Here is a 55998-nt window from a genome sequence, read left to right on the forward strand (position 1 = left end):
GGGTAAAGCAGCCCGCCGTCAGCACCGCCAGATCGTCCATCAGCGCCCCGTGGCGATGCACATCCCCGATGAAGCCCCCGCCTCCGCCTACCATGCCCAGCTTTAATTTCATACTGTTGCACCTCGTTTCATTTCATCAACTTATTTGTGTATAAAGCGACAGCCCGATGCCCCATGTTTTTGAAGCACCGGACTGTCCATCAGAAGGAAGAAGAATAGAAGAACGCGATCTAGTGATGAAAAGAGATTTAAAAGGTTTTGCCGTATACCATCTGACTATACTCGTCCACATTGTCGGCGGTGACGAGTTCAAACGGCGAGATGATGCGCTTTTCCTTGATTTCATCTCCATTAAAGATTTTTTCAAGCATAAGGATGGCGTTTTCCGCTTGCACAATGCCGTTATACAGCATCGAGCCGGTCATTTCGCCGTCCTTGATGGCCTGCATACCGTCCTCGGTGGCGTCGACGCCGCATATGACGACGCCTTCCAAACGGTTTGCGGCTTTCATGGCCTGAATCGCGCCCAGCGCCATCTGATCGTTCGCGGATACCACGCCGTCGATTTGCGGATATGCCTGCAGCCAGTCCTGCATGATTTTCATGCCTTCCTCACGCTCAAAATTGCCGCTTAGTTCAGCCAGTACCTCCACGTCGTCCCGGTCAAAGTTCTCGAAAAAACCTTGATGACGCAGCGTGGAGTGATTCAGGCCGGGCGTGCCGGCGAGATAAACGATTTTTGCGTTTTCAGGCAGCGCTTCGTTGAAAAATTCCGCTTCCGCTTGACCGCATTGGTAGTTGTCCGAGCCGATATAAATAAAATCGCCGCCCGCCGCATCGCAAATCAGGCAGATAACAGGAATGCCCGCCTCGTTTGCGGCTTCGATACCGGGGACAATGGCTTCATAGTCCACTGCTTCGATCACAATCGCGTCTACTTCGGAGGCGATAAAGGTATCGACCTGCTGGATCTGCTTAAAGGTATCCAAGTTGGCGTCGGCCGTTGTGACGGACCAGCCCTTTTCGCCCGCTTGCTGGACAAATTGATCCATCGTATACTTGCAAAAAACATCGGTATCCGCCATATTGGTAAAGCCGATGGTGTAGCCGCCGGTCTTTTCTTCGCCGCCTGCCGCGCCGTCGCTCTCGGCGGCGCTGTCGCCGCCGCAGCCGCTGACCATTGCCATCATGATGGCGCCTGCTAACAGTACTGCAATTCGCTTCCGCATGGTCTTTTTCATTTTTTCTCCTCCTCATGGATGAATCCGGTGCTTCTTTTTACTTCTTTTTACGCATGACCAGAGATTTGCTTTTGATATCCATAATAACCGCCAAAGCGATAATCAGGCCACGAACAATCTGCTGCCAGTAGGAAGAAACGGATTTGAGGTTCATAATGTTATCCAGCACGCCGACGATCAGACAGCCGACGAGCGTGCCTTGCACGCTGCCAAGCCCGCCCGTAAAGCTGGTCCCGCCCACGATGGCCGCCGTGATAGCGTCCATCTCGTAATTTAAAGCGCCTGCGGGCTGGCCGGAATTGATGTACGACATCAATACGATGCCGGCTGTCGCGGTCAGGATGCCCATGATAAAATAGGTAAGGGTGACCGTTTTGCGCACACTGATGCCGGAGGCGATCGCCGCTTGTTCATTGCCGCCGCAGGCATAAATGTGGCGGCCGAAACGCAGCCGGTTCAGCAGCAGCCAACAGCATGCAAACGCAAGAATCATGATAACGACCGGCATGGGGAGCGTGCCGAAGAGCGAGCCTTGGCCAATGAACCGAAAAGCGTCGCCCATACCGGATACCGGCACGGCGTTGGTCAGAAGCAGCACCGCGCCGCGCGCGACCTGCATGGTAGCAAGCGTGATAATGAACGCTGGGATTTGGAAATACGAAATGACAAAGCCGTTGATAATGCCGCAAATACCGCCGATTAAAACGCCGGCGGCAATGCCGAAGAACAGGTTTCCGGTCTGGCTGACGACCATGCAGGCGATACAACCGCAAAGCGCCATCACAGAACCGACCGACAGATCGATTTTGCCGAGAATCAGCACCATGGTCTGGCCAAAGGCCACAAGCGCCACGATGGACATGCTTTTAATGACGTTCGTGAGATTGCGCGGCGTTAAAAACGCGGGGCTGGCAACAGCGGAAATTACAACAAGCGCCAGTAAAATAAAAAACATACCGTATTTTAAGTATAGGGCTGCAAAAGAAAAACTGCTTTTTTCAGGTTTGTTTTTGCCCATAGTTGCTCACTCCCTGTATCCTTCATTCATGACCGCGTATTTCATGATTTTTTCCTGCGTCGCTTCGCTGCGGCTGAGCTCGCCCGTGATCTTGCCCTCGTGCATGACCAGCACGCGGTCGCTCATGCCCAGAATTTCGGGCAGTTCGGAGGAAATCATCAAAATAGCAAGGCCCTTGCCGGCGAGCTCACACATCATCCGATGGATCTCCGCCTTGGCGCCGACATCGATGCCGCGCGTCGGCTCGTCCAGAATAAGCAGTTGCAAATCGCGCATCAGCCACTTGGCGAGCACCACCTTTTGCTGATTGCCGCCCGATAGGCTGGAAACGACGTTTTCGGCGGAAGAGATTTTGATCAGCAGACGCTCGACCATTTGGCGCACCCTGCTCTTTTCCTTTTCCAAATTCAAAAAGCCGCCGGACTCTATCTGCTCTAAGGCGGCCAAGGAGACATTTTCCCGGATCGGGCGGCAAAGCACCAAGCCTATCTCCTTGCGGTCTTCGGGCACGTAAGCGATACCCGCCGCGATCGCGTTTCGTGTATTGCGTATGACCAACGGTTTGCCGTTCATAAATATTTCGCCCGTATCAAATTTGTCCAGTCCAAAGATGGCGCGTGAGACCTCTGTGCGGCCCGCGCCGACCAGACCGGATAAACCAAGGATCTCGCCTTTTCGCAGAGAAAAGCTGATATTTTCAAATACACCCTTGCTGGTCAGTCCTCGCACCTCGAAAACGGTTTCGCCGATCGGCACCTCGAATTTTGGGAATACATCTTTAATCTCGCGGCCCACCATCTGATTGATCAGCGATTCCATGGTGAAGCTTTCCCGCGGCGCGCTTTCGATCATCACACCGTCTCGCAGCACGGTGATATCGTCCGCGAGCGCAAAAATCTCGTCCATTTTATGCGTGATATAGATCACCGCGACATTTTTTGCTTTTAAATCTTCGATTTGGCGGAAAAGGATGGCTACCTCGTCGTCGGTCAATGCGGAAGTGGGTTCGTCCATGATAACGACCGAAGCGTTTCTAGAGATCGCTTTCGCGATCTCGATCAGTTGTTTGCCGGCTAGGCTGAGCTCGCCCATCGTCGTATGCGGGTCGTAAGCGATATCCATTTTAGTTAAGATGTTTTGCGTATCCTGATACATCTTTTTAAAATGAACAAATTTTCCGCCCGGTCCGACGCATGGCTCGCGGCCAAGAAAAATATTTTCGGCAATGGTCATGTATGGCTCCGGGTTTAGCTCTTGATGGATCATGGAGATGCCGAGTTCCAGACTCTTTTGCGGCGTCAGATCGGATATTTCCGCGCCTTTGTACCAAATTCGGCCTGCATCCGGCGCGTGCAGACCTGAAATGATCTTCATGAGCGTCGACTTGCCGGCGCCATTTTCGCCCACCAAAGCATGAACGGTACCGGTGTGCAGTTCAATATTGACTCCTTCGAGGACAGGCACGCCGGAAAAGCTTTTTTTAATATTTTCTAATTTGAGTATGCAGCTGTGGTCTCCCATTTTACCACCTCCGGTTTCATACAACTTTTTGCGTCGCTTTGCTGGAAGGAGCGCGGGTTGTCGCAAAAACAAATACAAATTTTCAAAAACAAGTGGGCGCTTATTTAACCTAGCTTTGAGTTGTTCAAATTATATATCCAAACTACACATATGTCAACGAATATTTACGTATAATTTGTTTATTTTATCTTAATTACAATGATGCATATAGAGTTTTGTCTAAATTATATATATTTTTGTACCATACAACTTTGAAGAACAAAGAAAAAGGGAGACGAAAACAGTTCTTGTTGAAAATGCGAAAAACTATTGCTGAATCCTTAAGATTGGTGTATGATACCCATATAAAATGTGCGAGGTGATGGATGTGTCCGCTGGTTTTAAGTACATACAACTTGCTGGGCAGCTGCGCGAAGAAATCTATTCCGGGGCATTAAAACCCGGCATGCGTCTTTATTCTGAGCCAAAGCTCGCACAAATGTATTCGCTTAGCCGCCAAACCGTGCGTCAAGCCATTACGATGCTGCAGGAGGAGGGATTGGTGACGCGGTCCCGTGGCAGTGGAACCTATGTAACCGATCATTTTAGACCATCGCAGGCCCCCTCCAACAAGAATATCGGGATCATTATGACCTATGTGGATGATTATATTTTCCCCTCGATCTTAAATGGCATCAACAGCTACTTGTCCACACAAAACTATACAATTAATCTGCATATCACCGCCAATAAGCGGATCGATGAAGAACGCATTTTGCGGTCGGTACTGGAATCGCCGCCGGATGGCTTGATCATAGAGCCGACCAAAAGCGGGCTGGTCAACACCAACCAGCGCCTATACGACAAGCTAATCCGGCAAATCCCCAGCGTGATGGTAAATTGCTATTACCCCACGGTGAGCTGCCCTGCCGTTATGCCGGATAATATAGAGGGAATGAAGCTTGCGGTCGAGAATCTGATCGCTCATGGTCATACACGCATTGCCGGGGTATTCAAGCAGGACGATCTGCAGGGGCATCTTCGCTTTGCCGGATATGCCAACGCGCTGCAGGCGCACGAGCTTTCCGTGAACGATGATTGGCTCATGTGGTACGCCACGGAAGAGTTTGATTCTGTTTTTTCAGGGCCCGGGGAGCAAACGATTTTGCGCATTTTGCGGGAATGCACGGCGGTAGTGTGCTATAACGATCAATTAGCCCTGCTGTTTATCCGCTTTCTGCGCGCGCACGGTTTGTCGGTACCGAAAGACGTTTCCATTGTCAGTTTTGATGATTCTATGCTGTCCACTGTGGATGTACCTCTTACCTCTGTCGTGCATCCCAAGCAGCTGGTGGGGCAAAAAGCGGCGCAAAATCTTTTACAGCTCATTCGGGATCCGACTTTTAAGCCCGGCTATCAATTTCCGCCGATCCTTGTGGAACGCGAATCGGTGCGGGACCTGACTTGACCGGTCGGGCGTACAAAGCGCCAAACATAAAAAGACCCCGTATCAACTTGTGTTGATACGGGGTCTCAGCGTGTCAAAGAATCCCTCGCGCCGCAGCGCATATAAAATAGGATTTTGCCGCAAGCGGCAAAATCCATAAAATCCGGGAGCATGTATCTCGGATTTTATACAAACCGACTTCAAGTGTGCCTGTAAGGCGCGCGCAGAAGCCGGAATTCTCGATCGAAATGGGGCTTTGTTTCGATCGACAGGCTGTCAAAACTTGTATTTTGACAGCCTGAGATCCCGCATCAACTTGTGTTGATACGGGATCTTTTTGTTTTGCTTACGGTCAGTCGATGATCTTTACGCTTTCGATAATGGGCTGGTTTTCCGGCAGAACGGTGCCGTTGTTGTCCTCAACGGGCGCGTCCTTGCAGATCTGGTCGACGATTTCCATGCCTTCGGTCACATGGCCGAAGCCGGCGTAGTCGCCGTCCAGAAAGTCGCTGTCCGACTGCACGATGAAAAACTGCGAGCTGGCGCTGTCCGGGTCGCCCGCACGCGCCATCGAGATCGTGCCGCGCACGTGCGAAATATCGTTTTGCACGCCGTTGTTTGCAAATTCGCCCTTGATGTTTTTATCCGAGCCGCCCGTGCCGTCGCCCTTGGGGTCGCCGCCTTGGATCATGAAGCCGTCCATGATGCGGTGGAAGGTCAAGCCGTCGTAAAAACCGGACTCGGCCAGATCGATAAAATTCTGCACCGTGATGGGCGCGGTGTCGCCATCCAGTTCGACCTTGATGGTGCCGTAGTCCTTTACCGCGATTTCCGCGTGGTGCGTACCAATGGGATCGGCAGACGGGTCTTCGGTTTCCGTTTTGTCTTCGGGCGCGGAACCGAATTCACAGCCGCCGAGCGCCAGAAGCGCCACAAGGCCAAGGGCGAGCAAATGTTTCTTTTTCATGGGGTAATTCTCCTCTGTTTTTTACACGTAAAAATTTCTGTAACTGAATATAGCATAAATATCCGGACAATACAACCCGCGCTTTTGCCCGAACCCGCGCTTTTGCCCGAACCCGCGATTATCTATGCGACGCAAATGCGGAGCGGGCAAATCAAGCGCCATGCGCAACCGCAGCGGCGAAACTCTGCCGGAAACCATTGCGTAAGAGATAGGAAGCGGGACGAGGCAAAGCTTTGCTGCCCCTTACGAGTAACGCCCCGGTCGAAGAGACCGGAGCGTTGCTAGTAGATGCCGAATCGATCAAGCGAAAACGCCAAGGTGCTCCAGCAGGATTTTAATGCCCATCAGGATCAGCACGATACCGCCGAAAAGCTCGGCCCGCGCCTGATATTTCGCGCCGAATACATGACCGGCCTTAACGCCGATTGCGGAAAGGACAAATGTGGTAAGTCCGATGAACAGAACCGCCGGTACGATATCGACCTTTAAAAACGCGAACGTGACGCCGACGGCGAGCGCGTCGATGCTGGTGGCGACGGCGAGAGGCAGCATAACGCCCGGTGAAAACGAATCGTTCGCGCACGTTTCTTCGGGCGAGCGGGCTTCGCGTACCATATTGCCGCCGATCATCGCGAGCAGCACAAAGGCGATCCAGTGATCGACGCCCGCGATCAGCCCCTGAAAGCGCACGCCCACAAGAAAGCCGATCAGCGGCATCAGCGCCTGAAAGCCGCCGAAATACGCGCCCGCGCAAAACGCATGCCGCAGCGATAGCTTTTGCACCGAAAGTCCCTTACAGATCGACACGGCAAACGCATCCATCGACAGGCCGACGGCGATCACAAACAGTTCCCACAGTCCCATGTTAGCCCCCATGACAACGCCTCGCGGGCGTTATTTCAATGCGGTCTACTATATCACCTCGCGCGTGCAAAGTCAAGATGCGGGGCGGTCGTTTTCGTCGGAGCCGTCGTTCTTCGATTTTTTGCGGCGGCGCAGATGCACCGTCACGGCCAGCGCGATCGCGGCGATCAGAAGCAGCGGCCATATCGTGACCGCAAACAGCACCGTGCCGCGCAGGAAAGAGCCAAAGCCGCCAAGGCCGCTCGCGGCGGCGCGCTTCAACTGCGCGCCAAAGCCCGCGCCCTCGCTCACGGCGGTAAGCGACTGCACCTCACGCAGACGCAGCGTGATCGTGGAATAATCCACAAGGCTGTCATAGGCGCGCTTTTGGCCGGTCAGGCTGTCGATCTCGTATTCGGTTTCGGCCAAGGCGTTTTCAAGCGCAATGATGTCCTCCATCTTACCGGCTTGATCGAGCAGGGCAAGCAGGCGCTCGTGCTTGGTGTTCTGGGTGGCGAGGCGCGTTTCCAGATCGGCGTATTGCTCGGCGATGTCGTCGGCATATTGCTGCGAATCGACCACGTGGCACTGTTCACCGACAGAGGCGAGGAAGCTTTCAAATTTTTCCTGCGGCACGCGCACCACATAGTCGGCATAGCGCGAACCGGTCTCGCCGCCGGTGCCGCTGGATTCGTAGTAACCGCCGGCTTCGTTCGTCAATTTGTCGATCGCCGCGGCGGACGCGGAAAAGTCCTCTGTTTCGAGCGAAAGCTCGGCGCGCAGGATCAGCTTGGCATTTTCGCGGCGCGCGGCAAAGGAGCCGGCGGAGCTGCTGTCCATCTGCGCGCCCGCTTCGGGGGATTGTTCACTCCAGCCGTCGTCCATGGCCGTGCTGTCCATGGTCACGCCTTCGCCCGGACTCGAAGAGGCGGCACCGCCGCAACCGGCCGCCGTCAGCAGCAAAGCGGCGGTCAGGCCGATCAATGCCAATCTCTTTTTCATCTCAAACACCCTTTCTATCCTAATGGATGTTTGTTAGACGAGGATCATTCTGGCGGTGTTCCCGACTTTTTCCGTTTTGTAAACAATTCTTTGCAGCCGACATACAGCAGAAAAACGCCGAATAAGCGCCGCAGCCATCGCACATCGATCATGGCGGCGCCGAACGCCGCGAGAATGGAGGCCGGCACGCCCGCGATCACGCCCCATTTGACCGCCTGCCACTCGACCAGCTTGTTTTTGATGTGCGAAACAAGGGCGGCGGGCGCGCACGCGACAAAGTACAAAAGGTTTATCCCGCCCGCGCGGTACTGGGATACCCCGGCAAATAGGGTCAGGTAAAGCAGCAGCAGCGATCCGCCGCCGATGCCGAAGCCCGACAGCACGCCGGTTGCCAGACCGATTAGGATAGCAAGAAAAATCGTCACAGCAGCAGCACCGCCCGTACGCCGCCGTACAGAATAAGCAGGCCGAACACCCGGCGCAGCCACACCATATCGACTTTTTGAAAAATCCTGCCTGCGATGACGCCGCCGATCGCGCCGCCGATCAGATAGGGCCAGGCGGTGGCAAAATCAAGGCCGCCGCGTATCCAATAAATCACGGCTGAAACGATCGAAAGCGGCAGGATGACCGCGACCGAGGTCGCAAACGCGCGCCGCTGCTCCAGCTTCGTCCACCCGGCCAGCAGCGGGACAAGGAACAGGCCGCCGCCCGCGCCGAAAAAGCCGTTGGCCGCGCCGGCAAGCGCGCCGGTAACAGCGTATTTTGCGGTATTTTTCATAAAAAACCCCTCCGGCGGTAGCATGCGCCGGAAGGGTTTTGATTATGCGGTATTTACCAAATGTGCAAGAACTGCTGCATGCCGAGGCTGACGCACGCAATGCCGATCCAGCAGACCAGCCCCATAAAGATGGGCTTGCCGCCGGTACGGATCAGTTTTTTCAAATCGGTGTTCAGGCCGATCGCCGCCATGGCCATGACGATAAAGAATTTGGACAGCGTTTTAAAAGGAGCAAATACCGCCGCGCTGACGCCTGCCGTCACGCTAACGGTCGTAATGACCGAGGCAAGCACGAAAAACAGGATAAAGAACGGGAAAATCTTCTTCAGGTCGAAGCTGCCGCTCGTCGTCCCGTCTATCTTTTTCGCCTTTGCCGTGCGCCAAAAAGCGAGAAACAGCGTGATCGGAATGATGGCGAGCGTACGCGTCAGCTTGACGATGGTCGCGCCATCCAGCGCGTTCGCGCCGGGATGCAAGCCGTCCCACGCGGCGGCCGCCGCCGTGACGGAGGACGTATCATTCACCGCGGTGCCCGCGAACAGCGCAAAGCCGTGGTTCGTCAGGCCAAGCGCACCGCCCAGCGTCGGGAAGATCAGCGCCGCGATCACGTTAAACAGGAAAATAACCGAAATAGCCTGCGCGATCTCTTCGTCATCCGCGCCGATAACGGGCGCGGTGGCCGCGATAGCCGAGCCGCCGCAGATCGACGAGCCCACGCCGACCAGCGTAGAGATATTACCGGGCATTTTTAACGCCTTGCATAGAATAAAGGATAGGATAAGCGAGGTCGAGATGGTCGATACAATAATGGGGAGCGACTGCGCGCCGACCTTGGCGATTTCCGATAGATTGAGGCCAAAGCCGAGCAGTACAACCGCGTATTGCAGGATTTTTTTCGAGGTGTATGTAACGCCCGGCCGCACCTGCTCGCTCTGCTGCCAAACAAGCGACAGCCCCATGCCGATCAGGATGGCGAACACCGGCCCGCCGATCACGGGCGCCAGCTTACCCAAAAACCATGCAGGCAACGCGATGATGAAGCAAAGCAGCAGCCCCATGCCGTTTTTTTGGAGAAAGCCGACGCGCTCCGGCTGCAACATAAGCTCTTCTTCCTGCGCCGCTTCCCCCTGCTGAACTGTTTCCATTGGTGGGTACCCCCTTCAATACTTTTTGTTTCCATCCTCAGTATAGTACGATCAATCGATAATGTAAAATTATCAATCTTTATAAATGGATAAATTTATGTTATGATTAAACGAGGAGGATGGAGCTATGCTGGATTTTCGTGTCGATACATTTTTGGCGGTATGCCGCTGCCAGAGCTTTACCAAAGCGGCGGAGGAGCTGCACATCACGCAACCCGCGGTCTCGCAGCATATCCATTGGCTGGAGAGCGCGTACGGCGCGCGCTTTTTTGCGTGGCAGGGCAAACGGATGGAGCTGACCGAGGCCGGCCGCCTATTCCTGCGCGCCGCGACCACCATGCGGGACGACGCGCTGCACCTGAAGATGGAGCTTGGATCGCTCGCGGACCGGGGGCGGCGGCTAACGTTCGGCGCGACGCTGACGGTGGGCGAATATGTGATGCCCCGCGCGCTGGCCCGCCTGCTTGAGCGGGAACCCGGCGCGGAAGTGCGTATGCAAGTCGCCAACACAGCGGAGCTGCTGCAAAAGCTGGACAATGGCGAGATCGACTTTGCCATTGTCGAAGGCTTTTTTGAAAAAAACGAGTACGATCATCTGCCCTACCGCACCGAGCGCTTTGTACCGGTCGCGTCGCCGGGGTTTGTCTTTCAAAAGCCGGTGCGCGAGCTGGGCGATCTGCTCGGCGAGCGCCTGCTCACGCGCGAGCTGGGCTCGGGCACGCGTGAAACGCTGGAGCGCCGCCTGCGTGAAAGCAACTTGACCGTGGCGGATTTTCGCCGTGTGGCGGAGATCGGCAGTTTAAACGCGATCAAAACATTGGTTCGCGCGGGCTGCGGCGTTTCCTTCCTGTATGAGCCGACCGTACACGGCGAACTACAAACGGGCGAGATATGCGAAATACCGCTTGCGGATTTTTCGGTCACACACGATTTTACCTTTCTGTGGCGCAAAAACAGCGCGTTTGCGGACGAGCACCGCGCGGCGTACGCGCTGCTTCAGGAATAAAAAAGCAGCGGCCGGTAAAAACCGGCCGCCGCACAGACTGTCAAAAAAGTATTTTTGACAGTCTGTCGATCGAAACAAAGCCCCATTTCGATCGAGAATTCCGGCTTCTGCGCGCGCCTTACAGGCACACTTGAAGTCGGTTTGTATAAAAACCGAGATACATGCTCCCGGTTTTTATGAATTTTGCCGCAAGCGGCAAAATCCTATTTTATGCGCGCTGCGGCGCGAGAGGGTTCTTTGACAAGCTGAGCAGCGGCCGGTAAAAAAAACGGCCGCCGCAGAGTTTGTAAAAATGCTTTTTTCTTTATTCTATCGAAAAAAGGCCTCATCTCAATCGAGTGCGCCGGGGCGGCGCGCGGCTTTTTTATCAGGCGGTCGGCTCGCCGGTCTCCGCGCGGTAGACGGCAATAGCGATGGCTAGATCCAGCACACAGGAGCCCACGCTCTCGTACATGGTGATCTCAGCATGGTCAGAGCGGCCGGGGAGCTTGCCTGCCAGCAGATCCCCCACGCTGCCGCGCACCTTGTCGCGGGTGATCAGGCCCTTTTCAAAGGGGATCAGGATATCGCCCGCGGCGGCCCACAGGCCGTCCACATGCTCGGTGACGACGAAGCTCGCCTTTTGGACCGCTTCCTCCGCAATCTCCTGCATGAAGGGCGTAAAGGAGCCGATGGCGTTGAGATGCGTTCCGGGTTGAAGCGCGTCCGCGTCAAAGACCGGCTTGCGGGAAGGGGTCACGGTGCTGACGATGTCGGAGCCGGCCACGCACTCGTTGCCGCTGCCGCATGGGATGATTTGGTAGGGGCGGTTCTGCACCGCGGCGATTCGCGAAGCGAAGGCGTCCATCCGGTCCGCGGCCATGTCGAATACGCGGAGTTCCTCCAGCTCCCGAACTTCCTGAATGGCCAGCACTTGGGTAAACGCCTGCGTCCCTGTGCCGACGATCCCCAAATGGCGGGCATCCTTTCTGGCCAGCAGATCGGTGGCCACGCCAGCGCCAGCGCCCGTCTTCAGAGCGGTGAGGTGGTTTGCGCCGATGAGCGCCAGCTGCTCGCCGTTGATTGCGGAGAAGAGGCTGATGGTGGACTGGTCGGTGGGCATCCCGTGCTTGGGATTGTCCGGAAAGACAGCGGAGAACTTGAAGCCGAAGAAGGGCTGCTCCGTGCAGACGGCCGTCAGCCATTGGCCGGAGCTCTCCCCCCGGCCAAGGGGCATGGCGATGCGGCCGCCGGGGTACATCTCGCCCTTGCCGCAGGCAAGGTGGGCATCCCGCACGGTGGCTAGCGCCGTCTTCATATCAATGGCAGCCGCCGCTTTTTCTTCCGGGATGACAATCATATGCTTCATGGTATTTCGGTCCTTTCTGACGCTTGCTCGCGCCAGCCGGAGAGCGCGCCGGCCGACGGAGAAAAACGTTTGACGGGTGGTTAAGGTTCATTGGCCCGGTCGGCAGCAATGCAATCCTTGTTGAGGTCCATCCAGACGTCGCAGTTGTTGCTCCCCAGCTTCTGGGGGTTAAAATAGGGATCCTCAACGCCGGCCTTGCGCTGGTCCATATAGTCGACGTAAACCTTCTTGACGGTGGGTAGAAGAACGCGGCGCCAAGCATGCCGCCGAAGGCTGCACGGGGGCCAAAGGAACTGCTGAAAATCAGGGCGATGGTGGAGGGAATGTTACTGGCGTTGCCGATCAGGACGATAATGGTGACGATTAGATAGCCGATGGTACAAAAGAGCGCGAAGATCACGGCCATTACTTTGCTAAGCCCCTTGGGCATGCCGTGCCCCATGGGTCTCCGTTTTGGGACTACCGGTAAAGAATCATCTCCTCTCTGTCCTGAAAGATCTCGATCTCCTTTGCTCCGGCGAGCTTTGCGAAGTCCGTTTCCGATACGTTGAGCACAGGGATAACCTGATTGTAAAAGTGTCGGCAGATCATGGGGCCGGTCAGGATCACGGGATCGGTATAGACGTTGATGATCGCGCCGGGAGCGGTGCCGATGCGAAGCATCTCCATCAGCACCAGTCCCGCGCCGCTGCTGCCCCGCCCGAAGGGAAACGCAAACGCCTTGCCGGTGATGTTCTCCCGGTAATTGGGATGGCGGTAATCGGAGATCGTACCGCTTTGGATATCGACACCGCCGACAAAGCTGAAGGATTCCCCGGAGGAGACCAGCGGCAGCCGGGCGGACGCGGCAATGACGTTTCTGCATTTCAAAGTGATTTGTTCCATAGCTGCCCTCCCCGAACGACGCTTCCCGAAACCGCTGTTTCGACGCAATCCCTCAGGTTGCCGAACACCGGGTGGATTCCAACTTTATTGAAGCAATAGGTTCCGAACTTGCCGGAGTTCGTCATGATGGATTTTGTGCCCCAGACCGCAGTGGGATATTCCATTGTGCATCCGTCCACAAACACCTGCACGCCAAGCGCTTTGATGCGGTCCAGCAGGCCGCTGGCCTCGGTCGTACCATAGTTCGAGCGGCTGGTGAATACCCACATCGCCGTCTTGGGATAGATGTGCCGTCCGGCCAGCAGCCGTTCCAGATCCTGAAATTCCGCGCAGGAGAAGTGGGGGCAGCCCAGAGACACCAGATCGATAGGGCCCTGCTGGTCGGCGTTGCACAGCGCGGCCTCGGCCTCCTGAAGCTCCTTGAGCCCGATGGTGACCACCTGCCGGGGCGCTTTGCCGTTGAAAGCCTGTTCCAGAGTCTGCGCCTCGGGCGTAATGCCGATCAGATGAACTAGCGTGATGCCGCCGGAGGACGCCGCCGTGGCGCAGAACTGCTTAAGGTTGTCCAGCGTCAGATTGCGCCTCGGTATGCCCTGCAGGGCCCATACGCGGCTTCCCACAATCTTTCCGTAGGCGAAGGCCACATAACTAAACATGCTGGGATCGTCGAACATCTCCTCGGTAATCTCGTCGCTCAGGACCACCAGTCCCTCCGCGTACCGGTTCTCTGTTTTGTGGAGCCCAAAATTCGGAGCCCGTCCGGCAATGCCGCACAAAAGCTCCAGCGGGCCGGCATAGCGGTTGGTGCGGGCGCCGACGATGGAGTTCATAAAACAGATGACGTTGGATTCTGCGCACGCCACCTGCGCGCCGAACGCCGGGGAAAAACCCGTTTGATAGGGGGCACAGGTCCAGGTGGGGATGGCGCCCATGCGGAGGTGGGACGCCTCGATGCGGCGGGTAGCCGCCATGCAGGCCGCGTCCTGTTTTTGGAGATCCCAGCGCTGCATGTCCAGCGCGCAGGCATTGGTGGTCGTGGGAACGGCGAATTTTGCGCCGAGACCAGCCAGATGTTCTGCGAAGGCAACCTGCGCCTCGCCGAAATATACCGTGCTGTCGTCGTGACAAGCGGTGATTTCCACAAAATCCTCTGCGCCGTAATAGTCTCCCAGATCGCAGAGGACCCGCATTGCCATCCGGACGGCTTCCCCATGCTTGCCGTCCAGCAATTCCCGCTCATATTCGGTTAGCTTCATGTCGTGCCCCTTCCTGTGTCAAATGGCTGCTTTTGCTTCTATATGACGCATTATAAAGGAGGAAAATGCAAAAAAACACTCATGTTCTGCACAAGATATTGGGAATGAAATTGTGCAAATCAAGACAGGCATTTTAAAAGGGAGACCACTTGCGAAAGTGGTATGCGGATGTATGGAGCCACTTTGGCTGCGGCGTTCAAAAAATAACATGCAATGTTTGGTCAGCCGTATTATAATAGTTACGGTAGAACAAACGGGGGAGGGGAAAAGAAAATGGGCCTCAAGTATCAGGCGCTTGAGAACGCTCTGGAGGATATGATTTTCTCCGGGGAAGGCGTTTCGCCCAACGGGCGTTTTTTGAGCGAACGGCGGCTTTCGGAGCTGTTTCAGGTCAGCCGCGCCACCGTCCGCAAGGCTATCGACGTTCTGTGCAAGCAGGGGGAGCTCGTTCAGATTCACGGGAGCGGCACCTTTGTCAAGGACATCCGCAAGACACAGCCGCTGGATTCCATCACCCGGTGTTCGCAAAATTACGCGGAGATGGGATTTTGCCCTCACAACCGGGAGCTGGAGCGCTCCACGATCCCGGCCAGTAAACATATCGCGAAGTGTTTGCAGGTTGCCGCGGGCTCCCCGGTGCTCTGCGTCAGAAAGCTGTTTATGGCGGACCGGATGATTTTTAACGAGTCGATCTCCTACATCTCGGCGGTCAACTTCCCGGGGATCGCGCAAATGGATTTTTCCGCGACGCCTATGTTGGAGATTTTTCGGGCGAACTACTGCGCTCATGCGAAAAGAACGGATCACGCCATGGAGGCGGTCCTTCCGCCACGCGAGGTCTCCGCGCATCTGCAGATTCCGCCGCAGACGCCGGTTCTGCTCTTCGAGTCCGTGTCCAGTGGAATCATGGACGGGCGCTTCATCCCGTTTGAATATTTTAAGACCTATTACCGGACGGATTTTATCCGCTTTGGCTACTCGCAGGAGCATGAGGCCATCGACTTTTCCGCGGAAGCGCCCTAGGCGCGAAGGTTCTTTGACAAGCTAAGGGCCCGTTGCAGAATAAAGCGATTCTGCAACGGGCCCTGTCTTAGTGACGCAATGTGAAATTATTTGGTCGCCCAGTTGCCGGTGGCGAGGGCGGAGAGGTACGCGTTGATGAACCCGTCGATATCGCCGTCCATGACAGCGGAGATATTGCCGTTTTCAAAGCCGGTGCGCGTGTCCTTGGCAAGGGTATAGGGCATGAACACATAGGAACGGATCTGGCTGCCCCATTCGATCTTTTTCTGATCGCCCTTGATGTCGGAGATTTTATCGAGGTGCTCGCGCTCCTTGATCTCGACCAGCTTGGAACGAAGCATACGCAGACAGTTGTCCTTGTTCTGGAACTGGCTGCGCTCGGTCTGGCAGGATACGACGATGCCGGTGGCGTGATGGATCAGCCGCACGGCGGAAGAGGTTTTGTTGATGTGCTGGCCGCCCGCGCCGGAGGAGCGGAACACCTGCATTTCATAATCCTCGGGCTTAAGCTCGAAATCAGCCGAATCATCCTCGATATCGGGCACGACCTCGATCGCGGAGAACGAGGTATGGCGGCGGCCCGAGGAATCGAACGGCGAAATGCGCACCAGACGGTGCACGCCGTTTTCTCCCTTGAGGTAGCCGTAGGCGTTTTCGCCCTCGATCAGAATATCGGCGGACTTCAGGCCGGCCTCGTCGCCGTCCTGATAGTCCATGATCTTGTAGGTGAAGCCGTGGCGCTCGGCCCAGCGGGTGTACATGCGGTAAAGCATTTCGCACCAGTCCTGCGCTTCGGTGCCGCCCGCGCCCGCATGGAAGGAAACGAGGGCGTTGTTGTGATCGTATTCGCCGGTCAGCAGGGTGGAGAGCTTTTGCTCGGCCATGCCCTTTTCCAGCTCGTCATAGCCGCTTTGCAGTTCTTCGAGCATGGATTCGTCGTTTTCTTCGATCGCCATCTCGCAGATGGTGAGCAGATCGTCGCGAAGCGTTCGCAAATGGTCGTACGCTTCGATCTTGCCCTTCAAAGCGCCCAGACGGGAAACGACCTTCTGGCTCTTTTCCGGGTCGTCCCAAAAGCCGGGCTGAGAGCTTTTCAGTTCAAGCTCTTCGACCTCGCGCGCGGCCTGTTCCAGACCGAGGTTGCCGCGCAGCTCTTCCAGCTGGGGGGCAAGGTTTACCAGCTTTACTTTGTATTCCTCAAATTGCAGCATGCGGATGCTCCTTACATTTAGAACTTTCGATTCCTTTTATTATATCCGAAACACAGCGTATTGTCAAAGGAAAGGAAAAAATTGAATTCATCGGCACGATATAGTATAATCATTGCATATTGACGCGGCGATTATACGACAGGGGGTGAGACGATGGGGAAAACAGCGGCACGCCGCTTAGGGGCGTATGCGCTGCTGCACTTTTTTGTCGACTTTGCGTGTATCCTGCTGCTTTGCGGCCCTGTGCGGCAGGAACTGCAAACGCACGCGGAGTGGGCGCTTTGCATGCTGCTCTATAACGGCTGTGCGTTCGCGCTGCAAATGCCCTTCGGCGTGTTGGCGGACCATGTGCGAAACGACCGGCTCACCGCCGCTCTGGGCATGCTGCTGGCCGCGATCGCATGGCTTATGCCGGTTATACCGGGGGTGGAACGGTGCGCGATAGCGGGCATCGGCAACGCGCTGTTTCATGTCGGCGGCGGGCGGTATGCGCTTGCGTACGGTTCGGGCCGCGCCGCCGCGCCGGGTATTTTTGTTTCAACCGGCGCTGTCGGCGTGTGGCTGGGCGTGTGGGCTGCGCGCGGCGGGCTTTGGCCGTATGATTGGACGCGGCTCGCCGTCGGCTTGACAATGCTTGCGGCTGCGTTTCTGGTATACTGGAAAGCCGATGCGGCGGAACCGTCCGTTGCCGCGCCGTCCGCGCCCGCGCGCTGGCCGCGCACCGGCGCGGCGGGGCTTTGCCTGCTATTGACCGTGCTGCTGCGTTCCTTTTTGGGCGGGCTGACCGCTTTCCCTTGGAAGACCGGCGCGCTGAGCTTTGCTTGCGTGCTGTGTGTGGCGGCCGGCAAGGCGGCTGGCGGTCTGCTGGGCGACCGGTGCGGCTTTGCGCGCACCTCGGCTCTGGCGCTGTGCGCGGCGGCGGCGCTGTTTTTGCCCGCGTTTTCTGTTCCGGCGGCCGGGCTGTTCGCGGTCCTGCTCTTTCAAACGTCCATGCCGCTCACGCTTTCGGCGCTCACTCGGTTGGTTGGTCTGCAAAACCGGGGATTTGCGTTCGGCATGGCGACGTTCGCCATCTTCCTCGGCACGCTGCCCGATCTGCTGGGCGTGGCGGATGCGTTTTGCACGCCGGCCGCGCTGGCCGCGGGCACGCTGCTTTCGCTCGCCCTGCTGCTGCCGGGTCTGGGTTTGGGGTTTGCGCGCCGCCGCGAGGAAACCGCATGACGGGAATCCTGCTGCGTTCGCTCGCCGTTACGCTGCTCATTGAAACGCTCGCGGCGCTGCTGCTTGGCCTGCGCCGCCGGCACGCGTTGACCGTGGTTTGGCTGATGAATCTGGTCACCAATCCGCCGGTGGTTTTTGCGGTCACGCTGTGCCGCAAGCTGTGGCCGGTCTACGCGCCGCCGGTCACGGCGCTATGCGAAGTGCTGGCCGTGGCTGCGGAATATGCATTGCTGCGGCGCTGTGTGCCACTTTCGCGCCGCCGCGCGGCGGTGGCAGCGGTGGCTTTGAATTTGGCGTCTTATTTGGCCGGATGCTTGCTGTCAGTCTAATCTTCAGGGGGGAATATGAAAAAATGCAACAAACCCGCCGCTTTTGAGCTGGCGTTCTACCTACGCACCGATCATATGCTTTCCTTTGTTGCGGTACTATGGTTATATAGGCACAGGCAAAGGCGGCTATTTGCAAAGTAATCGATGATAAAATAGGGGGATTTGGAAATGAGACATCTGGGGAAAAGACTGCTGTTCGCGGCGTTGCTGCTGGTTATGGCCATCGTGCCCGCGCTGGCGGACGCGGCGGTAGACGAATTTTGGGAATATGCTTATCAAGTGGATTACGACTGCTATGTCGCTTCACCGGACGGCATCGGCTTAAATTTCCGCCATGGCGCGGGTTCGGAGTACGGCAAGGTGTTCGACAGCCCGATCCCGATGGACACCAAACTGCATATTTCGCAGGAGACCGTTTCGAGCAAGGGCTCCAAATGGGGCTATACGACGTATAACGGCGAGTACGGCTGGGTATATCTGGCTGAAACGACCACCACAAAGCCCGCGTCCGCCGCGGATGACTTTTGGTCGCGCGCGTACGAGGTGGACTATACCGCCTATGTCAACTCGCCGGACGGTATCGGCGTGAACTTTCGCTCCGGGCCGGACTCGTCCTACGGCAAGGTGCTGGACGACCCGATCCCAATGAAGACCGCCCTGCATATCGAGCAGGAAACGACCTCGGTCAAAAACTCGAAATGGGGCTATACGGCGTATAACGGCCAGCATGGCTGGGTGTACTTAGCCGAATTGACGACCGAGAAGCCCGCCGGCGCGCCCGCGCAGACCCCGGCGGCGGAACCGGCTTCCACCGAACCTGCTGAACCCGCCGATCCCGCGCCCACGGCGGAGCCAGACGACGTCGCACCGGTCCATCCCATACCCGTCGCGGACGAGCAGCCTGCCCAGCAGCCCGACACGCCGCTCACTCTGGCGATCATCGCCATCGTGATCCTTGTGATCGCCGTCACGGCGCTGTTGCTTCTATTGCTGAGAAAAAATAAAACAAAGTCTTGACAAACCGGTATCTTTTGCATATAGTAGGACAGGTAATCAAAATGATTTCCACGATATAAAAGGGAGTAGCTCACGCGGCGGCGCCGCGTGGGGCGGTGTCGTCAATCTCGGCCGGAACTTTTTCGGCCCGTACCGTTCCGTAAGTAGCGAGACTTTTATTGCAGCCTGAAACTGCAATGAAAGTCTCGTTTTTTTTGTTCTGGAAATACTTTTAAAGGGGTCGTATCATTATGCTGTCTTTTGTTTTACTGATCGTAGGCTTCACGCTGCTCGTCTGGGGGGCGGACAAGTTCGTCGCGGGCGCGTCCGCGCTCGCGCGCCGGCTGGGGGTGCCCGCGCTGATCGTCGGCCTGACTGTCGTCGCCTTTGGCACGTCCGCGCCCGAACTGGCCGTCAGCGTGACCGCCGCCTTAAAGGGCGCGAACGAGATTGCGGTCGGCAACGTGCTGGGTTCCAACATCTTTAACCTTTTGGTAGTGGCCGGTCTGTCTGCGGTGCTGTGCCCGCTGGTGGTCGACCGTGACATCCTGCGGCGCGATTGGCCGCTCTCCATCGCGGCGGCGGGGCTGCTTACCGTGATGCTGCTGTTCGGCGGCGGCATCACGCGCTGGGAAGGTCTGCTGCTGCTCGTGCTGTTCGTGTGGCTGATGATCGTGCAGGTGCGCCCGGCGCTCCGCAACCGCGCGGTATCCGCGCCAAGCGGGGCGGAAGAGCTGGCCGAAGCCATGCCGCCCGTGATGATCGGCGTCAACATCGTGCTGGGCCTGATCTGCATCGTTATGGGCGGCCAGCTTTCGGTAAACGGCGCGACCGGCATCGCCCGCATGTTCGGCCTTTCCGAAACGCTGATCGGCCTGACCATCGTTGCCATCGGCACCAGCCTGCCCGAGCTCGTCACCTCGCTCGTCGCCGCGAAGAAGGGCGAGAACGATATCGCGATGGGCAACGTCATCGGCTCCAACCTGTTCAATATTTTGCTCATTCTAGGCGCGTCCGCGTTGATCAGCCCGATCACCGTACTGCCCACCGCCGTGATCGACAGCGCGATCTTGACGATTTTGTCCATCGCGTTCCTGCTGCCCGCAATGAAGGGCAAAATGTCGCGCCCGGTAGGCGCCGTGATGGCGCTTTGCTATGTCGGCTTCACCGCGTACCTGATCATGCGCTCCGCCATGTAACGCCGTTTACAAAAAATTTGTTTGTTCCGCTCGCGTTCTGTGATATAATAAGATGATTATATATGGAGTTATGCTCTTTTGAAAGGCTGATATTTGAACAATGGCTAATATTTTCACAAAGCTATTTGGCACCCATTCGAGCCACGAGCTGAAAAAGATCTATCCGATCGCGGACAAGGTGGACGCGCTGGAGGATCAATACCGTACCCTGACGGACGAACAGCTTCGCGGCAAGACCGCGGAATTTAGGACCCGCTTCCAGAACGGCGAAACGCTGGACGATCTGCTGCCCGAGGCGTTTGCCACCGTGCGCGAGGCCGCGGACCGCGTGCTCGGTCTGCGCCATTACCGCGTGCAGGTCATCGGCGGCATTGTGCTGCATCAGGGCCGAATCGCCGAGATGAAAACCGGCGAAGGCAAGACCCTCGTCGCGACCCTGCCCGCCTACTTGAACGCGCTGACCGGCAAGGGCGTGCACATCGTCACCGTGAACGATTACCTTGCCAAGCGCGACTCGGAATGGATGGGCAAGGTGTACCGCTATCTGGGGCTGACCGTCGGTCTTGTCATTCACGACATCCAGCCGAACGAGCGCAAAGCGATGTATGCCGCCGATATCACCTACGGCACCAACAACGAGTTTGGTTTTGATTACCTGCGCGATAATATGGCGATCTACATGCAGTCCATGGTGCAGCGCGGCCACGCCTTCGCCATTGTGGACGAGGTCGACTCTATTTTGATCGACGAAGCGAGAACGCCTCTGATCATTTCCGGTCAGGGCGAGCAATCCTCCGCCCTGTACCAAATGGCCGACCGCTTTGCCGCGGGCCTGAAGTGCCTGCGCGTCAAGGAAGTGGACGCCAAGGAAGAGCAGGAGGATATCGAAGCCGATTATATCGTGGATGAAAAAGCCCGCACCGCCACGCTGACCCCCAAGGGCCAGAGCCGCGCCGAGGCTTACTTCAAGGTCGAAAACCTGTCCGATCCTGAAAATACCACGTTGCAGCACCATATTAACCAAGCGGTCAAGGCGCGCGGCGTCATGCAGCGCGATGTCGATTATGTCGTACGCGACGGTCAGGTCATCATCGTCGATGAATTCACCGGCCGTTTAATGTTCGGCCGCCGCTATAACGAAGGCCTGCATCAGGCGATCGAAGCCAAGGAAGGCGTAAAGGTAGAGCACGAAAGCAAAACGCTCGCCACCATCACCTTCCAGAATTACTTCCGCCTTTATGGCAAGCTGTCCGGTATGACCGGTACCGCGCTGACCGAGGAAGAGGAATTCCGCCACATCTATAAGCTGGACGTTATTGAAATTCCGACCAATAAGCAAATCGCCCGTCTGGACAATCCGGACGCGGTGTATAAGAACGAGCGCGGCAAGATCAATGCGACCATCGCGCGTATCGAGGAATGCCATGCGAAGGGCCAGCCGATCCTAGTTGGTACCGTGTCCATCGAAAAATCCGAAGAGTTTTCGGCTATTTTGAAGAAAAAGGGCATCAAGCACACGGTGCTGAACGCGAAGTACCACGAAAAGGAAGCGGATATCGTCGCGCAGGCCGGTAAATCCGGCGCGGTCACCATAGCGACCAACATGGCGGGCCGTGGTACCGATATCATGCTTGGCGGCAACGCCGAGACCATGGCGCTGGACGAGCTGCGCAAGGGCGATTACACGCCGGAGTTGCTGGCGGAAGCCAACGGCCATGCGGAAACGGACGATCCGGCCATTCTGGATATCCGTAATCGTTTCAAAGAATTATACGAAAAGTATAAACAGGAAACCGACGCGGACGCGGAAAAGGTGCGGGCGGCGGGCGGCCTGTATATTCTGGGCACCGAGCGGCACGAATCCCGCCGTATCGATAACCAGCTGCGCGGCCGCGCGGGCCGTCAGGGCGACCCGGGCGAATCCTCCTTCTATATCTCGCTGGAAGACGATCTGATGCGTCTGTTCGGTTCGGAAAAGATACAGAACATGATGGATACGCTCGGCATCGAGGAAGACGAGCCGATCGACCAAAAAATCTTGTCCGGCGCGATCGAGAACGCGCAGAAGAAGATTGAAAGCCGCAACTTTGCTACCCGTAAGCACGTGCTGGAGTATGATGATGTGCTCAATACCCAGCGCCAGACCATTTATAGCCAGCGACTCAAGGTGCTGTCCGGCGAGGATATGAAGTCCAACATTCTTTCGATGGTGGATGATACAATCGCCCGCGCGGTGCACGCCGCGATTGGCGAAAACCACCTGCTTTCCGTAGAGATGGTGGAGCAGGCGCGCCGTCCGTTTATCGGCCTGTTCCTGCGCCCGGACGACTGCGTCTTTACGCCCGAGGAATGCGACGATCTGACCGCCGACCAGCTTAAAAACGAGCTATGCGAAAAAGCGCACGCTGTTTATGAAGCCAAGGAGAGCCAGCTGACGCCCGCGATCATGCGCGAACTTGAGCGCGTGGTGCTGCTCAAGAACGTCGATACCAAGTGGATGGACCATATCGACGCCATGACCGAGCTGCGAAACGGCATCGGCCTGCGCGCGTACGGCCAGCACGATCCCGTGGTTGAGTACAAGCGCGAAGGCTTTGACATGTTCGACGCGATGATTGATTCGATCCGCGAGGACACCGTCCGTATGATCTTCCTTGCGCAGGTGCGCACGCAGGAGGAGCCCAAGCGCGAACAGGTCGCCAAGGAGACCTCGGCCGCGGGCGCGGCGGACGGCACGGCCAAGAAGGAGCCTGTCCGCGTCGGCAAGAAGGTCGGCATGAACGATCCCTGCCCGTGCGGCAGCGGCAAAAAGTACAAAAAGTGCTGCTATTTAAAGCAGGATAAGCCGCAGTAAAAAAGTGAAGCAAGCGGGCGATCCTTACCGGATCGCCCGCTTGTTTTTTTCGGTGGTGCGCTGGCGCGCACAATTTTATGTGCGGCGTGGTGCGGTCTGTATAAGCCCACCCCGCCGCAAGCGAAGCGCCAACATACGTGGGCGTGCCAAATCAGGCCGGTCCGGCCGAGCGGAGGCACCTATCCACTGAATCCCTAGGAAACCGGTACGGCACTAAGGTGCCCCACACCCAAAACAACAGGACGGCAAGCGCCGCCCCCAGTCAGGAGTAAGGGAAAGCGTGGAAGTTAAGTGGGAGAGGAAACCGCAGGTGTCCGCTCCCTCTTGCTCCCGCGCCGGGCGGCGCGACCGTCTCCCGCGGCTACCGCCGCGTATTTTATTGCGAACGTGAGCGAGGTTCCAAGAGGATGCCGCCGCACAGCTTTTATTGGAATGATACGGATATGCATCCATAATCTTAATTAACCTTATGCAAATTCAATTCCCTTGTTTTGTCTTTCCAGTATCCGTACAATAGTAATACAAAAGGGGGTGGGTGTCATATCGGAATATCCATTGGTCAATCGCAAGCAATTTACATCAACGTTACGAAATGACTTGATTTGCGCGTTTGAGCAGCTGCATTATGAAACCCGAATCCCAAAATCCAAGTTACATGATGAGGCAGTTGAGGATTTGCTGAAAAAATATAAAGGCAAAAAGGGCATTGATATGAACATGAAAAAGATCTACAAACACTTAGCCAAACAATACCATACCACGCCGCGAGAGATCGAGGAGGAAATACAGAAATCGATTTTGATGGCGTTTACTTCGCCGTCCGACGAAGAAACGGCCGCTTACCAGCAAAGCGTGCCGCGAAAAGGGGATATACCGACCCCGGAAGAGCTCATTCGCTTTATGACAGAACAAATAAAGGCGGAACAGGAATAAAGCGCGGCTCCGCTACAAAGCGAAAAGGAGAAGAAAACCATGCGGTTTTCTTCTCCTTTTGATGTTATATCGGTACGAATAAGGAAAACGTGCTGCCGGAGCCGGGTTTGCTTGCCAGCTTGATATAGCCGCCCTGCGCGGCGGCGATCTCGCGGGCAAGGTACAGGCCTAGGCCCACGCCCTGCTCATCCCGCACGGAGGGCGAGCGGTAAAACCGCTCGAATACCTGCGCCTGCTCCACTTCGGGGATGCCGGGCCCGTCGTCGGTTACGTCGATCCGGCAAAACAATTCGTACGGCGTGGCGGAAAGTGATACCCGGCCGCCTGCGGGCGTATATTTTACCGCGTTATCCAGCAGGTTAAACAGCGCTTCCTGCGTCCATTTGGGGTCGAAACGCGCGGTTTGCTCAAGCGGAAGGTACGAAAGCGCGATCCCCTTGTTCTCCGCCGCCGCCTGAATCTGAACCGCCGCCGCTTGCATCATAGGCGCGAGTGCTGCGCGGCGCGGCTGCACCGCGATCACGCCGGTTTCCAAGCGCCCGGATTTGACCAGCGCGTCGATCAGAAAACGCAGCTTTTCCGCCTGCGCACCGAGCGCGGCCACCAGATCGGGGCAGCCTTCCGGCAGCGGCTGTTCGCCGAGCAGGCCCGCGTAAAGTAAAATGTTGGCAATCGGTGTTTTGGTCTGGTGGGAAATGTCCGCGATCATGGTTTGTATGCGGGCTTTTTCCTCCGAAAGGTTGGCTTCCGAGGAGGAGCACGCGCTCAAATAGCGGTATAGCTTGCTTTCCACCGCCGAAAAGCGGCTTTCGTCGAAGTTTGCTTCGGTGAACCGCCCGGCGATCGCGTCGTTCAGCATGCGATCGAGCCGGTTCATGGTGCGGCGAAGCAGAAGCCGGTCGCCCACGATGATTACCGCCGCCGCAAGCACGGTAAGCAGCGCAAAATAGTTCATGCCTCCACCGCCCAAGTGTAGCCGACTCCGTATACGGTCTTGATCGGCGCGTCGTCGCCCAGCTTGGAGCGCAGGCGGCGCACGGTAACGGAAAGCGCGTTTTCATCCACATAGGCCGCGCCGTCCGTCCATATGCGGTCGATCAGCGTGTCGCGCGGCAAGGTGCGCCCACGGTTTTCGACCAGCAGCTTTAATAGCTTTTGCTCGGTCTGCGATAGGGCGATCGGTTTGCCGCCGTGCGCAAAGGTCAGGCGGTCAAAGTCAAACTCGTATTCGCCCACGCGGCACACCGGCGCGCCGCTTTTGGCGCGGCGCAGCTGGGCCGCTACCCGCACGCGCAGCACGGCCAGCGAAAAGGGCTTTGTGATATAATCGTCCGCGCCGAGCGTGAACCCGGTCACGATATCGGTCTCCAAGTCGTTCGCGGTCAGCAGCAGCACGGGGGTAACGCTTACCTGCCGCAGCTCGGTCAGCAGGTCTAGGCCCGAGCCGTCCGGCAGGCCCACGTCAAAAATACAAAGGTCAAACGCTTGCTCCGCAAGCAGGCGGCGCGCATCGGCGCAGCTCGCCGCAAGGGTGGGCGCGGTCTCGGCGTCGGTCAGGGCAATGACAAGCCCGCGGCCAAGCGAAGGGTCGTCCTCTACGATCAAGATTCGGTTCATGGCAATCACCTCTCTGCGCTATTGTATCACATGACTTAGCGCTTGACAAACTGCAACTACAAGTGTAGTATAATCATATAGACTACACTTGTAGTGAGGTGGACGGCATGAAACAGAAAATATCAGAAGCCGAATGGCAGGTCATGGACGCGCTGTGGACGCTGGGCGGGGCAACGGCGGCGGAGTTGACCGCCGCGCTCGCCGACACAGGCTGGAACCGTAACACGGTGCACACCTTTTTAACCCGGCTGGCCGCCAAGGGCTTCGTTTGCGAGCAAGGCGGCAGCCCCAAGAAGTATGCCGCCGCCGTTCCGCGCGAGGATTCGGTGCGCGAACAGACGGAAAGCTTTGTATCCCGCGTGTTCCACGGCTCCGCCAGCCGGTTGGTGCGTACCTTTTTGCAGCAAAACGATCTTTCAGAGGATGAAATAGACGAGCTTCGGCGTCTGCTGGACGACGCCGAGGCGCGCGGCAAATAAGGGGGCGGAGAGAATGGCTATGCGGTTTTCCGATATTCTGATCTGGTCGCTGACCGCGACCGTCACGGCGGGCCTGCTGTTTGCGGTAAAATGGCTGTTTCGCGAGCACTTAACAGCGAAGTGGCATTATCTGGTGTGGATGATTCTGCTTGCGCGGCTGGTGATCCCGCCCACCGGCGGCTTTTTGCCGAAAAATGATTTCAGCCTTGGGGCCGCGGTCGATGTACCAACCATTGCCGGAGCCGTGACCCGGCAAGCCGCCGCGCTTTCTTCCGGTGAAACGCCGCTTACGCCGGTCGTCCAGCAGAGCGAGGGGCGGTTTATACGCCTTCATTTGCCCCAGCCGGGACTGCCCGACTGGGCGGATACCCTGAACCGGGGGCTGTTCTGGCTTTGGGCGGCGGGCGCGGCAGGATTGCTGGCGTATTATTTTACGGCCAGCCTGCTTCTTGGTGTCCGCACACGGCGTTTCCCCAAGGCAAATGAAGCTTTGCGGGCGCGCGCGGAACAAATGTACCGTCTGGCCGCACAGATGGAGCCGGAAGAGGAGGCGTACCGGGTACGGGTGCGCCTTTCGCCCGCCGGAGCGACGCCGTATGTTTGCGGCGTGTTTTGGCCCACGCTGGTCGTGCCAGCGCCGATGGCGGAGACTGTGGCCGACGAGGTGCTGCTGCATGAAATGGTGCATATGGTGCGGCATGATATTGTTAAAAACTATATTTATATGGTGTTTCGGTGCCTGCACTGGTTCAATCCGCTGCTTTGGCGTACCTTTAACCGCATTTCGGACGACTGCGAGACCGCTTGCGACGAGTGCGTGCTGGACCGGCTGGAACCGGAGGAGCACATCGGCTACGGGCGCCGCCTGCTTGAGATGGTGCAGCCCGGCTTTCGGTACCGGATGGGCACCTCGTGCATTGCCAGCGGAGAGCGGAACATCCGCCGCCGCATCGTGCGCGTCACACGGCACAAGGAGGTGTCCCGCCGTGCGCGCGGCATGAGTTTTCTGTTGTTCTGCTTGCTCGCGTGGATGTGCCTGACCCCGCCGCTTGCGCGGGCCGCAAGCTGGCGCGATCCCGGCGTGCCGGGCGCGGATACGGCCAAATGGCTGCAAAAGGCCGAGCGCTACCGTGTGAGCGATATCAATGAAGCGTTTTATCTATACGGCAAGGGATACGCGCTGGATAACGGGTATTACCGCTATATCGTCGCGGATGCACGGACAAGGGAGCAACTCTCTGCGCAGTTTGCACAAAATGAAGCGCCACTGATATGGCACTTTGATGATTGGGCAATCAAAGAGATTGGCCGTGCCAATTTAGGCGACTTTTGGGACGAATCACAATACACAGATATGATGCTGAATCCCTCCTTCGGCCTCTATAATGTGCTGGAGGATGAAAACGGCGGCACAGCCGTACTTGCGTGGCCGATCGTGAAAAATTGGATGGAGGAAGAGCAAGAGGAAGACCAGCAGCGCGTGGATACCTACCACTATGAAACGCTTCGCGCCGACAGGGAAAAGGGGCGCTGGGTTGTGCGACGGATAACAATGGGAGAAAAAACAATTCGCTATGATACATCAGGTCTAAATGTGCAGCCATTGGTCACCTATCGCGCGGAGGATTCCTATTTTGACTACGAACTACGCCTTTGCTATGGGCAGGCTTATACCTTTTATCAGTATAACACGGCCGATGGCACTTGGGCTGACCAGCAGGACCCGATGATGGTCGCCTTTGGCTGGGGCGGTGACAATGGTCTGCCGTCAAACACGGCAGGTTGGTCGGCTGAGCTATATTTTCGTACCAAGGACCCGGCATGCGAACCGATCGGAATGGGGTATTATCTTTCCACAGTGCCGCCGGAGGAAGATCCTAACCTGCCCCGGGATGGAAACGGATATACCGGCGGCGGTGGAGGCGGAAGCGATGAATTTGACATAAGCGGTTTTGTAGACTCCAAAGATGACTATCAGGTAGAAGCGGCGGACGGCTGGTGCCGAGCAACGGGCAATACGGTCTCTTGGGCTTTCTCACTGTGGGGACAGCCTGAACCGCCGGAACACCTGTATCTGCGCACCCGTTTTGCCGGCGAGGATGAAGACTGCGTGGTAATGCTTGCCAAAATCGGAGAAACGGAGGTGGTCCGCAATGGAGGATAAACGGATTGCGGATATAACCGAAGAAACTGGGGGAGCACCGGATATCCGCCCTCTGTTCTGGGCGCTGATCCGCATCGGTTTTTCAGTGAACATCGGCTTCACGGGCGTACTCATAATCGATATTCTGCCCGCGTTCTATGGATATTGGCAGGTATCGTGCGTGCTGGACAGCTTCCCGGACTATGACCGTCCGCGCGCGTTAAAGCCCGTGCTGTTTCTCGCGGCGCTGCTCAGCCTGATCGGCTGGTTTCCGGGGATTGCATCCGCGATTCCGGCCGCGGTAGATACCATGCTTTCGCTTGCCGCCATGGCTTGTAACACGCTGATCTATTATCATGTGCTCGGCCTGTTGATCTTCCTGTCCGAGCGGGCGGGGCGGTACGATCTTGCGGAAAACGGCCGCCGGTTCCGCTATGTGTATCTCATTCCCTACGCGGTGCTCACGCTGGTGGGCATTTATCAGGGCGGCGTACAGAATTTCTGGTATATGCTGCTGCTGATCGCGGAAATGGGCCTGCCCATCTATGCCGCGAACTGCGATAAGGCGCTGTTTGCCAATCAGTCGCAGGTTTCATAAAGCTGAGAGACGCCGCCCATGCGGGCGGCGTCTCTCAGCTTAGATATGCAATCGGCTTATGGGTTATCGTTTTCGGATGAAACGTCCGTTTTGCGGATATGCCGGGCTGTTTCGTCGTCCAGAATTTTGCGCAGCTGAAGCAGAAGGGGCGCGCCGGAAAAATACTGTTTTCCGTAGTCCAGATTGAAGTCATAATCAAAATCAGGCGGGTTTGCCCCTTGGTTGTGCTGTAGGATCGTTTCCGCTTTATCCAGCGCCTTGATCAGCTTTGCTTCCGCTGTGGCGTTGTCGTTGTATTCGCGCCACAGGGCGAAGAGTTCTTGCTCCTGCTCCTTTGGCAGCAGCGAAAGCACTTGCCGCATATCTCTTTCCTCAGCCGCATGCTTTTCCGCTTCGTCCGGCTTGGATACCGCCGAAATATCGCCCGTGTATAGCTCGCCCAGATCATGAATCAAACACATCATCAGCGCCTTGCCGGTATCCACTTCAAAAGAGGGAGCCAGCAGACCCGTCAGCAGGGCCAGCCGCCAAGAGTGTTCCGCCGTGCTTTCTCTCCGTCCCGTGGAGGTCCACGCTTCCCGTAAAACGGATTTTAGGCCTTCCGTCCGCTTGATAAAGGTCACCTGTTGTTCCAATGCGTCCATTTTGCTTGAACCTCCCAGTCCAAACGCTTCGGTTTTGTCGTTTTCGCGTTTCTGCATCCATTTTATTATGCGCCTATGAAAATGTCAAATAGATTTGATGCGGCAACGCGGGGGAAACCGGGGCTGCGTTACAGGTCTTTCGCCAGCCGGTGCGCTTGCCGTGCGATCAGCAGGGCGGCGCAGGCCGCGCCGATCAAGATCCAGCCCTCGTTTCCGGTCAAGGCTTCAAAAAGTGTGCCGTACATGGCTTGCCCGACCGGCTGCGCGCACATGGAAAGCGCCATGAGGCAGGCGAGCACCTTGCCGGTCAGTACTTGCGGCGTAACGCCCTGCGCAAAGGCAAGCACCTGTACCTGAAAAAGGGTGGCGCACGCCATCAAAACGGCGCTGACAAGCGTGACGACCGCATAGCTCACGGGCGCGGGCAGACCGAACAGCAGCGCAAGGCCGATCGGCACCAGCCCCACCGCGCAAAGGTGCAGCAAAAGGCCGGTGTGCCGTATGTTGAGCCGCCGCGCAAGCACGCCCGCAAGCACGCCGCCGATCAGACCGCCCGCCGCCATGGCGGCCTGCTGGAAGCCGTACCACAGATCGTTCAGGCCGAGCGTCGTTTTGACGATCACAGGCAGGCCGATGATCAGCAGAGCGGAAAGAAATACGTTGAACGCGCAGATCAGTACGATATAGCGGCCTAAGACCGGCTTTTCGCGCCGGATAAAGCGCAGGCTTTGCTTAAGATCGTCCCGCACGACGGCGAGCGCGCTTGCGCCCCCCGGCTGGGGCGTATGCGGAATACGGATGAACAGCTCCATCACCGCGGAAGCGAAAAAGCAAATGGCGGCAACGATCAAAACCGGCGTCAGCCCAAAGGCGCTGTACAGCACGCTGCCGATGATCGGCCCGAGCAGACCGGAAAGCGCGCTGACCTGATTGATAACCGCATTACCCGCAAGCAGATGATCCCCGGCGCACAGAAGGGGCAGGCTGGCCTGCACCGCGGGCTGGTACGCGCCCGAAATACCGTAAAGCAGCATCAGCGTGCACACCAAAAGCGGTATCAGCGGGGCAAAGCCCATGAAAAACGTGAATCCGGTCACGAGCGCGCAGGTGAAAAAGTCCAAAACAACCATGATGCGCTGTTTGTTCACCCGGTCGGCCACCACGCCGCCCATGGGGGTAAGCACGATCATCGGCAAAAAGGACAGCGCCGAGCACAGACCGAACAGCTTGGGCGAACCGGAAATATCCAGCAGATAAAGCGGCAGCGCAAAGCGAAGGATCGCATTGCCGAAAAGAGAAATGATTTGTCCGATCACCACAAGGGTAAAATCGCGGGAAAAGAGCTTTTGTTTCATTTACAGAACCTCCATGTTGGTTACCGCGCGGGCAAGGGAAAAATAGCAGACCGCCGCCACGGCGGTTGCTAGCACGCTGAGCAAAAGCATAGCGGCCGGAGACGCGGCCAGCGCAAAAATGTTGGAACCAACGCTGGAAAGGATAACGGCGGCAACAACAGCGGCCACTAAAGAGCGCTTTGCAAAGCCGATGCAGGTGCTAATCAGTCCGATGGCGGCGGAGAGAATACTCATGCATAGCGTCATAAATACGGCGGTTTGCAGTATCGCGCCGGTCGGCGCGTCCAACCAACCAAGCAGCAAAGCGACGGGCACAAACAGCGCGAGGGAAACTACGCAGGCGATCAGGCAGCAAAGCGCGGTCAAGCCGACGGTCAGCGTGCACTTAGCGCGCAGTACACGACGGCGCGGCACCGGGTAGGAAAGCAGCAGAACGGCCCGCCCGCCGGTATAGTCAGCAATGACGAAGCGCGCGCCAAGCACGGCGGAAAAAACCGAAAAGCATGCCATGGCAATAATGGATATCATATGGATCAGACCGGGCCATGCACCGAACATCGCCACATCGGCATCCGGCATGATTTCGCCCTGCGATGCCGACAGGCTCGGCATTGCGCCCATAAGCAGGTAAAAGCCTAAAATGGCGGCGGTCAGAATGGCGGCGCCCAAAAGATAGGGCCGCAGGCGCGTGCGGCGCAGTTCTAATTCAATTAATTTCGGCATGACGAACCTCCGTTCATAAGTTTGATCAGATGATCTTCCAGATCGTGCGGGTGTGCGGCGCGCAGCGCGTCTATTTGGGCGGCCGCCGCCAGCTTGCCCTGCGAAAGCACGATCACGCGGTCGGCGGTCTGTTCCACCTCGCCTAAAATATGGCTGGAAAGCATAACGGACATGCCGTCCGCGGCAAAGGAACGGAACAGCGTGCGCATATCGCGCACGGCAATGGGGTCAAGCCCGTTTAAGGGCTCATCCAGCAGCAATACAGCGGGGCGGTGTACTGTAGCGCGCGCCAGTGCCAGACGCTGCCGCATACCGAGAGAAAACTGGCCGACCGGTTGCTCGCCCACGTCGCTCAGACCGACGCGGGCCAGCGCATCGTCCACAACCCCGGCCGTGCCCATGTAGGCCAAGTGCAGCGCGAGGTTTTCCTGCGCGCAAAGGTGGTCATAGAACACCGGCGTTTCGATCAGCAGCCCCAGATGACGCAGCACATCATCCTGTTGCCGCACGCTGTCAAAGCCGCACACGCTGGCCCGGCCCGCGGTGGGGCGAAGCAGTCCGGCGATCAGCTTGAGCAGCGTTGTTTTGCCCGCGCCGTTTGGGCCGAGCACGCCGCAAACCTCACCCGCCGATAGGGAAAGCGTCAAATCGGAAAGCGCTTCCTTGCCGCCAAAGGCGCGGGTCAGTCCGGCGGTCCGTATGGTTTCTTGTGGTATCATGATATAACAGCCTCCTTTTAGATACATTCGGTTGGTATGTATAATGTTAAAAATAAGCTGCCCATAGGGGCAGTTTATTTTTTTCGGGATTGTGTGACCATCTCGCAATAGCGCTCCAAACGGGCGATCTCTTTTTCGCTAATCCAATCAGCCAACCCAAAGTGCGACAGTAAGACTTGAAATAATCGGCATTTTGAAGCGACCTGCGCGGCTTCCATCTCAAAAACCAGCGGATTGAGCCAAAAGTTTGTAATCAGCAGAAGCAGCTCCGCCAGCTCGGCGGGTTGATCGGTCTGGATTGACCCGTCCGCCATGCCCTCGCGGATGATCGGCTCGATATATTGGCGGGAGGCTTGCTGCACCTGCATGATCTGCGCGCCCAGAAACCGGGCATTGGCTTGCATATTGGGCGCGATAATAAAAAGCTGCTCCTGCGCGGGATCGCCAAAGCTTTCGCTGACCACTGCGCACAGCTTTTCGCGGCCGTTTAGCTGATTATCCCGCATAATAGCATGCAATCTCGTGTCTTTGGATGCGAACATCGAGTTTAGGACGGCTTCAAATATTTCTTCCTTGCTTTTGAAATGGTGGTACACGGCGCCCTTGGTCAGTCCGCCGAGATGATCGACGATGTCCTGCACGGTCGTGTGGTCGTAACCCTTTTCAAGAAACAGGCGCAGTGAAACGTCGATGATCTTTTGGGTTGTTTGCTCGGGATATTTGTTGCGCGCCATGTGCTCACCTCGATACATACCAATAGTATGTTTGAAGTATAACAGCTGTGATTCTCTCTGTCAAGGCTTTTTAATATCCAGCGCGCGGCACACGCTGCGTTTGGTGATGCGGTATACGCCGTAGAACCCGGCGGAAAGAACGGCGATCAGCGCTAGGCAGCTGATCAGGCCCGCCGCCTCGTGAGAGGTAATGCCGATCGGGTCGCCGTTAAAATACATGATCATCATGTAAAACGCATAGATCAGCGCGGTGCCGACAATAGCGGGCACCAGAAAAACCCGGTTGATCTGTCCGCGCACAGACTGGTACAGGTAGGCGTTCGACGCGCCCAAATGGCGCAGATCGTCGTATACGCGGGCGTTGACGACCGCAATGGTCATGCAGCGGGTAAATGCGATGACGATGACCGCCGCGAAGCATACGATCGCGATAAAAATGAACAGCATCAGGAACACCGCCGTGGTTTTGACAAAATCGGCCTTGTCGAGCGCGCGGAATTCAGGCATGTACTTCCAGTGCAGGCGAAAGTTTGAGGAGTCGCGTTTGTTGTACTCGATGCGCTCATAGCCGTTCGCTTCCAGATTTTTAGGGGCAAAGTAATACGGTTCCCCCTTCTGTGCGAACTGCATTGCCCGCACCTGATCGTATGCGTCGTATTGCTCCACCTCAGCACCGGAGCGATCAACGATCGTATTGAACAGCGCCTTGGCGAAATCGTAGCTGTTCTCCGCGTCCGCGACATTGAAAAACACCTGTTTTTCAAACCATTCATCGGTAAGGCCCTCGGTGATTGCCGCGTAATCCCTATCATCCATCACATAGCGGCCGAACAGCATATCGTAAGCGAATTTGTCCTCGGTCGGTGCGACCTGCATCGTTTCACCGGTCACCATATTGGTCAGCTTGGTCGCGTTGCCGCCGAATATGCCGTTGCCGCCGGTTTCCGCCATGAAAATGCCGGTGATCGTGCCGGGCAGTACATCCACGCGCTTTCCGGTCAGCGCGTTGTAGGCGCTTTCGGAAAGGAACAGATCGCTTCCCGTCAGTTCGCGGTATTCATGGTGGTAGCTGATGCCTACCGCGTTTTTTGTTTCGATGGTTTCCTGACCATCCACGCCCAGCACGGCGGCGGGCTGCATTTCCCAGCCGGTCAGCTGCACGCCATATTCGTTTGCCAGCGCTTGCACTTCGTCCTGTTCGGGAATGTCCTGATCGGCGCGGAAGTGATAGGAAAAATCGATGGGGCGCTGGTCAAAGCCCAGCATTGCGCCCGTACCCAGCATGGGCGTGTAGAACGAGCCGAAGTACGCGCCCGCGATCAAAAGCGTCATAACAAGCATGTTGCGCACGGTTTGCCGGCCCTGAAATTTCATCATGCTGGTGGTGATCAGGTGCTTGTAGCGGTTTTTGCCATGCCGCCAGCCGTTTACCACGGTGTGCAGCAAGATCATATACAGGCCGAGGAAGGCGGGCAGGTAGAAGATCACGTCCAGCCCGTCGGGCGGATACCAGTGCAGGCCCAGAATGAACCAGCCCGGCACGCTGTAGCCCAGATAGCCGCCGAGCAGCATGAGCAGAATGCCGACCGGGCCGTACCAGCGGGGCACGTCGCGGATGGGTTCGGATTTGTGCGATTCCTGCACGATATCGATAATATTGGTGCGGCGGATAAAGCGCGCGCCCATGAAAAACAGCATCACGATCACGAAAGCCGAAAAAGCCAGCGCGATGAAATAAGCCTGCGGATCAAAGGTGAGCGGCATTTCGTCCGTATCGACCACGAACGCGCGGAAGACCTGCCAAAGGGCGAACGCGAGCGGCGTGCCCAGTACGGCGCCCGCGGCGCACGAGCCGAAGGAGATGAACGCCAGTTCTTTGCCCAGTTCCCGCCGCAGCTGGGCGCGCGACGCGCCCAGCGCGAGCAGCACGCCGGTCTCCCGCGATTTTTGCCGGAAGAACAGGCCGGAAGCATAGGTGGTAAACACGCCGCAGCCGAGCACGGCTAGCACGAAGATCATCATCACCTGCTTGCGGCTGTCGCCGCCCTCCGGCAGCACGGCAAGAATGGTCGGCGAGCGCATCATGCTCACATAGGCGGTGATGAGCAGAACGGAAAAGAAGCAGCAGCCGATCAGCAACGCATACTGCTTACGGTTTGCGCGGCGCAAGGCCGCGTATACTTCGGAAAAGGAACGCATGGCTTACACCTCCGCCGACATTTCGCGTATGGAATCCAAAAGCTGGTCCTGAAATTCGCCGCGGGTTTCACTGCCGCGCGACAGCGTGCGCCATACCACGCCGTCCCGCAAAATGACGACGCGGTCGCAGTGCGAGGCAGCGAACGAATCGTGCGTGACCATAAATATGGTCGCGCCCAGATTTTCGCGCGCCTGCGTGAAGCTGCCGATGACCGCGCGGGCGGATTTGGAATCCAGATTGCCGGTCGGCTCGTCGGCCAAGATCAGCAGCGGGTGGTTGATCAGCGCGCGGGCGACCGCGGTGCGCTGCTTCTCGCCGCCCGATATTTCCGCCGGGTACTTATTCCCGATCGGCGAAATGCCGAATACCTCGCACAGGCGGTCTGCGTCGGCCTCCATATCGCCGCCGGATTGTCCGGCGATCACGCGCGGCAGCAAGATATTGTCGCGCACCGAAAGGCCGTCCAGCAGCAGGAAGTCCTGAAAGACAAAGCCGAGCTTTTGATTGCGCACTTCGGCCAGCGCGTCCTCCGGAAGGCGCGCGATTTCCTCGCCGCCAAGGGTGATGGAGCCGCTGTCCGCCGGGATGTAGCAGGAAATGCAGTTTAGAAGCGTCGTTTTGCCCGAGCCGGAGGGGCCCATAACGGCGACAAACTCGCCTTCCTCCACCGTGAGGGACACGCCCTTCAACACTTCGTAGGTCGTTTTGCCTACCTGATAGGATTTGTGCAGGTTTTGTACGTTAAGCATAAAGTAATCTTCCTTTCCTGAAACTATCGGATGAACTGAATCAGCGCGATCAGCGCCAAATGAGCGGGGTAGAACGCATAAAAGAACCACTTAGGGATCTTTAGGTCAAAGTGCGTCGGAATGTAGATGAACAGCACGGCGAAGATGGTGAAGAACGTCCAATCGATCGCGACGCTTCCGCAAACAAAATTCAGCGGGTCCTCGATATGCACATGGCCGAGCGTGGTCAAGTAAATGAGCGAGTAGAGCGCGGCGCCGATCCCCGGATGGTTGCGGCAAAGGTAGAAGATCAGCATCAGCTCAATGCCCATGCCCGAATAATCGAAGTTCCACCACGAAACAACGAACAGCGCCGCGAAAAACAGCCACCATTTGCGCTCCTTCAGGCCGTACATGGCAAGTAGGCTTAAAAATAACGTGCAGAAGATGTTCCAGTTGGTAAACTGGGCCAGAAAATCGTGCGGGTGAAACGCCAGCACGTAAAACGGCTGCGAAATGACCGCGAACAGGCCCAAACGGAACAAGTATTTTTTAATATCCCTTGTGTACAGCAGGCCTACCGTCATGCAGTAGCAGAAGATCGGGAAGGCCAGCCGCCCCACCCAGCGGAACCAGCCGACTTCGGGAAAGAACGCGCCGCCTACATGGTCGATCAGCATGGATAGGATGGCGACCAGCTTTAAAAAGTTCGTGTCCATATTGGTTTTCAGCCGCGGCTGCCCCTCGGGGAAGGTGGGCGGCGTGAGCAGCACATCGCGGATACGCCGCAGCGTTAAAGTTTTCGTCATTGTGTTAGCCTCCTCTTTATCTCTGGTTTCAGCATAGCGCACGGCGAAGGGCGGCGCAAACAAGCCTGTCATTTTCAGGCCGCGAAATGGAAAGTTTTGCGCGGGAAGCGTACGAGATGTAAAAATCAGCGCCCCTGCCGTCAAGTTTGGTTTGGCGGCAGGGGCGCAATATGGTAAAATGAAAAAGGAAAAATAAAGGGGAGGGATACACATGCTTCGCATTGGTATTTGCGACGATCAGGCGGAGGCGCGGCAGGCGCTGAAAAGCCTTGTCGAGCGTATTTTGGAAAAGCGGGCGGTTGAAAACACGATGTTTGAGTTTTCCTCCGGCGAGGGCCTGCTCGGCTGGATGGAAAAGCACGCGGGCGAACTCGATCTGGTCTTTCTCGATATAGAAATGAGCGGCCTGAACGGTATGGAAACGGCGAAAGCGCTGCGCGCGGCGGACGACAGCCTGCTTCTGGCGTTTGTCACGGGCTTTACCGATTATGTGTTCGACGGGTACTCGGTCGGCGCGCTCGGCTATTTGATCAAGCCGCCGCAGACAGAGCAGGTAAGCGAACTGCTTGACCGGGCGCTGGGCGCGCTTTTCAACGAAGCGGACAAGGTTTTTCTCTGCCGCAACGCGGAGGGGCTTTACCGCATCCCGAAAAAATCCATCCGTTACTTCTATTCGGACCGCCGCTTGGTCACCTGCGTCACGGACAACCGCAACTATACGTTTTATGCGCGGCTGGACGATGTGGCGGAATCCGTCGGCCCGTCCTTTGTTCGTTTGCACCAACGCTATTTGGTGCGCGCCGCGGCGGTAGACCGGGTAGAGGGCAGCAACGTGATCTTAGGGGACGAGGTGCTGCCCATCAGCCGCGCGTATCAGAGCGCCGCGCTTGCCTCCATCGCGCGGGCGATGCTGGAATAGGGGGCGGCGATGCAAATGAATGAAAATGTGCATTCCTTACTCTTTTTTGCGATCATGCTGTCCGACGGTATTTTGATGACCTGTACCGTGCGGCGCGTGCTGCCGGTGGGGCGGGGGCCTATACGGCGGTTCGCGCCGCTCGCGCTGTTCACCATTGTGCCCACCATGCCCAGCTGGCTGGGCGATGAAAATCCGCTGCTGATGCTTCCGTTCTTTATGCTGGTGTTTTTTCTATGCTATGGCGGGCCGTGGTTTGCACGGGGCACGGTGGGCATCGTGTTTTATGAGCTGCTGATATCGCTCAACATGTTTTTTGATACCACATCCCGCTGGTACGAATTTCTTTGGTTTGAACGGCTTCCAAGCATGCTTTTAAAGCTCGTCCTGTGGCTGGTCATTTTTCTGTGTGTGCGCCGTCTGCTGCCGGGCGGCCAGCCGGTCACGCTGTCGCCACGGCTTTGGGCGCTGATCGGCGTGCTTTCGCTGTCGTCCTTATTCTCCATGCTGTCTTTTTCAATCTGGGGCATTTTGGACTTTACGACAAATTCGTTTGATTTCGTCTTGGGCCGTGTGGCCAACACCTTTTTACCGTTCGTTTTTTTATCCTCCTTGGCGCTGCTGTTTGCGATCGCGCTGCTTTCCCGCCACGAAGCGCTGGAAATAGAGCACAAGCTAGCCGATATGCGCGAGGTGTACTATCAAAGCCTCAAGCGCGAACAGCAGCAGGTGCGCACGCTACGGCATGATATGCGCAATCACCTGACCGCGCTGTCCGGCCTGCTTGCGCGGAACGATGCCCAAAAGGCGCGGGAATATGTGCAAAGCCTGTCCCAGTCGCCCGCGCTCGTCGGTGTAAAGCGCTTTTGCGAAAATGAAACGGTCAACGCGGTGCTGGCGTCCAAGGCGGGCGCCATTGAACACGAGGGGCTGACCGCCGATATCGGCGTGTCGCTGCCGGAAAACCTGCCTGTTTCCGATCCCGATCTGTGCGCGCTGTTCGGCAACGCGCTGGATAACGCGATCGAAGCCGCGAAGACCGCGCACGATAAGCGCATTACCGTGCGCGCCCGCACGGATAAAGGCCTGCTGATGCTGCGCGTGGCCAATGCCTACGCGGGCGAGCGGGAGCAACTGAATAAAGGGCTGTTTGGCACCACCAAAACGGATAAAGCGTCCCACGGCTTTGGCCTTGCGGGCATGCGTGAGATTGCCGTGCGCCACGGCGGCACGCTGGAAGCGAACGCGGATAAAAACCGGTTCGAGCTGGTCGTGTGCATTCCTTTGGATGACGCGGAATAGTGCGGTTTGGTTTTGATAAAAGAATAAGCGGGGCGCGAAAGCCCCGCTTATTCTTTTACCAAATACGCAGATATTAAATTGTCAAGACACACCGCCTTGGCGAGCGTCGGCGGTATAGGCCGCGCTTCAAACGAGATATACCGCTGATCCATTGCCCACCAAGTGAGCATTTCAACGATCAGGCTGGTGGAAAGCGCAAGGTGCTGCAAGGGACGGATCTCGCCTTTTTCAATAAAAAGGGCGAGATAGCGCGTCATGGTATCAAAAAAACGTTCGCGGTATGCGCGATAGCTTTGGGCAAGCTTGGGGAAATCAAACTGGTTCTTCTCAATGAATAGACAGCCCACCGCATAGCGGGAAAGCAGGTCGAACGTATCGCTGATCAGTTCCGGAAAGGTATAGTTCGCTGCGCCGTCCGCCAGATGCGCCGCAAAGGACGCGGCGCTCTCATCAAAAGCGGCCATGATCTCGCTGTCGAGCCCGTCAAACAGCTCGCCGCGGATCGGCCGGTCGAATTCCCGCTCCATAAACGCGGGGTCAATGGTACACTTCAAAACAAAGTTTAGAATTTCCCGCTTGCCGATAAAATCATGATAAATGGTGCCGACGGAAACGTTCACCGCCTTTGCAATATGGCTGATCTGTGTTTTGGAATACCCCTGCCGCAGAAACAGCAGGGCGGCGGCGTCATGTATGGCCTTCATACGCTGATTTACCATAGACCCTCCTTGAAGAAAATGTGAATAAATCATTCATTCTTATCATTGTACATCACCCCATTGGGAGGTGTCAACAAAAAAGCAGGCGCCGTTTGGCGCCTGCTTCAGACTGTCAAAAAACAAGTTTTGACAGTCTGTCGATCGAAACAAAGCCCCATTTCGATCGAGAATTCCGGCTTCTGCGCGCGCCTTACAGGCACACTTGAAGTCGGTTTGTATAAAAACCGAGATACGTGCTCCCGGTTTTTATGAATTTTGCCACTTGCGGCAAAATCCTATTTTATGCGCGCTGCGGCGCGATGGGTTCTTTGACACGAAAAGCAGGCGCTGTTTGGCGCCTGCTTTTCGTGGTTACTTTGCAAATTCGATCGCGCGGGTCTCGCGCACCATGTTTACCTTGATCTGGCCGGGGTAGTCGAGCTCGTCCTCTATTTTGTGGGCAAGATCGCGGGCCAAAAGCAGCATCGCATCGTCCGAAATCTTATCCGGGTTGACGATGATGCGGATCTCGCGTCCGGCCTGAATGGCGTAAGAGCTGGTAACGCCGGGTGTTTCGTTGGCGATGCCCTCCAGCTTTTCAAGACGCTTGATATAGTTTTCGAGATTTTCGCGGCGCGCGCCGGGGCGGGCGGCCGAAATAGCGTCCGCCGCCTGAACGAGGCAGGCGATCACGGTCTTGGCTTCCACGTCGCCGTGGTGCGCTTCGATCGCGTGGATGATGCCGGGCGCTTCCTTGTACTTCTTGGCGAGGTCTACACCGATCTGGACATGGCTGCCCTCGACCTCGTGGTCGATCGCCTTGCCGATATCATGCAGCAGGCCGGCGCGGCGGGCGGGGATCGGATCGAGCCCAAGCTCGCTCGCCATCATGCCGGCGATATGCGCGACCTCGATCGAGTGCATCAGCACGTTCTGACCATAGCTGGTACGGTAACGCAGACGGCCGAGAATCTTGATGAGTTCGGGGTGGATGCCATGTATGCCGGTTTCAAACGTGGCGCGTTCGCCTTCGGATTTGATGATTTGATCGACCTCGCGGCGGGCCTTTTCAACCATTTCCTCAATGCGGGCGGGATGGATCCGTCCATCCACGATCAGCTTTTCGAGCGCCAGACGCGCGACCTCGCGCCGTACCGGGTCGAAGGAGGAAAGGGTGATCGCTTCGGGGGTGTCGTCTATGATAAGGTCAACACCAGTCAGCGTTTCGAGGGTGCGGATGTTGCGGCCCTCTCGGCCAATGATGCGGCCCTTCATTTCGTCGTTGGGCAGCGGCACAACAGACACGGTCGCTTCTGCGACATGATCCGCGGCGCAGCGCTGGATCGCGGTGGAGATGATCTCGCGGGCGGTCTGCTCGCTTTCATCCTTAACGCGCTGGTTAATTTCGCGCAGCTTAACGGCTGCGTCGTGCTGGGCTTCGGCTTCAATGGATTGAACAAGCATTTCGCGGGCCTCGTCCCGCGTCATGCTGGCGATACGCTCCAAGGCGGCCAGTTGTTCGTCCTTTAAGCGGACGCACTCTTCTTTTTCCTGCACCGTAGCGGCAAGCTGCTGGGAAAGCTCCTCGCTTTTACGATCCAGCGTGTCGGACTTTTTGTCAAGCGCTTCTTCGCGCTGAATGAGGCGGCGTTCAAGCTGCTGGGTCTCGTTGCGGCGTTCCTTCAGCTCGCGGTCGGCTTCGGAGCGCTGCTTGTGGATCTCGTCCTTGGCCTCTAAAATGGCCTCTCTCTTCTTCGTCTCACCGGCTTTAATCGCTTCATTGATGATGCGGGTCGCTTCCTTTTCAGCGCTGCCTATTTCTTTTTCCGCAACGCTCTTTCGATACAGGAATCCAATGACCACGCCGACAATGAGGCATACAATCCCGGCGATGATGGGCGGAATTAAAGTGTTCATTGCTTCGGTTAAGTCCTCCTATTTATTTTTTTAGGTGCAATTTTGCTGGGGAAATGATTCGGTATAATGCCTTGAAACAGCCGCGCCGGTTGGCGCGGCAATATTACAGTAGGTATTATCTATAATAATTGTAAAGCCTTTTGGTCAAACTGTCAAGAAAAACCCGGTGCACACGGGGCAAATTTTGGCGCTTTTTGAGAAGAACTTTTCTGCGCCCTTGTGACGGGCCGCCCGATTTGATATAATAATGGGACTGCGAACGGAGGAAATACCATGGATCAAACGATGCGCCGCGTCCAAAAGGGCGCGCTGACCTATTATGTCTGCACGCGCCTGCCGGTTCGCCACGCGTTTACGACAAAGTTCGGCGGCGTCTCCGCCGGGCCGTGCGAAAGCCTGAACCTTGGCTTCGGCCGGGGGGACACGGAGGAAAACGTGCGTAAAAACTACGCGCTGCTCGCGGACGCGCTCGGCGTGCCCGCCGCGCGCTTTACGCTCACCAAGCAGATACACGAGGACGAGGTATCGGTCGTTTCCGAACAGGAAAGCGGCATGGGCCTGCAAAAGCCGATGGCGTGGCAGTCGGACGCGATCATCACGGCGCTTGGCGATACGCCCCTTGTGGGCTTTGGCGCGGACTGCGTCGTAACGCTTCTGTATGATCCCGCGGCGCGGGTCTGCGGCGTGTGCCACGCGGGCTGGCGCGGCACGGCAAAGGGCATTCTCGGCAAAACCGTGGCGCAAATGGCGGAAAAGCTCGGCGCGCATCCCGAAACGATGGTGGCCGTCATGGGCCCGTCCATCCATCAGGAGTGCTTCGAGACCGATTCGGACGTGCCGGACGAGATGGAACGCCTGCTTGGCGCGATGATGCGTCCCTTTGTCATGGAAAAGGGCGAGAAATTCCACGTCGACTTACAGGGCGTCAACGCCGCGCTTTTGGCGCGGGCGGGGCTCCGGCCGGAAAACATCGTGGACAGCGGGCTTTGCACCATGTGCGAGCACCAAACCTTTTGGTCGCACCGCCATACAAACGGCGTGCGCGGCGTGCAGGCGGGCGTGATCTGCCTGTAAGGACCGGGGAAGGATACGGGATAAATGATAAGACAGAAAAAAAACGCGTTGGCGCTGCTGCTGGCCGCGCTCTGCCTGCTTGGCGGCTGCGGCGGCGGGGAAGAGGACGACACGCCGAAGGCCAAGGAGGATCATGTCAAGGTAAGCGACGCTTATTTTGGCCTAGCCTACTATGACACCGGCAAGCTCGACCCGGTGACGGACAACACGCGCATCAACCGCCTTGTGTGCGAGGCGATGTACGAGGGACTTTTTGAGGTGGGCGATAATTTCACCGCCGTGCCGGTTTTATGTTCGGAATACACGGGCGACGGCACAAGCTTTGTTTTCACCCTGCGGGAGGACGCGACGTTTTGGTCGGGCGAGCGGGTGACGGCGAAGGATGTGGTGGACAGCCTGATGGCGGCGCAGGAAAACGAAAATTCACCCTACCGGGAGCGGATGCGGCAGGTTGTTTCGGTGGAAGCGCAGGGCGATAACAAGGTGTCGATCGAACTGGGCGCGCCGAACGTGAATTTCCCGCGCCTGCTCGATATCCCGGTGCGCCGCATAAGCGACGCGAATGAAAGCTTTGCCGAGGGCACCGGCCCGTTTTGCCCGGTCAAGGAAAACGGCAAATGGACGCTGACCGCGAATGAAAACTGGCACGACGGTTTCCTCGGCACGATCCGGCGCATCACGCTCGTCACCATGGTCCGGGCGGACGCCGCGGTATCGAGCTTCCAAACCGGCGATGTGTCGCTGATGCGCGAGCCGCGCATTTCGTCGAACTCCACCGCGATCAACGGCTCGGTCGACACGGTGCAAACGCCGAGCGCCAACCTGCATTATATCGGCGTGAATTTTGCCAATGAAACGCTGAAAAACAGCGCGGTACGCCGCGCGCTCAGCACGGCGATCGGCCGGAAGGGCCTGTGCGACACGCAGTTGCAGACCTTTGCCGATCCGGCGGTGCTGCCGGTCAATCCCCAGCCTTTGGGGGACGACACTTTAAAGCTGGACATGTCCGGCTCGTCCGACAGCGCGGCCGCGCTGCTGGCGGAAGCAAAGCTGGAATCCGCGCCAAGCTTTACGCTGCTGGTCAATTCGGATAACTCCTTTAAGGTCGCGGCCGCGGAACAGATCGCCGCTTCGTGGAAGGCGGCCGGCATCAGCGTCACGGTCGATAAGCGGCCCTATGACGAATATGTGGCGGCGCTGCAAGCGGGCTCGTTCGATCTGTATTACGGCACCGCGCGTTTGATGCCGGATTTCGATCTGCGGCCGCTCATTTCATCCGGCGGAGCGCTCAATTTCGGCGGATACAGCAGCGATACCATGATGCAGGCGCTTACCAACTTCCGCTCGGGGCAGGATCTGACCGGGCTGTACCAGCTTTTCGTACAGGAGATGCCGATCATACCGATCGCGTTTGAGCGCGATCAGGTGGTCATTCGCAAGGGATTGATCAAAAACTTTACGCCCGAGCCGTACAACGCCTTTGCAAACCTTGAGACTTGGGAAGAAGCGGAGTAGTTTTGATTGTAAAGAAAGGAAAACACATGGGAGAAAAGGTCGTTCTGGGCCTGTCCGGGGGGGTGGATTCGGCGGTTGCCGCCGCGCGCCTCCGGGATCAGGGCTATGAAGTGCACGGTATGTTTTTGGAGCTTGGCCTCGGCGGCGAGGAGGAAGCGAGGAAAGCCGCCGGAGAGCTGGGCGTCCCGTTTCATGTCGCCCACCGGGGGCAAGCGTTTGAACAAACGGTATGCGCCTATTTCGCCGGGGCGTATCAAAACGCGCGCACGCCCAACCCGTGTATCGTGTGCAATCCCCTTGTCAAGTTCCGCGCGCTGACCGAGCTGGCGGACGAGCTGGGCGCGCCCTATCTCGCCACCGGCCACTATGCCCGCACCGGGCGGGACGGCGAGGGCCGCGCGCTTCTTCTGCGCGCGCGCGCAAAGAAGGATCAGACCTATATGCTCTACCGCCTGCCGCGCGAGACCGTGACGCGGTGCTTGTTCCCGCTGGGCGAGGAACCGGATAAGGACGCGGTGCGCACCGAAGCGCGCGGCCGCTCGCTCGGCGTTTCGGAAAAGCCGGACAGCATGGATATTTGCTTTATTCCCGACGGGGACGTGCCCGGCTGGCTGGCGCGGCGCGGCGCGGCCTTGCCGCCCGGCGATTTCGTCGATGAAAACGGCAAGGTGCTGGGCCGCCACAAGGGTCTGCACCGCTACACCGTGGGGCAGCGCAAGGGGCTGGGCGTCGCGGCGGAGGGGCGACTGTTCGTGCAGGCGCTCGATCCCGTGAAAAATCAGGTGGTGCTGTCGCTGCACGATGTGTACCGCAAGACCGTGCGGTTGACGGGTACGCACTATATCGCGCCCGAATTCGCGGCAAACGGCCCGTTTTCCTGCGAGGTGCGCGTGCGCTTTTCCGCAAAAAGCGACCGCGCGACCGTATATCCGGCGGGCGATACCGCCGTGATCGCGTTTGATGAGGCCGTGCGCGCCCCCGCGGCCGGGCAGTCCGCCGTGTTTTATGACGGCGATATCGTCATCGGCGGAGGGTTTATTGAAGATGCGGCGGAATGATCAGGCTTTCGGCCACTTGATGGCGTTGTTTTCCGTGCTCGTCTGGGGCACGACGTTTGTGTTCACCAAGGTGCTGCTGCGCACGTTTTCGCCGGTTGAGATCATGGTCACGCGGTTCGCGCTCGGCTTCGCGGCGCTGCTTCTCGTGGGGCGCGGTTGGCTGCGCGTCGCCGAACGGCGGCACGAGTGGTATTTCGCGCTCGCGGGGCTTACCGGCGTTACCCTGTATTTCTTGATGGAGAATATCGCGCTGACCTATGCCTCGGCTTCGCTGATCGGCGTGGTCGTGTCGGTCGCGCCGCTGTTCACCGCGGTCGCGGTGCGGCTGCTTAACGGCGGCGAACCGATGGGGCGGTTCTTTTTTCTGGGCTTTGCCTGCGCGCTGGCGGGGGTGGCGCTCGTGTCGTTTTCCGGCGTGCGCGAGCTGCATTTTAGTCCGCTCGGCGCGCTGCTCGGCGTGCTGGCGGCGGTCGTTTGGGGCGTTTACTCAGCGGTTATACGCAAAATCGGTGCGTTTGGCTACCAGACGGTGCCCGCGACCGCGCGCGTATTCTTTTATGGGCTGCTGTTTCTCGTGCCCGTCGCGGTGTGGGATGGTTTCCCGGCCGGTTTCGCGGCGTGGCTCCAGCCGGAGCATCTGGGCGGGCTGCTGTTTCTCGGTCTGTGCGCTTCGGCAATGTGCTTTGTCACGTGGAACCGCGCGGTACATATTCTGGGCGCGCTGAAAACGAGCGTGTATGTTTATATCGTGCCGGTGGTGACGATCGTGTTTTCCGCCATTATCCTGCACGAATCCATGACGCCGATGATGGCGGCCGGCACGGTTTTGTCGCTTGCCGGTCTGTTCCTTTCGGAAAAACGGGAAAAACAGACGCAGAACGAAACGAATTAAAACTGCGGAACAACCATTCGGCTGTTCCGCGTTTTTTATTCCAGCTCTTTGAAGCCTTCGCCGTGCACGGCGTTGGTGTCGGTGGCGATGAGAAAGGCGTTCGGGTCCTCCTCATAGACGATTGCTTTCAAGCGGTGATATTCCTGCACGCGCACGACGCAAAGCAGCGCCTCGCCGCCCTGCCCGCTGTACGCGCCCCGGCTTTGTAAAAAGGTTGCGGTGCGGTACAATTCGCCGATGATGCGCGCGGCGATATTCGCGGTCTTTTCTGAAAGGATGAGCACCTGCTTGCCCCGGTCAAGGCCGTAAACGATGCCGTTTATCACCTTGCTTTGACAGAACAGCGCGATCAGGCCGAACAATCCGGCCTCAAGATCTCGGAATACCAGCATGGACAGGCCGAGCACGATACAGTCCACGGCCATCAGCGCCGCGCCGAGCTGCACATGGGGATAGCGCCGCTCGATCAGGAAAGAAATAATATCCGTACCCGCCGTTGTGGAGCCGCGCAAAAAGATCAGCCCCAGCCCCGCGCCCACGAACAGCCCGCCGAAGATCGAGCCAAGCATGCGGTCCCCCGTGTATTGCGGAAAAAACGGCGTGACGATTAGATCGAGCACCGCGCTGCTAATCAGCAGCGTTTTGAGCGATTTCAGCGTAAACGCCCGGCCCAGCCGCGTAAACGCGGCCACCAGAATCGGCAGGTTGAGCGCCACGGTGGTCAGGCCGACCGGCAGCCCCCACAGGTGCCGCAGCAGCAGGGCAAGGCCGGATACCCCGCCCGGCGCGATCTGCGCGGGTTCGATAAAGCAATAAATGCCTGCCGCTAGCGCGAACGACCCCGCAAGGTCGTATACGGTATCGAGCAGCGTTTGATGGGCTGCCTGCCGCAAATGCATGGCGCGCGCCCCTTTCCAACGAAAATAAGAAGGGCGGCGCGGCTGACAAAGCCGCGCCGCCCTTGTGGTTAGGGTTTCGCATATTGCGCTTTTTATACGGAAAGCGCATTTTTTGCATCCTGCGGCGTGCAGAAAAAACACAGATGGTCCTTGATCTCGCCGTTATAAAGCTTTTCCGCGCGGTGCAGCATGCCCTCGTACTGGAAGCCGCACTTTTCCAGCACGCGGCGCGAGCGGGCGTTGTCCGGGTAACAGGTGGCGGAGATCAGCTCGAGCCCCATTTCAAAAAAACCGGCGCGCAGTACGGCGCCCACAGCCTCGGTCATGTAGCCGCAGCCCCAATAGTCCTCGCCCATTGCGTAGCCGAGCATGCGCGCGGCTTCGTTTTCGCGCTTGGGGTCGTGAATAATGCCGCACGAGCCCATCAGGCGGCCGTCCGCCCGGCGCACGATCGCCCACACGCTGGGCTGGTTCAAAAAAACAACGCGCAGGATATCCGCGGATTCGATCAAGCTTTCATGCGGCTTCCAGCCCGCGTTCGGCCCCACGTTCGGATCCTTGGAGTATTCGTACAGCGCCTCGGCGTCATCCTCCCGGAAGGGGCGAAGCAGCAGCCGCTTCGTATAAAGATCCATATGCGCTCCTTTCAGTGGGCCGCAAGCCGTTCCACGGCTTGCTCGGCCGTGTCGGTGAAAAAGATGTCGCCCCCCCGGTTGCTCTCCCGGATGAAATCACGCAAAGGCTTGCTGGTATAGCCGGAAAAGTCGCCGAAAACCGCGAATTTAACTTGATAGTTGATAAAGTGCTGCAAAATCTCGCCCGCCAGACAGGTGCTGAGCGTGAAAAAATCTTCGCTCAGCGCCTGCTTGTTGACGGCGATGCGGTCGCAGTCCGCTGCGTACCGGATCGAAGCGATTAGGTCAAGCGCGCTCGATACGTCGCGGATAAGAGGGGCGTCGCTCTGGACGACCGCGATCAGGCGGCCGTTTTGTTTGATGATTTGCTGTGTCATAGAAATCCTTTCTGAATGAAAAAAGACGCAGGGGGAGCGTGTTCACCCCACCCTGCATCATTTGTTTTTGTGTTATTTGATTGTCATGACCTGATCGCGCGCGGGACCTACGCCCAGCATCGAGATCGGGCAATCGACGATACGTTCAAGCTCGCGGATATAACTCTGTACAGACTGCGGCAGCTCGCTGAACGAACGGCAGGCGGTGATATCCTCGTCAAAGCCGTCGAATTCCTCATAGATCGGCTTGCAGTGCTCAAGATCGGCAAAGTTCGCGGGGAACTCGGTCAGGCGCTGGCCCTTATAATCGTAAGCGACGCAAACCTTGAGCTTCGGCAGGCCGCGCAGCGGATCGATCTTGTTGATGACCAGTTCGGTCAGGCCGTTGACGCGCACGGCGTAGCGGGCGATGACGGCGTCGAACCAGCCCGTTCTGCGGGGACGGCCGGTCACGGTGCCGAATTCGCCGCCGGCTTTCCGAATGTAATCGCCGGTCTCGTCGAACAGCTCGGTCGGGAAGGGGCCCTTGCCGACGCGGGTGGTATAGCTCTTGCAGATGCCCATAATATCGCTGATGGCCGTCGGCCCGACGCCGGAGCCAATGCAGCAGCCGCCCGCGACCGGGTGGGACGAGGTGACATAGGGGTAGGTGCCCATGTCCAGATCGAGCAGCGTGCCCTGCGCGCCCTCGAACAGCACCTGCTTGCCCGCCTTGACGGCTTCATAGGTCAGGACCGAGGTATCGCGCACATGCGCGCGCAGCCGGTCGGCATATTCCTTATATTCGCTGAGTACCGCCTCGATATCGAGCGGCTCGCCGCCGTAAACGCCGGTGATGACCTTGTTCTTGCGCGCGCAGGCTTCGCGCATCGCTTCTTCAAAGCGTTCGCCGGTGAAATCGTGCATACGTACGCCGATGCGTTCAGCCTTGTCCATGTAGGTGGGGCCGATGCCCTTCTTGGTGGTGCCGATATCGTCCCCGCCGCGCGCCTTTTCGGAAAGCGCGTCCAGTTCGAGGTGCCACGGCAGGATGCAGTGGCAGCGCGCGTCGATATAGAGCCGATCGGTCGATACGCCCTTTTCGGCAAGGCCGTCGATCTCCTTGAGGATGGCGCGCGGATCGACCACCACGCCGGGGCCGATCACGTTTACGCAGTTCGGATACAGAATACCCGAGGGGATGAGCTGTAATTTATAGGTTTCGCCCTCCACCACGACGGTGTGGCCGGCGTTGTTGCCGCCTTGGCTGCGCACGACCAGATCGGCCTGCGCGGCAAAAATATCGATAAACTTGCCTTTGCCTTCATCGCCCCACTGGGCGCCTAATATCACTTTTCCGGGCATTGTATCCCATTCCTTTCCTATGCAGTGCGCGCTTTGCCGCGCCATACAGTTAAAGTATAACATACCGGGCCGCTTTGTTCAATGCCGTTTTGTGATGCTTTTGCAAACAAAACGAAAGAAAACAGAGAAGCGGTCCGGCAGGTGAAAAAATACGCGCTAGTTAAACGCTTCGTCCTCGCTCGCGGCGAACATGTGCTCGACACGGTCGCGCAGCAGGGGATAGGCGGCAAGCGCTGGGTCTTCCGCAAGCAGGGCCTCGGCTTCCTCGCGCGCGTGCTGCATCAGCGTTAGATCGCCCGCGAGGTCGGCCACGTGCAGCGCGGGCAGGCCGTGCTGGCGGCGGCCGAAAAAGTCGCCCGGCCCGCGCAGCGCAAGGTCGGATCGGGCAATTTCAAACCCGTCGGCGGTTTGGCACAGAATCTTCAGGCGCTCGCGCGCGGGTTGCCCCTTGTCCGCGCCGAAAAAGACGCAGTAGCTTTGCCGCGTGCCGCGTCCGACGCGGCCGCGCAGCTGGTGCAGCTGGGAAAGGCCGAAGCGGTCCGCGTCCTCCACCACCATCAGGTTGGCGTTCGGCACGTCCACGCCGACCTCGATCACCGTGGTGGCGACCAGAATATCGTATGCCCCGGCGGCAAAATCACGCATGGTTTGATCTTTGTCCGCGTTTTTCATGCGGCCGTGCAGCACGGCGACGCGGCGGTGGGGCAGGGCCTTTTGCAGGTCGCGCGCGTGCTGCTCCGCGCTTTTCAGGTTGGTCTCGCCTTCCTCTACAAGGGGGCACACCACATAGGCCTGCCCGCCCGCGGCGATTTGCTTATCGATAAATTTGGTGATGCGGGCGCGCATGTGCTCGCCCACGGCGTAGGTCTCAATAGGCGTGCGGCCGGGCGGCAGCTCGTCCAGCACGGAAACGTCCAGATCGCCGTACATGATCAGGGCGAGCGTGCGCGGGATGGGCGTGGCCGACATGACCAGCGTGTGCGGCGTTTGCCCCTTGGCCGCGAGGGCCGCGCGCTGCGCCACGCCGAACCGGTGCTGTTCGTCCGCGACGACCGCGCCGAGCCTGTGGAAGGTGACGCTCTGCTGGATGAGGGCGTGCGTGCCGATCACGACCTGCGCCTGACCGCTTTCGATGCGGGATAGCGCCTGCCGCTTTTGCGCCGCGCCCATGGAACCGGTCAGCAGGGTAACCGTGATATTCAGTGGGGCAAGCATTTTAACGAGCGTTTCCGCGTGCTGGGCGGCCAAGATCTCGGTCGGCGCCATAAAAGCGGCTTGATATCCGTTTGCGGCGGCCAGCGCGCACAGCGCGGCGGCTACCAGCGTTTTGCCGGAGCCGACATCGCCCTGCAAGAGGCGGTTCATCGGGCGGCCGGAGGCGCAGTCCGCGGCGATCTCGTCGATCGCGCGGCGCTGCGCGCCGGTCGGCGCAAAGGGCAGGACGGAGAGGAACGCGCGCAGTCCGTCCGCTTCAAAGGGGATGCCGTTGTCCGCGCGGCGGCGTTCTTTTAGCTGCTGCAAGCCGCAGCAGAGCAAAAACAGCTCTTCAAAGATCATGCGGCGGCGCGCGTCCTCCACATCCTGCTGCGTTTTAGGGCGGTGGATAGCGGCGAGCGCGTCGGCCGAGTCGATCAGCCGGTACTTGGCGCGAAGCAGCTGGGGCAGTGGATCGGGCCAATCACCCGCGACGGCGGCGAGCGCCGCCTCGGTCACATGCAGCATATCGCGCTGGGATATGCCGGAGGAAAGCGGATAAATGGGCACGATACGGCCCGGCGATTCGCCCGAGGCAGGCACAGGATCGGCCGCGGGCGATACCATGGTACGCGCGCGGCCAGTACCCGTCACCCGGCCGCAAAAGAGGTATTCCTGACCCTCCCGCAGCGTGGCGGCGGCATATTTATTGTTAAAATAGGTAATGTTAAGCGTACCCGTTTCATCGAACACGGTCAGCTTGGTTAGGTCGAGCCCACGGCGAATGCGGCGAAACGCGGGCGCGGTGCCCACGACGGCGCGCACACAGTACTTGTCCTCCGCCGTGACGCCGGAAATCGGGGTGATTTTGGTGCGGTCCTCATAATCTCGCGGATAGGTCAGCAGCGCGTCGCGCAGCGTGCGGATATGCAGTTTTTGAAACAGACCGGCCTTTTTGGGCCCAACGCCCTTGGCCGCTGTGATAAAATCGGAAAGTGCGGGCAATTTTCGCACACCACCCTTCGGGGAATTAGTAGTTAGGAATTAGGAATTAATAATTAAGGCTGCGCGCTATGCGTGTGCAATACTGTAGCGGCCAATTACAAATTACTAACTACTAATTCCTAATTATTCTTAGTATTCCCGGTAAACCGCCTTGACGACGCCAAGGATTTGGCAGCCGTTGCCGTCGATCGGCGAATAGGCGGGGTTTTCGGGCAGCAGCCATACGCCGTCCGGCGTGATGGAAAGCGTTTTACAGGTCGCTTCATCCTCCAACAGGGCGATGACGATGTCGCCGTTTCGCGCGACCGCGTCCTGACGGACGATGACAAGGTCGCCGTCCAGAATACCCGCGCCAATCATGGATTCGCCGCGGATGCGCAGCGCGTAATATTGGCCGCCCGCCGCGGCGGGCTCGAACGGTACAAAGCCGATGTTTTCCTCCACGGCTAAAATTGGCGCGCCGGCGGTGACGCGGCCCAGAATGGGCACGCGCGGCACCATGGAAGGCCCGCCCGTGGGAGATAGCGCGCGGGATTTGCGGTCGTCGGATTCAAGGTAGCCCGCTTCGCGCAGCTTTTTTAAATGGGCGTGCACGGTGGAGGGCGAGCGCAGATCCATTTCAGAGCAGATTTCGCGCACCGAGGGCGGGTAGCCGTGCTCCAGCGAAAATTCGCTGATAAAATCAAGGATCCTTTGCTGTTTGGCGGATATTTTCTTCATCATATCGTGCTCTCCCCAGTCATGGTTAAAAGGAAACATACGTTCGGTTATTCTTTATTATACCGCGCGTTTTACAAAAAAGCAAACAAATGTTTGCGATATGCGTTTAAATCGCGGGAAACCTGCCGGATCTTTACGCTGCGGCGGGTTTCGAGCGAACTCTTCCTTGTATTTCCGGGCGTTTTGATATAAAATAGGAAATAGTATAAGCATAGAGGTAGGATCCATCGCACGTAGGAGGGTTTGTTTATGACCATTAAGACCGATCTCGGATATATCGAAATCACAAACGAGGTGCTGGCCGGCATCGCCGGCTTCGCGGCGTCCAGCTGCTTCGGCGTCAAGGGCATGACCATGCGCTCGGTGACCGATGGGCTGGCCCATCTGCTCCGGCTGGAAAACCAGTCGCGCGGGGTGCGTGTCGCGGAAGCGCCGGACGGCGGCGTGGGTATCGATCTGCATATCGCGGTCGAACACGGCGTCAATATCGCTACGGTGTGCCGCTCTATCATCGGCGAGGTGCGCTATCATGTGGAACGCCTGACCGGCGTGGACGTAAAAAACGTCGATATCTATGTCGAAAGCATCAAAGCCGATTAAAGGGAGAGAAGCCGATCATGTCAGATAAAAAAATCACGGGCGAGCTATTTTGCAGCATGGTGACCGAAGGCGCGCTCGCAATCGCCGAAAAGAAGGAGCAGGTCAACGAGCTGAACGTGTTCCCCGTGCCGGACGGCGATACGGGCACCAACATGTCGCTGACCATGGCCTCCGCGATGGAGGCGGTGGCAAAGCTGTCCGCGCCCACGCTCGGTAAGGCGGCGGAAACGACCGCCTCCGCGCTGCTGCGCGGCGCGCGCGGCAATTCGGGCGTTATTCTTTCGCTTTTATTCCGCGGCGTGGCAAAGCGCCTGCACGACCTGAACGAGGCGGACGGCTGCGATTTTGCCCTTGCCCTGCGCGAGGGTGTGGAGGCCGCCTATAAAGCCGTGATGAAACCGGCGGAGGGCACCATCCTCACCGTGTCCCGCGTCGCGGCGCAGTTTGCGGTAGAGCAGTGTCAGGCCGAAGCCGACCTGCCAGCGGAAAAGGTGTTTGAGGCCGTACTCGAACGCGGCAAGACCGCGCTCGAAGAGACCGTGCACCAAAATCCCGTTCTCGAAAAGGCCGGCGTGGTGGACGCGGGCGGCTTTGGCCTGCTCACCATTTGGGAAGGCATGTTCGACGCGCTGCGCGGCATCCATAAGGAACGCCAGACCGCCGCGCCGACCAAGGCCGCCGCGGATTTCGGCGCGATTTCGGAACAGGATATCACGTTCACCTATTGCACCGAGTTTATCGCGGAGCGCCGCGACAAGGCGCGCAACGTTGGCCGCATGCGCTCCATCCTGAGCGAGCTGGGCGACAGTCTGGTCGTTGTGGAGGACGAGGAGATCGTCAAGGTGCACGTCCACACCGACCAGCCGAACAAGGCGCTGGAGGAAGGCCTCAAATTCGGCCCGCTCCTCACCGTGAAGATCGAAAACATGCGCGAGCAGCACACCGCCAAGGTGATTGAGGGCACGGCGGACGCGCCCAAGGAGCGCGTCATCGTGCCGCCTGAAAAGAAATACGGCTTTGTGGCCATCGCCGCGGGCGACGGGCTGAAGGCCGTATTCAGCGATCTTGGCGTGGACGTCGTCGTGCAGGGCGGACAAACCATGAACCCCTCAACGGACGATATCATCCACGCGGTGGACGCGGTGCCGGCTGAGATCGTGTTCGTGCTGCCGAACAATAAAAACATCATCATGGCGGCCGAACAGGCCGTGCATCTGGCGGAGGGCAAAAAGATCGTCGTCGTGCCGACCAAGACCATCCCGCAGGGGATTTCGGCCATGCTCGCCGTCGATACCGAGGGCGAGGAGGGCGCGATCGTCGCCGCCATGCAGGAGGCCGCGCACCATGTGCACAGCGGTCAGGTCACCTATGCCGCGCGCGATTCCGAGTTTGACGGTAAACGCATCAAGCAGGGCGAATACCTTTCTCTGTGCGAGGGCAAGCTGTGCGCTTCCGGCAAGGAAAGCTCGGTGGTGAAAAAGCTCGTGCGCGAGCTTGTCGAGGAAAGCAGCGCGTTTGCCACCGTTATATACGGCGAAGGCGTGAGCGAAGAGGCGGCGATGGAGGTGGAAGCCCTGCTCCGCAAGGAGAACAAGGGGCTGGAGATCTCGGTCATCAACGGCGGACAGCCGGTGTACTACTATATCCTTTCCGTGGAATAAAAGACAAAGGGCAACGAAAACAACATGTCGATATTTGATATCTTTGCAAAAATAGAGCGCGACCGGGAAACGCAGCGGACGCAGCCGATCGAGTGGCTGGTCGTCGGTCTGGGCAATCCCGGCGCCAAGTACGAGGGCACGCGGCACAACGCGGGCTTCCGCGCGCTCGACGGTTACAGCAAAAAGTCCGGCCAGAAGATCGACCGGATGAAGTTTAAGGCCCTCGTGGGCGAGGGCGCGCTCGGCGGCAAACGGGTGCTGTTCGTCAAGCCGCAGACCTTTATGAACCTTTCCGGCGAGGCCGTGCGGGACGCAGCCGCGTTTTATCAGGTGCCGCCCGAGCGCGTGATCGTCCTTTCGGATGATGTTTCGCTCGATGTGGGCACGCTGCGCATCCGGCCCAAGGGCTCCGCGGGCGGGCAAAACGGGCTGAAAAACATCATTTACCACCTGAAAAGCGAGGAGTTTCCCCGCGTCAAGATCGGCGTGGGGCACAAGCCGCACCCGGAGTACGATCTGGCGGATTGGGTGCTGTCCCGCTTTGGCGCGGAGGAGCAAAAGGCCATTGATAAGGCCTGCGCGGACGCGGTGGAAGCCGCGGCCTGCATCATTGCAGAAGGCTGTCCCGCCGCCGCGCAAAAATTCAACGGCAAACGAATGTAGTAACAACCAAAAAGCGCCTCGGGCGAAAGCTAAAAAGCTTTTGCCCGAGGCGCTTTTTAAAAAGAAGAGAGAAAGAGAAGAAGAGCCGGATTATACACCCGCGGTTTCGCGGATGTAATCGCGCGCTATTTTTGCAAAGTCAAGCGCGGTGGGCGTGGCCAGATATTGCTCGGCTTCGACCAGCATCCAGCCTGCAAAGCCGTGGCGGTCAAGAATATCGAACACGGTCTTAAAATCGATCGCGCCCTCGTCCCCGGGCACGGTGAAAATACCAAGCTTGACCGCGTTATTAAAATCGATGCCGAACGCGCGCACGACCTGCAATACGAGCGGGCGTATGTTTTTCAGGTGCACATACTGGATGCGATCGGCAAAATGATCGTAGAACTTGGGGATGTCCACGCCGCAGAAGCACAGGTGTCCGGTATCCGCCAGCAGGTTGACATAGGCGGGATCGGTCATATCGCACAGCTTTTGCGTTTCCTCATGCGTTTCCACGCAGGTCCCGGTGTGCACGTGATAGACGAGGCGCAGCCCGTTGTCCTTGCAAAAGCGGCCCGCCTGATTCAGTCCG

At 57.9% G+C, this 55998-nt stretch carries 54 protein-coding genes (1 of these 54 only partly in view); 21 read left to right on the forward strand and 33 right to left on the reverse strand.

The features are described 5' to 3' along the window. Nucleotides 1–248 precede the first annotated feature (248 nt). The 3 genes from NE562_RS06090 to NE562_RS06100 are packed head-to-tail and all read right to left on the reverse strand — an operon-like array spanning nt 249 to nt 3780. Nucleotides 249–1241, reverse strand: coding sequence for a sugar ABC transporter substrate-binding protein (locus NE562_RS06090; RefSeq protein WP_280961521.1), 993 nt, complete (start codon nt 1239–1241; stop codon nt 249–251). A 37-nt stretch (nt 1242–1278) separates the two neighbouring features. After that, complete coding sequence (locus tag NE562_RS06095) at nt 1279–2259, reverse strand: ABC transporter permease (RefSeq protein WP_280961522.1); 981 nt, start codon at nt 2257–2259, stop codon at nt 1279–1281. A gap of 6 nt (nt 2260–2265) precedes the next feature. Next, nucleotides 2266–3780, reverse strand: a complete 1515-nt coding sequence (locus NE562_RS06100) for a sugar ABC transporter ATP-binding protein (RefSeq protein ID WP_280961523.1) — start codon at nt 3778–3780, stop codon at nt 2266–2268. 349 nt (nt 3781–4129) lie between these two features. Between NE562_RS06100 and NE562_RS06105 the strand changes: the two genes are divergently transcribed. After that, nucleotides 4130–5227: a GntR family transcriptional regulator gene (locus tag NE562_RS06105; protein WP_280961524.1), complete on the forward strand. Its 1098-nt coding sequence runs from the start codon at nt 4130–4132 to the stop codon at nt 5225–5227. Nucleotides 5228–5558: 331 nt separating this feature from the next. Here the strand turns inward: NE562_RS06105 and NE562_RS06110 are convergent, their stop codons facing one another. The 6 genes from NE562_RS06110 to NE562_RS06135 form a co-directional block, all read right to left on the reverse strand. Further along, nucleotides 5559–6173: a peptidylprolyl isomerase gene (locus NE562_RS06110; RefSeq protein ID WP_280961525.1), complete on the reverse strand. Its 615-nt coding sequence runs from the start codon at nt 6171–6173 to the stop codon at nt 5559–5561. 300 nt (nt 6174–6473) lie between these two features. Further along, nucleotides 6474–7037, reverse strand: a complete 564-nt coding sequence (locus tag NE562_RS06115) for a manganese efflux pump MntP family protein (protein ID WP_280961526.1) — start codon at nt 7035–7037, stop codon at nt 6474–6476. A gap of 72 nt (nt 7038–7109) precedes the next feature. Next, nucleotides 7110–8018, reverse strand: coding sequence for a DUF4349 domain-containing protein (locus tag NE562_RS06120; RefSeq protein ID WP_280961527.1), 909 nt, complete (start codon nt 8016–8018; stop codon nt 7110–7112). A gap of 44 nt (nt 8019–8062) precedes the next feature. Next, nucleotides 8063–8443, reverse strand: coding sequence for a TSUP family transporter (locus NE562_RS06125; RefSeq protein WP_280961528.1), 381 nt, complete (start codon nt 8441–8443; stop codon nt 8063–8065). Further along, the gene (locus NE562_RS06130; RefSeq protein WP_280961529.1) at nt 8440–8799 is read right to left on the reverse strand and encodes a sulfite exporter TauE/SafE family protein; all 360 of its coding nucleotides are present in this window, start codon (nt 8797–8799) and stop codon (nt 8440–8442) included. The genes NE562_RS06125 and NE562_RS06130 overlap by 4 nt, the downstream gene beginning before the upstream one ends. Nucleotides 8800–8852: 53 nt before the next feature. Next, nucleotides 8853–9899 (reverse strand): YeiH family protein, encoded by a 1047-nt coding sequence (locus tag NE562_RS06135; protein ID WP_280961611.1) that lies wholly within the window; start codon nt 9897–9899, stop codon nt 8853–8855. A 172-nt stretch (nt 9900–10071) separates the two neighbouring features. Here NE562_RS06135 and NE562_RS06140 point away from each other — a divergent pair, with 172 nt between their 5' ends. Continuing rightward, nucleotides 10072–10950: a LysR family transcriptional regulator gene (locus NE562_RS06140; RefSeq protein ID WP_280961530.1), complete on the forward strand. Its 879-nt coding sequence runs from the start codon at nt 10072–10074 to the stop codon at nt 10948–10950. A 367-nt stretch (nt 10951–11317) separates the two neighbouring features. On the opposite strand, the gene NE562_RS06145 is transcribed toward NE562_RS06140, so the two are convergent. The 4 genes from NE562_RS06145 to NE562_RS06160 are packed head-to-tail and all read right to left on the reverse strand — an operon-like array spanning nt 11318 to nt 14439. Then, the gene (locus tag NE562_RS06145; RefSeq protein ID WP_280961531.1) at nt 11318–12298 is read right to left on the reverse strand and encodes an ornithine cyclodeaminase family protein; all 981 of its coding nucleotides are present in this window, start codon (nt 12296–12298) and stop codon (nt 11318–11320) included. After that, nucleotides 12249–12740, reverse strand: coding sequence for an alanine:cation symporter family protein (locus tag NE562_RS06150; protein ID WP_280961532.1), 492 nt, complete (start codon nt 12738–12740; stop codon nt 12249–12251). The genes NE562_RS06145 and NE562_RS06150 overlap by 50 nt, the downstream gene beginning before the upstream one ends. A 17-nt stretch (nt 12741–12757) precedes the next feature. Next, entirely contained in the window at nt 12758–13183 is a 426-nt protein-coding gene (locus NE562_RS06155) for an aconitase X swivel domain-containing protein (RefSeq protein ID WP_280961533.1), read from the reverse strand. Next, nucleotides 13165–14439, reverse strand: a complete 1275-nt coding sequence (locus NE562_RS06160; protein ID WP_280961534.1) for an aconitase X catalytic domain-containing protein — start codon at nt 14437–14439, stop codon at nt 13165–13167. The genes NE562_RS06155 and NE562_RS06160 overlap by 19 nt, the downstream gene beginning before the upstream one ends. Nucleotides 14440–14712: 273 nt before the next feature. Between NE562_RS06160 and NE562_RS06165 the strand changes: the two genes are divergently transcribed. After that, the gene (locus tag NE562_RS06165; protein ID WP_280961535.1) at nt 14713–15462 is read left to right on the forward strand and encodes a GntR family transcriptional regulator; all 750 of its coding nucleotides are present in this window, start codon (nt 14713–14715) and stop codon (nt 15460–15462) included. Between the two features lie 86 nt (nt 15463–15548). On the opposite strand, the gene prfB is transcribed toward NE562_RS06165, so the two are convergent. Next, the gene (gene prfB / locus NE562_RS06170) at nt 15549–16673 is read right to left on the reverse strand and encodes a peptide chain release factor 2 (protein ID WP_280961536.1); all 1125 of its coding nucleotides are present in this window, start codon (nt 16671–16673) and stop codon (nt 15549–15551) included. Nucleotides 16674–16826: 153 nt separating this feature from the next. Between prfB and NE562_RS06175 the strand changes: the two genes are divergently transcribed. The 6 genes from NE562_RS06175 to NE562_RS06200 all read left to right on the forward strand — a co-directional run bounded on the left by NE562_RS06175 (nt 16827) and on the right by NE562_RS06200 (nt 24205). Further along, on the forward strand, nt 16827–17894 hold the full coding sequence (locus tag NE562_RS06175) for a hypothetical protein (RefSeq protein WP_280961537.1): 1068 nt from the start codon (nt 16827–16829) through the stop codon (nt 17892–17894). Then, nucleotides 17891–18223 carry a hypothetical protein gene (locus tag NE562_RS06180; RefSeq protein ID WP_280961538.1) on the forward strand — a complete coding sequence of 111 codons (333 nt, stop codon included), beginning with the start codon at nt 17891–17893 and terminating at the stop codon, nt 18221–18223. Before NE562_RS06175 ends, NE562_RS06180 begins: the two co-directional genes overlap by 4 nt. A gap of 168 nt (nt 18224–18391) precedes the next feature. After that, the gene (locus NE562_RS06185; RefSeq protein ID WP_280961539.1) at nt 18392–19240 is read left to right on the forward strand and encodes a hypothetical protein; all 849 of its coding nucleotides are present in this window, start codon (nt 18392–18394) and stop codon (nt 19238–19240) included. Between the two features lie 230 nt (nt 19241–19470). Beyond that, nucleotides 19471–20418, forward strand: a complete 948-nt coding sequence (locus tag NE562_RS06190; RefSeq protein ID WP_280961540.1) for a calcium/sodium antiporter — start codon at nt 19471–19473, stop codon at nt 20416–20418. Between the two features lie 100 nt (nt 20419–20518). Continuing rightward, a complete protein-coding gene (gene secA, locus NE562_RS06195; protein ID WP_280961541.1) occupies nt 20519–23272 on the forward strand; it encodes a preprotein translocase subunit SecA in 2754 nt (917 codons plus the stop codon). 555 nt (nt 23273–23827) lie between these two features. Further along, nucleotides 23828–24205 carry a ribbon-helix-helix domain-containing protein gene (locus NE562_RS06200; RefSeq protein WP_280961542.1) on the forward strand — a complete coding sequence of 126 codons (378 nt, stop codon included), beginning with the start codon at nt 23828–23830 and terminating at the stop codon, nt 24203–24205. Nucleotides 24206–24269: 64 nt separating this feature from the next. Here the strand turns inward: NE562_RS06200 and NE562_RS06205 are convergent, their stop codons facing one another. Both NE562_RS06205 and NE562_RS06210 read right to left on the reverse strand, forming a co-directional pair. Next, the gene (locus tag NE562_RS06205; RefSeq protein WP_280961543.1) at nt 24270–25160 is read right to left on the reverse strand and encodes a sensor histidine kinase; all 891 of its coding nucleotides are present in this window, start codon (nt 25158–25160) and stop codon (nt 24270–24272) included. Continuing rightward, complete coding sequence (locus tag NE562_RS06210) at nt 25157–25822, reverse strand: response regulator transcription factor (RefSeq protein WP_280961544.1); 666 nt, start codon at nt 25820–25822, stop codon at nt 25157–25159. The genes NE562_RS06205 and NE562_RS06210 overlap by 4 nt, the downstream gene beginning before the upstream one ends. Nucleotides 25823–25929: 107 nt before the next feature. On the opposite strand from NE562_RS06210, the gene NE562_RS06215 reads away from it, so the two are divergent. Genes NE562_RS06215 through NE562_RS06225 form a run of 3 tightly spaced genes read left to right on the forward strand, consistent with a single transcriptional unit; the run spans nt 25930 to nt 29042 of the window. After that, the gene (locus tag NE562_RS06215) at nt 25930–26301 is read left to right on the forward strand and encodes a BlaI/MecI/CopY family transcriptional regulator (protein ID WP_280961545.1); all 372 of its coding nucleotides are present in this window, start codon (nt 25930–25932) and stop codon (nt 26299–26301) included. Between the two features lie 13 nt (nt 26302–26314). Further along, nucleotides 26315–28465 carry a M56 family metallopeptidase gene (locus NE562_RS06220; RefSeq protein ID WP_280961546.1) on the forward strand — a complete coding sequence of 717 codons (2151 nt, stop codon included), beginning with the start codon at nt 26315–26317 and terminating at the stop codon, nt 28463–28465. Continuing rightward, the gene (locus NE562_RS06225) at nt 28455–29042 is read left to right on the forward strand and encodes a hypothetical protein (RefSeq protein ID WP_280961547.1); all 588 of its coding nucleotides are present in this window, start codon (nt 28455–28457) and stop codon (nt 29040–29042) included. Before NE562_RS06220 ends, NE562_RS06225 begins: the two co-directional genes overlap by 11 nt. 56 nt (nt 29043–29098) lie before the next feature. Here the strand turns inward: NE562_RS06225 and NE562_RS06230 are convergent, their stop codons facing one another. The 8 genes from NE562_RS06230 to NE562_RS06265 all read right to left on the reverse strand — a co-directional run bounded on the left by NE562_RS06230 (nt 29099) and on the right by NE562_RS06265 (nt 36954). Beyond that, on the reverse strand, nt 29099–29686 hold the full coding sequence (locus NE562_RS06230) for an HD domain-containing protein (RefSeq protein ID WP_280961548.1): 588 nt from the start codon (nt 29684–29686) through the stop codon (nt 29099–29101). 128 nt (nt 29687–29814) lie between these two features. After that, the gene (locus NE562_RS06235; RefSeq protein WP_280961549.1) at nt 29815–31041 is read right to left on the reverse strand and encodes an MFS transporter; all 1227 of its coding nucleotides are present in this window, start codon (nt 31039–31041) and stop codon (nt 29815–29817) included. After that, the gene (locus NE562_RS06240; RefSeq protein ID WP_280961550.1) at nt 31042–31764 is read right to left on the reverse strand and encodes an ABC transporter permease; all 723 of its coding nucleotides are present in this window, start codon (nt 31762–31764) and stop codon (nt 31042–31044) included. Beyond that, complete coding sequence (locus NE562_RS06245) at nt 31752–32483, reverse strand: ABC transporter ATP-binding protein (protein WP_280961551.1); 732 nt, start codon at nt 32481–32483, stop codon at nt 31752–31754. The genes NE562_RS06240 and NE562_RS06245 overlap by 13 nt, the downstream gene beginning before the upstream one ends. A gap of 74 nt (nt 32484–32557) precedes the next feature. Then, on the reverse strand, nt 32558–33217 hold the full coding sequence (locus tag NE562_RS06250) for a TetR/AcrR family transcriptional regulator (RefSeq protein WP_280961552.1): 660 nt from the start codon (nt 33215–33217) through the stop codon (nt 32558–32560). A 60-nt stretch (nt 33218–33277) separates the two neighbouring features. Further along, nucleotides 33278–35416 carry an ABC transporter permease gene (locus tag NE562_RS06255; RefSeq protein WP_280961553.1) on the reverse strand — a complete coding sequence of 713 codons (2139 nt, stop codon included), beginning with the start codon at nt 35414–35416 and terminating at the stop codon, nt 33278–33280. Nucleotides 35417–35419: 3 nt separating this feature from the next. Beyond that, entirely contained in the window at nt 35420–36166 is a 747-nt protein-coding gene (locus tag NE562_RS06260) for an ABC transporter ATP-binding protein (RefSeq protein WP_280961554.1), read from the reverse strand. Between the two features lie 23 nt (nt 36167–36189). Continuing rightward, the gene (locus NE562_RS06265) at nt 36190–36954 is read right to left on the reverse strand and encodes a conjugal transfer protein TraX (protein WP_280961555.1); all 765 of its coding nucleotides are present in this window, start codon (nt 36952–36954) and stop codon (nt 36190–36192) included. A gap of 211 nt (nt 36955–37165) precedes the next feature. On the opposite strand from NE562_RS06265, the gene NE562_RS06270 reads away from it, so the two are divergent. Together NE562_RS06270 and NE562_RS06275 are read left to right on the forward strand one after the other, a co-directional pair. Further along, nucleotides 37166–37873 carry a LytR/AlgR family response regulator transcription factor gene (locus NE562_RS06270; protein ID WP_280961556.1) on the forward strand — a complete coding sequence of 236 codons (708 nt, stop codon included), beginning with the start codon at nt 37166–37168 and terminating at the stop codon, nt 37871–37873. Between the two features lie 15 nt (nt 37874–37888). After that, nucleotides 37889–39172, forward strand: a complete 1284-nt coding sequence (locus NE562_RS06275; protein WP_280961557.1) for a sensor histidine kinase — start codon at nt 37889–37891, stop codon at nt 39170–39172. 47 nt (nt 39173–39219) lie between these two features. On the opposite strand, the gene NE562_RS06280 is transcribed toward NE562_RS06275, so the two are convergent. Next, nucleotides 39220–39891, reverse strand: coding sequence for a TetR/AcrR family transcriptional regulator (locus NE562_RS06280; protein ID WP_280961558.1), 672 nt, complete (start codon nt 39889–39891; stop codon nt 39220–39222). Nucleotides 39892–40242: 351 nt separating this feature from the next. Continuing rightward, the gene (gene rny, locus NE562_RS06285) at nt 40243–41787 is read right to left on the reverse strand and encodes a ribonuclease Y (RefSeq protein WP_280961559.1); all 1545 of its coding nucleotides are present in this window, start codon (nt 41785–41787) and stop codon (nt 40243–40245) included. A gap of 273 nt (nt 41788–42060) precedes the next feature. Here rny and pgeF point away from each other — a divergent pair, with 273 nt between their 5' ends. From pgeF to NE562_RS06305, 4 genes are read left to right on the forward strand one after another with little or no spacing between them, the layout of a single operon-like run. Continuing rightward, nucleotides 42061–42861, forward strand: a complete 801-nt coding sequence (pgeF, locus tag NE562_RS06290; protein WP_280961560.1) for a peptidoglycan editing factor PgeF — start codon at nt 42061–42063, stop codon at nt 42859–42861. Nucleotides 42862–42885: 24 nt separating this feature from the next. Then, nucleotides 42886–44376, forward strand: coding sequence for an ABC transporter substrate-binding protein (locus NE562_RS06295; protein WP_280961561.1), 1491 nt, complete (start codon nt 42886–42888; stop codon nt 44374–44376). Between the two features lie 26 nt (nt 44377–44402). After that, complete coding sequence (mnmA, locus tag NE562_RS06300; protein ID WP_280961562.1) at nt 44403–45434, forward strand: tRNA 2-thiouridine(34) synthase MnmA; 1032 nt, start codon at nt 44403–44405, stop codon at nt 45432–45434. Beyond that, the gene (locus NE562_RS06305) at nt 45421–46326 is read left to right on the forward strand and encodes a DMT family transporter (protein ID WP_280961563.1); all 906 of its coding nucleotides are present in this window, start codon (nt 45421–45423) and stop codon (nt 46324–46326) included. The genes mnmA and NE562_RS06305 overlap by 14 nt, the downstream gene beginning before the upstream one ends. Nucleotides 46327–46361: 35 nt before the next feature. Here the strand turns inward: NE562_RS06305 and NE562_RS06310 are convergent, their stop codons facing one another. The 6 genes from NE562_RS06310 to lexA form a co-directional block, all read right to left on the reverse strand. Further along, nucleotides 46362–47225: a YitT family protein gene (locus NE562_RS06310; protein ID WP_280961564.1), complete on the reverse strand. Its 864-nt coding sequence runs from the start codon at nt 47223–47225 to the stop codon at nt 46362–46364. Nucleotides 47226–47317: 92 nt separating this feature from the next. Continuing rightward, nucleotides 47318–47860, reverse strand: a complete 543-nt coding sequence (locus NE562_RS06315) for a GNAT family N-acetyltransferase (RefSeq protein ID WP_280961565.1) — start codon at nt 47858–47860, stop codon at nt 47318–47320. An 11-nt stretch (nt 47861–47871) separates the two neighbouring features. After that, on the reverse strand, nt 47872–48237 hold the full coding sequence (locus NE562_RS06320; protein ID WP_280961566.1) for a DUF4180 domain-containing protein: 366 nt from the start codon (nt 48235–48237) through the stop codon (nt 47872–47874). Between the two features lie 72 nt (nt 48238–48309). After that, the gene (locus NE562_RS06325) at nt 48310–49581 is read right to left on the reverse strand and encodes an adenylosuccinate synthase (protein ID WP_280961612.1); all 1272 of its coding nucleotides are present in this window, start codon (nt 49579–49581) and stop codon (nt 48310–48312) included. A gap of 156 nt (nt 49582–49737) precedes the next feature. After that, complete coding sequence (gene recG / locus NE562_RS06330) at nt 49738–51789, reverse strand: ATP-dependent DNA helicase RecG (RefSeq protein WP_280961567.1); 2052 nt, start codon at nt 51787–51789, stop codon at nt 49738–49740. Between the two features lie 120 nt (nt 51790–51909). Then, nucleotides 51910–52503 carry a transcriptional repressor LexA gene (gene lexA, locus NE562_RS06335; protein WP_330645857.1) on the reverse strand — a complete coding sequence of 198 codons (594 nt, stop codon included), beginning with the start codon at nt 52501–52503 and terminating at the stop codon, nt 51910–51912. A 246-nt stretch (nt 52504–52749) separates the two neighbouring features. Between lexA and NE562_RS06340 the strand changes: the two genes are divergently transcribed. The 3 genes from NE562_RS06340 to pth are packed head-to-tail and all read left to right on the forward strand — an operon-like array spanning nt 52750 to nt 55424. Next, on the forward strand, nt 52750–53100 hold the full coding sequence (locus NE562_RS06340; protein ID WP_280961568.1) for an Asp23/Gls24 family envelope stress response protein: 351 nt from the start codon (nt 52750–52752) through the stop codon (nt 53098–53100). A 17-nt stretch (nt 53101–53117) separates the two neighbouring features. Further along, nucleotides 53118–54761 (forward strand): DAK2 domain-containing protein, encoded by a 1644-nt coding sequence (locus NE562_RS06345; protein WP_280961569.1) that lies wholly within the window; start codon nt 53118–53120, stop codon nt 54759–54761. A gap of 24 nt (nt 54762–54785) precedes the next feature. Further along, on the forward strand, nt 54786–55424 hold the full coding sequence (gene pth / locus NE562_RS06350) for an aminoacyl-tRNA hydrolase (RefSeq protein ID WP_280961570.1): 639 nt from the start codon (nt 54786–54788) through the stop codon (nt 55422–55424). Nucleotides 55425–55514: 90 nt separating this feature from the next. Here the strand turns inward: pth and iolE are convergent, their stop codons facing one another. After that, nucleotides 55515–55998, reverse strand: partial view of a myo-inosose-2 dehydratase gene (gene iolE, locus NE562_RS06355; RefSeq protein WP_280961571.1) — the 3' portion only. The gene runs 419 nt beyond the window's last position; the window shows 484 of its 903 coding nt (coding positions 420–903); its start codon lies off the right edge, out of view; the stop codon is at nt 55515–55517.

Source organism: Butyricicoccus faecihominis, assembly GCF_024462775.1.
Lineage (GTDB): Bacteria > Bacillota > Clostridia > Oscillospirales > Butyricicoccaceae > Agathobaculum > Agathobaculum faecihominis_A.

What these genes read in the sequence shown, in the direction of transcription:
- NE562_RS06090 (WP_280961521.1), bottom strand. Translation starts at nt 1,241, where the DNA reads ATGAAAAAGACCATGCGGAAGCGAATTGCAGTACTGTTAGCAGGCGCC.
- NE562_RS06095 (WP_280961522.1), bottom strand. Translation starts at nt 2,259, where the DNA reads ATGGGCAAAAACAAACCTGAAAAAAGCAGTTTTTCTTTTGCAGCCCTA.
- NE562_RS06100 (WP_280961523.1), bottom strand. Translation starts at nt 3,780, where the DNA reads ATGGGAGACCACAGCTGCATACTCAAATTAGAAAATATTAAAAAAAGC.
- NE562_RS06105 (WP_280961524.1), top strand. Translation starts at nt 4,130, where the DNA reads ATGTGCGAGGTGATGGATGTGTCCGCTGGTTTTAAGTACATACAACTT.
- NE562_RS06110 (WP_280961525.1), bottom strand. Translation starts at nt 6,173, where the DNA reads ATGAAAAAGAAACATTTGCTCGCCCTTGGCCTTGTGGCGCTTCTGGCG.
- NE562_RS06115 (WP_280961526.1), bottom strand. Translation starts at nt 7,037, where the DNA reads ATGGGACTGTGGGAACTGTTTGTGATCGCCGTCGGCCTGTCGATGGAT.
- NE562_RS06120 (WP_280961527.1), bottom strand. Translation starts at nt 8,018, where the DNA reads ATGAAAAAGAGATTGGCATTGATCGGCCTGACCGCCGCTTTGCTGCTG.
- NE562_RS06130 (WP_280961529.1), bottom strand. Translation starts at nt 8,799, where the DNA reads ATGAAAAATACCGCAAAATACGCTGTTACCGGCGCGCTTGCCGGCGCG.
- NE562_RS06135 (WP_280961611.1), bottom strand. Translation starts at nt 9,899, where the DNA reads ATGTTGCAGCCGGAGCGCGTCGGCTTTCTCCAAAAAAACGGCATGGGG.
- NE562_RS06140 (WP_280961530.1), top strand. Translation starts at nt 10,072, where the DNA reads ATGCTGGATTTTCGTGTCGATACATTTTTGGCGGTATGCCGCTGCCAG.
- NE562_RS06145 (WP_280961531.1), bottom strand. Translation starts at nt 12,298, where the DNA reads ATGAAGCATATGATTGTCATCCCGGAAGAAAAAGCGGCGGCTGCCATT.
- NE562_RS06150 (WP_280961532.1), bottom strand. Translation starts at nt 12,740, where the DNA reads ATGGGGCACGGCATGCCCAAGGGGCTTAGCAAAGTAATGGCCGTGATC.
- NE562_RS06155 (WP_280961533.1), bottom strand. Translation starts at nt 13,183, where the DNA reads ATGGAACAAATCACTTTGAAATGCAGAAACGTCATTGCCGCGTCCGCC.
- NE562_RS06160 (WP_280961534.1), bottom strand. Translation starts at nt 14,439, where the DNA reads ATGAAGCTAACCGAATATGAGCGGGAATTGCTGGACGGCAAGCATGGG.
- NE562_RS06165 (WP_280961535.1), top strand. Translation starts at nt 14,713, where the DNA reads ATGGGCCTCAAGTATCAGGCGCTTGAGAACGCTCTGGAGGATATGATT.
- prfB (WP_280961536.1), bottom strand. Translation starts at nt 16,673, where the DNA reads ATGCTGCAATTTGAGGAATACAAAGTAAAGCTGGTAAACCTTGCCCCC.
- NE562_RS06175 (WP_280961537.1), top strand. Translation starts at nt 16,827, where the DNA reads ATGGGGAAAACAGCGGCACGCCGCTTAGGGGCGTATGCGCTGCTGCAC.
- NE562_RS06180 (WP_280961538.1), top strand. Translation starts at nt 17,891, where the DNA reads ATGACGGGAATCCTGCTGCGTTCGCTCGCCGTTACGCTGCTCATTGAA.
- NE562_RS06185 (WP_280961539.1), top strand. Translation starts at nt 18,392, where the DNA reads ATGAGACATCTGGGGAAAAGACTGCTGTTCGCGGCGTTGCTGCTGGTT.
- NE562_RS06190 (WP_280961540.1), top strand. Translation starts at nt 19,471, where the DNA reads ATGCTGTCTTTTGTTTTACTGATCGTAGGCTTCACGCTGCTCGTCTGG.
- secA (WP_280961541.1), top strand. Translation starts at nt 20,519, where the DNA reads ATGGCTAATATTTTCACAAAGCTATTTGGCACCCATTCGAGCCACGAG.
- NE562_RS06205 (WP_280961543.1), bottom strand. Translation starts at nt 25,160, where the DNA reads ATGAACTATTTTGCGCTGCTTACCGTGCTTGCGGCGGCGGTAATCATC.
- NE562_RS06210 (WP_280961544.1), bottom strand. Translation starts at nt 25,822, where the DNA reads ATGAACCGAATCTTGATCGTAGAGGACGACCCTTCGCTTGGCCGCGGG.
- NE562_RS06215 (WP_280961545.1), top strand. Translation starts at nt 25,930, where the DNA reads ATGAAACAGAAAATATCAGAAGCCGAATGGCAGGTCATGGACGCGCTG.
- NE562_RS06220 (WP_280961546.1), top strand. Translation starts at nt 26,315, where the DNA reads ATGGCTATGCGGTTTTCCGATATTCTGATCTGGTCGCTGACCGCGACC.
- NE562_RS06225 (WP_280961547.1), top strand. Translation starts at nt 28,455, where the DNA reads ATGGAGGATAAACGGATTGCGGATATAACCGAAGAAACTGGGGGAGCA.
- NE562_RS06230 (WP_280961548.1), bottom strand. Translation starts at nt 29,686, where the DNA reads ATGGACGCATTGGAACAACAGGTGACCTTTATCAAGCGGACGGAAGGC.
- NE562_RS06235 (WP_280961549.1), bottom strand. Translation starts at nt 31,041, where the DNA reads ATGAAACAAAAGCTCTTTTCCCGCGATTTTACCCTTGTGGTGATCGGA.
- NE562_RS06240 (WP_280961550.1), bottom strand. Translation starts at nt 31,764, where the DNA reads ATGCCGAAATTAATTGAATTAGAACTGCGCCGCACGCGCCTGCGGCCC.
- NE562_RS06245 (WP_280961551.1), bottom strand. Translation starts at nt 32,483, where the DNA reads ATGATACCACAAGAAACCATACGGACCGCCGGACTGACCCGCGCCTTT.
- NE562_RS06250 (WP_280961552.1), bottom strand. Translation starts at nt 33,217, where the DNA reads ATGGCGCGCAACAAATATCCCGAGCAAACAACCCAAAAGATCATCGAC.
- NE562_RS06255 (WP_280961553.1), bottom strand. Translation starts at nt 35,416, where the DNA reads ATGCGTTCCTTTTCCGAAGTATACGCGGCCTTGCGCCGCGCAAACCGT.
- NE562_RS06260 (WP_280961554.1), bottom strand. Translation starts at nt 36,166, where the DNA reads ATGCTTAACGTACAAAACCTGCACAAATCCTATCAGGTAGGCAAAACG.
- NE562_RS06265 (WP_280961555.1), bottom strand. Translation starts at nt 36,954, where the DNA reads ATGACGAAAACTTTAACGCTGCGGCGTATCCGCGATGTGCTGCTCACG.
- NE562_RS06270 (WP_280961556.1), top strand. Translation starts at nt 37,166, where the DNA reads ATGCTTCGCATTGGTATTTGCGACGATCAGGCGGAGGCGCGGCAGGCG.
- NE562_RS06275 (WP_280961557.1), top strand. Translation starts at nt 37,889, where the DNA reads ATGAATGAAAATGTGCATTCCTTACTCTTTTTTGCGATCATGCTGTCC.
- NE562_RS06280 (WP_280961558.1), bottom strand. Translation starts at nt 39,891, where the DNA reads ATGGTAAATCAGCGTATGAAGGCCATACATGACGCCGCCGCCCTGCTG.
- rny (WP_280961559.1), bottom strand. Translation starts at nt 41,787, where the DNA reads ATGAACACTTTAATTCCGCCCATCATCGCCGGGATTGTATGCCTCATT.
- pgeF (WP_280961560.1), top strand. Translation starts at nt 42,061, where the DNA reads ATGGATCAAACGATGCGCCGCGTCCAAAAGGGCGCGCTGACCTATTAT.
- NE562_RS06295 (WP_280961561.1), top strand. Translation starts at nt 42,886, where the DNA reads ATGATAAGACAGAAAAAAAACGCGTTGGCGCTGCTGCTGGCCGCGCTC.
- mnmA (WP_280961562.1), top strand. Translation starts at nt 44,403, where the DNA reads ATGGGAGAAAAGGTCGTTCTGGGCCTGTCCGGGGGGGTGGATTCGGCG.
- NE562_RS06305 (WP_280961563.1), top strand. Translation starts at nt 45,421, where the DNA reads ATGCGGCGGAATGATCAGGCTTTCGGCCACTTGATGGCGTTGTTTTCC.
- NE562_RS06310 (WP_280961564.1), bottom strand. Translation starts at nt 47,225, where the DNA reads ATGCATTTGCGGCAGGCAGCCCATCAAACGCTGCTCGATACCGTATAC.
- NE562_RS06315 (WP_280961565.1), bottom strand. Translation starts at nt 47,860, where the DNA reads ATGGATCTTTATACGAAGCGGCTGCTGCTTCGCCCCTTCCGGGAGGAT.
- NE562_RS06320 (WP_280961566.1), bottom strand. Translation starts at nt 48,237, where the DNA reads ATGACACAGCAAATCATCAAACAAAACGGCCGCCTGATCGCGGTCGTC.
- NE562_RS06325 (WP_280961612.1), bottom strand. Translation starts at nt 49,581, where the DNA reads ATGCCCGGAAAAGTGATATTAGGCGCCCAGTGGGGCGATGAAGGCAAA.
- lexA (WP_330645857.1), bottom strand. Translation starts at nt 52,503, where the DNA reads ATGATGAAGAAAATATCCGCCAAACAGCAAAGGATCCTTGATTTTATC.
- NE562_RS06340 (WP_280961568.1), top strand. Translation starts at nt 52,750, where the DNA reads ATGACCATTAAGACCGATCTCGGATATATCGAAATCACAAACGAGGTG.
- NE562_RS06345 (WP_280961569.1), top strand. Translation starts at nt 53,118, where the DNA reads ATGTCAGATAAAAAAATCACGGGCGAGCTATTTTGCAGCATGGTGACC.
- pth (WP_280961570.1), top strand. Translation starts at nt 54,786, where the DNA reads ATGTCGATATTTGATATCTTTGCAAAAATAGAGCGCGACCGGGAAACG.